The organism is Streptomyces sp. NPDC020379, from assembly GCF_044387105.1.
Taxonomy (GTDB): domain Bacteria; phylum Actinomycetota; class Actinomycetes; order Streptomycetales; family Streptomycetaceae; genus Streptomyces.
Window position 1 is genome coordinate 1 of sequence record NZ_JBIRVR010000035.1, and the last position, 57200, is coordinate 57200.

50 protein-coding genes and 1 pseudogene are annotated in these 57200 nt (G+C 70.4%); 26 read left to right on the forward strand and 25 right to left on the reverse strand.

The features are described from left to right. Nucleotides 1–118 precede the first annotated feature (118 nt). From ACH427_RS30620 to ACH427_RS30640, 5 genes are all read left to right on the forward strand, one after another. Nucleotides 119–262, forward strand: coding sequence for a hypothetical protein (locus ACH427_RS30620; protein ID WP_398874783.1), 144 nt, complete (start codon nucleotides 119–121; stop codon nucleotides 260–262). A 245-nt stretch (nucleotides 263–507) separates the two neighbouring features. Then, nucleotides 508–723 carry a hypothetical protein gene (locus ACH427_RS30625; protein WP_398874785.1) on the forward strand — a complete coding sequence of 72 codons (216 nt, stop codon included), beginning with the start codon at nucleotides 508–510 and terminating at the stop codon, nucleotides 721–723. A 150-nt stretch (nucleotides 724–873) separates the two neighbouring features. Then, nucleotides 874–2139 carry an NAD-dependent epimerase/dehydratase family protein gene (locus ACH427_RS30630; protein WP_398874788.1) on the forward strand — a complete coding sequence of 422 codons (1266 nt, stop codon included), beginning with the start codon at nucleotides 874–876 and terminating at the stop codon, nucleotides 2137–2139. Next, complete coding sequence (locus ACH427_RS30635) at nucleotides 2069–2290, forward strand: hypothetical protein (protein ID WP_398874790.1); 222 nt, start codon at nucleotides 2069–2071, stop codon at nucleotides 2288–2290. Before ACH427_RS30630 ends, ACH427_RS30635 begins: the two co-directional genes overlap by 71 nt. Beyond that, entirely contained in the window at nucleotides 2287–3252 is a 966-nt protein-coding gene (locus tag ACH427_RS30640; protein ID WP_398874791.1) for a glycosyltransferase family 2 protein, read from the forward strand. Before ACH427_RS30635 ends, ACH427_RS30640 begins: the two co-directional genes overlap by 4 nt. Nucleotides 3253–3392: 140 nt before the next feature. On the opposite strand, the gene ACH427_RS30645 is transcribed toward ACH427_RS30640, so the two are convergent. The 8 genes from ACH427_RS30645 to ACH427_RS30680 all read right to left on the reverse strand — a co-directional run bounded on the left by ACH427_RS30645 (nucleotide 3393) and on the right by ACH427_RS30680 (nucleotide 12582). Next, nucleotides 3393–4343 (reverse strand): ornithine cyclodeaminase family protein, encoded by a 951-nt coding sequence (locus tag ACH427_RS30645; RefSeq protein WP_398874793.1) that lies wholly within the window; start codon nucleotides 4341–4343, stop codon nucleotides 3393–3395. Next, complete coding sequence (locus ACH427_RS30650; RefSeq protein WP_398874795.1) at nucleotides 4340–5467, reverse strand: aminotransferase class I/II-fold pyridoxal phosphate-dependent enzyme; 1128 nt, start codon at nucleotides 5465–5467, stop codon at nucleotides 4340–4342. The genes ACH427_RS30645 and ACH427_RS30650 overlap by 4 nt, the downstream gene beginning before the upstream one ends. 46 nt (nucleotides 5468–5513) lie before the next feature. Beyond that, nucleotides 5514–6503, reverse strand: coding sequence for an aldo/keto reductase family protein (locus tag ACH427_RS30655; protein ID WP_398874797.1), 990 nt, complete (start codon nucleotides 6501–6503; stop codon nucleotides 5514–5516). After that, nucleotides 6500–8587 carry a molybdopterin-dependent oxidoreductase gene (locus tag ACH427_RS30660; protein WP_398874799.1) on the reverse strand — a complete coding sequence of 696 codons (2088 nt, stop codon included), beginning with the start codon at nucleotides 8585–8587 and terminating at the stop codon, nucleotides 6500–6502. The genes ACH427_RS30655 and ACH427_RS30660 overlap by 4 nt, the downstream gene beginning before the upstream one ends. Beyond that, on the reverse strand, nucleotides 8584–9504 hold the full coding sequence (gene dapF, locus ACH427_RS30665) for a diaminopimelate epimerase (protein WP_398874801.1): 921 nt from the start codon (nucleotides 9502–9504) through the stop codon (nucleotides 8584–8586). Before dapF ends, ACH427_RS30660 begins: the two co-directional genes overlap by 4 nt. Before the next feature lie 20 nt (nucleotides 9505–9524). Next, nucleotides 9525–10226 (reverse strand): 2OG-Fe dioxygenase family protein, encoded by a 702-nt coding sequence (locus ACH427_RS30670; protein WP_398874804.1) that lies wholly within the window; start codon nucleotides 10224–10226, stop codon nucleotides 9525–9527. Between the two features lie 36 nt (nucleotides 10227–10262). Continuing rightward, entirely contained in the window at nucleotides 10263–11318 is a 1056-nt protein-coding gene (locus ACH427_RS30675) for an iron-containing redox enzyme family protein (RefSeq protein ID WP_398874806.1), read from the reverse strand. Nucleotides 11319–11568: 250 nt separating this feature from the next. Beyond that, complete coding sequence (locus ACH427_RS30680; RefSeq protein ID WP_398874808.1) at nucleotides 11569–12582, reverse strand: DMT family transporter; 1014 nt, start codon at nucleotides 12580–12582, stop codon at nucleotides 11569–11571. Nucleotides 12583–12986: 404 nt separating this feature from the next. Here ACH427_RS30680 and ACH427_RS30685 point away from each other — a divergent pair, with 404 nt between their 5' ends. Together ACH427_RS30685 and ACH427_RS30690 are read left to right on the forward strand one after the other, a co-directional pair. Then, entirely contained in the window at nucleotides 12987–13214 is a 228-nt protein-coding gene (locus ACH427_RS30685) for a 6-carboxytetrahydropterin synthase (protein WP_398874872.1), read from the forward strand. A gap of 41 nt (nucleotides 13215–13255) precedes the next feature. Then, nucleotides 13256–13396: pseudogene (locus ACH427_RS30690) on the forward strand (hypothetical protein); the annotation flags it as partial. A 294-nt stretch (nucleotides 13397–13690) separates the two neighbouring features. On the opposite strand, the gene ACH427_RS30695 reads toward ACH427_RS30690, so the two are convergent. From ACH427_RS30695 to ACH427_RS30720, 6 genes are all read right to left on the reverse strand, one after another. Further along, nucleotides 13691–14089, reverse strand: coding sequence for a hypothetical protein (locus tag ACH427_RS30695; protein WP_398874810.1), 399 nt, complete (start codon nucleotides 14087–14089; stop codon nucleotides 13691–13693). A 1573-nt stretch (nucleotides 14090–15662) separates the two neighbouring features. Continuing rightward, nucleotides 15663–16115 (reverse strand): anti-sigma factor antagonist, encoded by a 453-nt coding sequence (locus tag ACH427_RS30700; protein WP_398874812.1) that lies wholly within the window; start codon nucleotides 16113–16115, stop codon nucleotides 15663–15665. A gap of 1016 nt (nucleotides 16116–17131) precedes the next feature. Next, nucleotides 17132–18010 carry a class I SAM-dependent methyltransferase gene (locus ACH427_RS30705; RefSeq protein ID WP_398874814.1) on the reverse strand — a complete coding sequence of 293 codons (879 nt, stop codon included), beginning with the start codon at nucleotides 18008–18010 and terminating at the stop codon, nucleotides 17132–17134. Between the two features lie 88 nt (nucleotides 18011–18098). Continuing rightward, nucleotides 18099–19490 carry a cytochrome P450 gene (locus tag ACH427_RS30710; protein ID WP_398874816.1) on the reverse strand — a complete coding sequence of 464 codons (1392 nt, stop codon included), beginning with the start codon at nucleotides 19488–19490 and terminating at the stop codon, nucleotides 18099–18101. A gap of 112 nt (nucleotides 19491–19602) precedes the next feature. Further along, nucleotides 19603–20586: a UbiA family prenyltransferase gene (locus ACH427_RS30715; protein ID WP_398874818.1), complete on the reverse strand. Its 984-nt coding sequence runs from the start codon at nucleotides 20584–20586 to the stop codon at nucleotides 19603–19605. Then, nucleotides 20534–21499: a 1-deoxy-D-xylulose-5-phosphate synthase N-terminal domain-containing protein gene (locus tag ACH427_RS30720; RefSeq protein ID WP_398874821.1), complete on the reverse strand. Its 966-nt coding sequence runs from the start codon at nucleotides 21497–21499 to the stop codon at nucleotides 20534–20536. Before ACH427_RS30720 ends, ACH427_RS30715 begins: the two co-directional genes overlap by 53 nt. A 774-nt stretch (nucleotides 21500–22273) precedes the next feature. On the opposite strand from ACH427_RS30720, the gene ACH427_RS30725 reads away from it, so the two are divergent. Continuing rightward, nucleotides 22274–22405 (forward strand): SDR family oxidoreductase, encoded by a 132-nt coding sequence (locus ACH427_RS30725; RefSeq protein WP_398874823.1) that lies wholly within the window; start codon nucleotides 22274–22276, stop codon nucleotides 22403–22405. Between the two features lie 340 nt (nucleotides 22406–22745). Here ACH427_RS30725 and ACH427_RS30730 read toward each other — a convergent pair whose 3' ends face one another. From ACH427_RS30730 to ACH427_RS30740, 3 genes are all read right to left on the reverse strand, one after another. Then, a complete protein-coding gene (locus ACH427_RS30730; protein ID WP_398874825.1) occupies nucleotides 22746–23345 on the reverse strand; it encodes a hypothetical protein in 600 nt (199 codons plus the stop codon). 235 nt (nucleotides 23346–23580) lie between these two features. Next, nucleotides 23581–25023, reverse strand: coding sequence for an MFS transporter (locus ACH427_RS30735; protein WP_398874827.1), 1443 nt, complete (start codon nucleotides 25021–25023; stop codon nucleotides 23581–23583). Nucleotides 25024–25319: 296 nt separating this feature from the next. Next, a complete protein-coding gene (locus ACH427_RS30740) occupies nucleotides 25320–26120 on the reverse strand; it encodes a hypothetical protein (protein ID WP_398874829.1) in 801 nt (266 codons plus the stop codon). Between the two features lie 123 nt (nucleotides 26121–26243). On the opposite strand from ACH427_RS30740, the gene ACH427_RS30745 reads away from it, so the two are divergent. The 11 genes from ACH427_RS30745 (at nucleotide 26244) to ACH427_RS30795 (ending at nucleotide 41661) form a co-directional block, all read left to right on the forward strand. Beyond that, the gene (locus ACH427_RS30745) at nucleotides 26244–27728 is read left to right on the forward strand and encodes a methyltransferase domain-containing protein (protein ID WP_398874831.1); all 1485 of its coding nucleotides are present in this window, start codon (nucleotides 26244–26246) and stop codon (nucleotides 27726–27728) included. Nucleotides 27729–27755: 27 nt separating this feature from the next. Continuing rightward, complete coding sequence (locus ACH427_RS30750; RefSeq protein WP_398874833.1) at nucleotides 27756–29048, forward strand: cytochrome P450; 1293 nt, start codon at nucleotides 27756–27758, stop codon at nucleotides 29046–29048. Nucleotides 29049–29070: 22 nt separating this feature from the next. Beyond that, nucleotides 29071–29982, forward strand: a complete 912-nt coding sequence (locus ACH427_RS30755) for an SAM-dependent methyltransferase (protein WP_398874835.1) — start codon at nucleotides 29071–29073, stop codon at nucleotides 29980–29982. A gap of 570 nt (nucleotides 29983–30552) precedes the next feature. Next, complete coding sequence (locus ACH427_RS30760) at nucleotides 30553–31077, forward strand: acyl carrier protein (RefSeq protein ID WP_398874837.1); 525 nt, start codon at nucleotides 30553–30555, stop codon at nucleotides 31075–31077. A 434-nt stretch (nucleotides 31078–31511) separates the two neighbouring features. Continuing rightward, nucleotides 31512–34262: an aldehyde dehydrogenase family protein gene (locus tag ACH427_RS30765; protein ID WP_398874839.1), complete on the forward strand. Its 2751-nt coding sequence runs from the start codon at nucleotides 31512–31514 to the stop codon at nucleotides 34260–34262. After that, a complete protein-coding gene (locus ACH427_RS30770) occupies nucleotides 34174–35802 on the forward strand; it encodes a thiamine pyrophosphate-binding protein (protein ID WP_398874873.1) in 1629 nt (542 codons plus the stop codon). Before ACH427_RS30765 ends, ACH427_RS30770 begins: the two co-directional genes overlap by 89 nt. Continuing rightward, nucleotides 35799–37076, forward strand: coding sequence for a beta-ketoacyl-ACP synthase II (fabF, locus tag ACH427_RS30775; protein WP_398874841.1), 1278 nt, complete (start codon nucleotides 35799–35801; stop codon nucleotides 37074–37076). Before ACH427_RS30770 ends, fabF begins: the two co-directional genes overlap by 4 nt. Before the next feature lie 11 nt (nucleotides 37077–37087). Continuing rightward, on the forward strand, nucleotides 37088–39058 hold the full coding sequence (locus ACH427_RS30780; RefSeq protein WP_398874843.1) for a condensation domain-containing protein: 1971 nt from the start codon (nucleotides 37088–37090) through the stop codon (nucleotides 39056–39058). Further along, the gene (locus ACH427_RS30785) at nucleotides 39055–40350 is read left to right on the forward strand and encodes an aminotransferase class I/II-fold pyridoxal phosphate-dependent enzyme (protein ID WP_398874845.1); all 1296 of its coding nucleotides are present in this window, start codon (nucleotides 39055–39057) and stop codon (nucleotides 40348–40350) included. The genes ACH427_RS30780 and ACH427_RS30785 overlap by 4 nt, the downstream gene beginning before the upstream one ends. Nucleotides 40351–40445: 95 nt before the next feature. Next, nucleotides 40446–40685, forward strand: a complete 240-nt coding sequence (locus ACH427_RS30790) for an acyl carrier protein (protein WP_398874847.1) — start codon at nucleotides 40446–40448, stop codon at nucleotides 40683–40685. 214 nt (nucleotides 40686–40899) lie between these two features. After that, a complete protein-coding gene (locus tag ACH427_RS30795; RefSeq protein ID WP_398874848.1) occupies nucleotides 40900–41661 on the forward strand; it encodes an SDR family NAD(P)-dependent oxidoreductase in 762 nt (253 codons plus the stop codon). A gap of 429 nt (nucleotides 41662–42090) precedes the next feature. Here the strand turns inward: ACH427_RS30795 and ACH427_RS30800 are convergent, their stop codons facing one another. From ACH427_RS30800 to ACH427_RS30820, 5 genes are all read right to left on the reverse strand, one after another. Further along, complete coding sequence (locus ACH427_RS30800) at nucleotides 42091–43563, reverse strand: UDP-N-acetylmuramoyl-L-alanyl-D-glutamate--2,6-diaminopimelate ligase (RefSeq protein WP_398874849.1); 1473 nt, start codon at nucleotides 43561–43563, stop codon at nucleotides 42091–42093. A 547-nt stretch (nucleotides 43564–44110) separates the two neighbouring features. After that, nucleotides 44111–45148 (reverse strand): 2-hydroxyacid dehydrogenase, encoded by a 1038-nt coding sequence (locus ACH427_RS30805; protein WP_398874850.1) that lies wholly within the window; start codon nucleotides 45146–45148, stop codon nucleotides 44111–44113. After that, nucleotides 45145–45816 carry a histidine phosphatase family protein gene (locus tag ACH427_RS30810; RefSeq protein ID WP_398874851.1) on the reverse strand — a complete coding sequence of 224 codons (672 nt, stop codon included), beginning with the start codon at nucleotides 45814–45816 and terminating at the stop codon, nucleotides 45145–45147. The genes ACH427_RS30805 and ACH427_RS30810 overlap by 4 nt, the downstream gene beginning before the upstream one ends. Then, complete coding sequence (locus ACH427_RS30815) at nucleotides 45813–47300, reverse strand: FGGY-family carbohydrate kinase (protein WP_398874852.1); 1488 nt, start codon at nucleotides 47298–47300, stop codon at nucleotides 45813–45815. The genes ACH427_RS30810 and ACH427_RS30815 overlap by 4 nt, the downstream gene beginning before the upstream one ends. After that, nucleotides 47293–48852, reverse strand: a complete 1560-nt coding sequence (locus tag ACH427_RS30820; protein WP_398874854.1) for an FGGY family carbohydrate kinase — start codon at nucleotides 48850–48852, stop codon at nucleotides 47293–47295. Before ACH427_RS30820 ends, ACH427_RS30815 begins: the two co-directional genes overlap by 8 nt. A gap of 303 nt (nucleotides 48853–49155) precedes the next feature. Between ACH427_RS30820 and ACH427_RS30825 the strand changes: the two genes are divergently transcribed. After that, nucleotides 49156–49935, forward strand: coding sequence for a DeoR/GlpR family DNA-binding transcription regulator (locus ACH427_RS30825; protein ID WP_398874856.1), 780 nt, complete (start codon nucleotides 49156–49158; stop codon nucleotides 49933–49935). Nucleotides 49936–50025: 90 nt separating this feature from the next. On the opposite strand, the gene ACH427_RS30830 is transcribed toward ACH427_RS30825, so the two are convergent. Continuing rightward, entirely contained in the window at nucleotides 50026–50469 is a 444-nt protein-coding gene (locus ACH427_RS30830; RefSeq protein ID WP_398874874.1) for an RpiB/LacA/LacB family sugar-phosphate isomerase, read from the reverse strand. 314 nt (nucleotides 50470–50783) lie between these two features. Between ACH427_RS30830 and ACH427_RS30835 the strand changes: the two genes are divergently transcribed. Continuing rightward, nucleotides 50784–51659, forward strand: coding sequence for a GNAT family N-acetyltransferase (locus ACH427_RS30835; protein WP_398874858.1), 876 nt, complete (start codon nucleotides 50784–50786; stop codon nucleotides 51657–51659). A gap of 468 nt (nucleotides 51660–52127) precedes the next feature. Here ACH427_RS30835 and ACH427_RS30840 read toward each other — a convergent pair whose 3' ends face one another. Next, the gene (locus ACH427_RS30840; RefSeq protein WP_398874860.1) at nucleotides 52128–52634 is read right to left on the reverse strand and encodes a MarR family winged helix-turn-helix transcriptional regulator; all 507 of its coding nucleotides are present in this window, start codon (nucleotides 52632–52634) and stop codon (nucleotides 52128–52130) included. Between the two features lie 84 nt (nucleotides 52635–52718). Here ACH427_RS30840 and ACH427_RS30845 point away from each other — a divergent pair, with 84 nt between their 5' ends. From ACH427_RS30845 to ACH427_RS30865, 5 genes are read left to right on the forward strand one after another with little or no spacing between them, the layout of a single operon-like run. Further along, complete coding sequence (locus ACH427_RS30845; protein WP_398874862.1) at nucleotides 52719–54404, forward strand: alpha-keto acid decarboxylase family protein; 1686 nt, start codon at nucleotides 52719–52721, stop codon at nucleotides 54402–54404. A gap of 28 nt (nucleotides 54405–54432) precedes the next feature. Beyond that, the gene (locus ACH427_RS30850; protein ID WP_398874864.1) at nucleotides 54433–55356 is read left to right on the forward strand and encodes a fumarylacetoacetate hydrolase family protein; all 924 of its coding nucleotides are present in this window, start codon (nucleotides 54433–54435) and stop codon (nucleotides 55354–55356) included. Nucleotides 55357–55362: 6 nt separating this feature from the next. After that, nucleotides 55363–55611 carry a hypothetical protein gene (locus ACH427_RS30855; RefSeq protein WP_398874866.1) on the forward strand — a complete coding sequence of 83 codons (249 nt, stop codon included), beginning with the start codon at nucleotides 55363–55365 and terminating at the stop codon, nucleotides 55609–55611. A 2-nt stretch (nucleotides 55612–55613) separates the two neighbouring features. Continuing rightward, complete coding sequence (locus tag ACH427_RS30860; RefSeq protein WP_398874875.1) at nucleotides 55614–56021, forward strand: beta-ketoacyl synthase N-terminal-like domain-containing protein; 408 nt, start codon at nucleotides 55614–55616, stop codon at nucleotides 56019–56021. Continuing rightward, on the forward strand, nucleotides 56018–56272 hold the full coding sequence (locus tag ACH427_RS30865) for a hypothetical protein (protein WP_398874868.1): 255 nt from the start codon (nucleotides 56018–56020) through the stop codon (nucleotides 56270–56272). The genes ACH427_RS30860 and ACH427_RS30865 overlap by 4 nt, the downstream gene beginning before the upstream one ends. Nucleotides 56273–56412: 140 nt before the next feature. Here ACH427_RS30865 and ACH427_RS30870 read toward each other — a convergent pair whose 3' ends face one another. Then, a complete protein-coding gene (locus tag ACH427_RS30870; RefSeq protein ID WP_398874870.1) occupies nucleotides 56413–56997 on the reverse strand; it encodes a TerD family protein in 585 nt (194 codons plus the stop codon). Nucleotides 56998–57200 lie beyond the last annotated feature (203 nt).

Here is a 57200-nt window from a genome sequence, read left to right on the forward strand (position 1 = left end):
TGCTCCGCGACGGCACCTTCTACGAGTCACGGGTCCCCGAAGCAGCTGTCGCATGACCAGCCCAGGCTTGACGAAGGACATAGAGGCACCCCCCCCGAGGCTCGTGACAAGCTCGGCGGTGGCTCGACCACCCTCGACGTGGCGGCTCATCCTCATCGCCCCGATCGCCGACTTGCCACTGGTCCGGAAGTTCACGAAAGCGCTCGGTGTCGACTGGAGCACAGCCCAGGTGCGCTACGGCGACAGAGAGTTCGTGAGCTGAAGCACTCGCGCGCCGTCGGATGGCGCGATGCCGGGGGCCGGGGGGCCGGCCCAGTCGGCCCTCGGCTTCTGCGACACGCTGCAGAAGTTGAGCCAGAACCCGAGTCTCGACGGCACCGACCTCCGGGGCTGACGTTGTCGCTGCGGCCTGCTGGCCGAGCTCATGGCCGCCGGGCGTGCGGTTGACGCCGAGCCGGTGCAGGCCGAGATGGACGCCCAGTACCGGACCTGGTCGCACTGCGGACCGTGAGCGCCGACGAGTACCGGGTCCTGGGACGCTCCTGCGTGGACAACGAGCCGTGGCGCGCCGAGTACCTCACAGGCTGCCTCACAGCGCCTTCGCGACGGCAGCGCGCCAACCGGCTTCGGCCCGGAGAGCCGTTTGGTGCCGATGGCGGTCACATGGCCGCCGCCGCATCAGCGAAATTCAACAACGGGGTGTCGCTGGACGGCAGTCACTGATGCGGACCTCTTGCCGTATACCCTCCACTCCCCCGCATTCATTCTTACGGGTGAATTCTGGCGGTAAGGCACCTTGCCTGTGCTCTGCTTGGAGTGGGCCACGCTGCCGTGGCCCACTCCGCTTCCGTCACGGATGGGGGCTTCGCTGTCATGCGGGTGTTCATCGCGGGGATCGACGGGTATCTCGGCTGGCCGCTGGCGCAGCACCTCGCCGCGCGGGGGCACGAGACGGCCGGTGCGGACGCTTTGCTGCGACGCGCGTGGATCTCGGAGATGGGGTCGGTGAGCGCCGTGCCCATCGCGGCGACCGGCGAGCGGATCGATGCCTATCGCGAGCACTTCGGCGCAGCTCTGCCCTTCGCCGAGGTGAATCTGCGTGACCACGACGCGCTGTGCCGCGCACTGTCCGCCTTCGCACCGGACGCCGTGGTGCATCTCGCTGAGTGCCCCTCCGCGCCGTACTCGATGATGGACTACCGGCACGCGGAGTTCGTGCAGAGCAACAATGTCTCGGGCACCCTGAGTCTGCTGTTCGCGATGCGTGACCACTGCCCCGAGGCCCACCTCGTCAAGCTGGGCAGCATGGGCGAGTACGGCACCCCGGACGTGGACATCCCGGAAGGCTTCTTCGAAGTGGAGTTCCGCGGTCGGCGGGACCGGTTGCCGTTCCCCCGGCAGGCGGGCTCCTGGTACCACTGGAGCAAGGTCTTCGATTCGGAGAACGTGGCGTTCGCCTGCCGGATCTGGGGACTGCGCGCCACCGATGTGATGCAGGGCGTCGTCTACGGCAGCTGGTGCCCGGACGGTGATCCCCGGCTCAACAGCCGGCTCGACTTCGACGAGGTGTTCGGCACCGCGGTGCACCGCTTCTGCTGTCAGGCGGTCATCGGCCGGTCCATCACCCCGTACGGCTCCGGGGCTCAGCGTCGGGGGGTGCTGTCGCTGGCCGACGCCCTGCAGTGCCTCACGCTGGCTCTGGAGAACCCTCCGGGCGGTGGTGAGTACCGCGTCTTCAACCAGTTGCGCGACGTCCGCTCCCTGGCGGAGCTGGCCGAGCTCGTCCGGTCGGCCGCGTGCTCGCTGGGCATCGAGGCGCGCGTGGTGCCCGTGGCCAACCCGCGGGCCGAGGCCGAGGGCCACCACTACCGTCCGGACAGCAACGAACTGCCCAAGCTGGGATTCCGCCCCTCCGCTCCTATGGGCGAGGAACTGCGCCGTCTCATCCGGGATCTGCTGCCGCACGCCGGCCGGATCGCGGCGCACGCCGACCGCCTGCCTCCAACCGTCCGCTGGCAACCCGGACCGCCGACACACCCACCACACCCGACAGGGAAAGGGAGTCACCATGACCAGGACACTGCAGCAGGTCCTGCAGACGGCGGCCGAGGACCCGGCCGTCCTGCGCGAACTGCGTGACGACGCGCCCGCGCTGGCCGACCGCCTCGACCTGACCGGCGAGGCACGCGAGCGGCTCGTGCGCGCCGATCAGCTCTTGCCGCGCGCTCGCGGCGAGTTCTACACCATCACCCTCCACACGATCACCATCTCCGGCGGCCACAGCCGGTGATCCCAGAGGCCGCCGGCACGGCGGGCGACGGCTCCGCCGTGCCCGAGATCAGCGTCGTCGTCCCGGCACGTGACGAGGGCGAGAGGGTCGCGGCGACCATCGCCTCGGCCCTGGCCGCCGCAGCCGCGCCGGACCGCGTCGAGGCGGTCGTCGTCGACGACTGCTCCGCCCCGGGCCGACGGCCTCGTATCACCGACGTCGCGGACCGGCGCCGTTCCCGCGTCATCCGCTCCGACCACCATCTCGGCGTCGGCGCGGCCCGCAATCTCGCCGCCCGGCACGCCCGGGGCCGACTGCTGTTCATCACCGACGCGCATACCCGCTTCTCCGACGGCTGGGACCACGAGGCCGCACGGCTCGTGTCCGGCGACCGGATCATCTCCGTCGCCGTCCGGGACCAGACATCCGACTGGCGCGGCCATGGCTGCCGCCTTGTCGTCCCTTACATGGGCACACGGTGGAACACCGCGGCGCCGACCGGACCGGAACCTCATGTGCAGATCGCCTCCAGCGCCGGGACAGTCGTGGACAGCGCGCTGTTCGCCCGGCTCGGCGGCTACGACGAGGGCATGGTGCACTACGGCGGCTTCGAACCCGAGTTCAGCGTCCGGGCTTGGCGGTCCGGCGCCCACATCGTGCACACCACCGCCATCGAGATCGCCCACCGCTTCAAACCGCCCGACGAGTGCACCACGTTCCTCGGCGCGGCCCGCACCGCGATGGTCCACAACTGCCTGCGCTTCGGCACCCTCCACCTGCCCGAGTCCATGATCCTGGAGATGGTGCGCCTGCACGCCCTGGAGTACCCGGACCACATCCAGCGGGCGCTGGCCATGCTCCAGCAGCGCGGCGCGTGGCAGCGCCGCGCGCAGTTGGAGGCGTCCTTGCCGTACGGCTTCGCCTCGTTCGTGGAACGCTTCGCCCTGCTCGACCAGATCGGACGACCGGTGCCACAGCAGTAACCGGCCGTGGCAGGGACCCGCATGATCACAGCCTTCCTCGGTTCGCACGTAGCGCGGTGAGCGTCCCGAGGGCGGCGATGGCCGCGAAGCCAGGCAGGAGGCAGTGCGCGGAAGTAACCGTTGAAGGGCGACCACCAGCATTATCCGCCGAGGCCACCCCCCAGCTCCCCCTCGACGGCGGCGGCCGCCACCACCAGGTCCTGCCACGCCATGCCCGTGCCCTTGAACAGCCTCGGCCGCCGGGGCGCGACGTCCACCGCTCCGCGTACGAGTTCGGACAGGTTGCCCGCGATCACTCCGGTGTCGACCTCGCTCGAGCGCAAGGGGATCAGGAGGTCGCCCGCCTCGCGCAGCGCCGCGGTGCGCGCCTCGACGATGACGGTGGCGTGGGCGACGAGGGCGCTGTCCACCTCGCGGGCCGTCGGTTCGTGCGACCCCATCGCCACGACGACCGCGTGGTCCGCGACCGCCGAGGCGGGGAACAGCGGTGTACGCGCCGTCGTACAGCAGGCGATCACGTCGGCGGTCGCCACGGCCTGCGGTGGGACGGCCTCCGCGGGCAGGCCCGCCGTCCGGCAGCGCTCGAGCAGTTCGGCTGTCCGCTCCGGGCGGCGCGCGACGACGCCGACCGAGGAGATGGGGCGTACGGCTCTGATCGCCTCCACGTGGCCCCATGCCTGTGGTCCGGCTCCGAAGACGACGAGCCGTTCGGCGTCGGCGGCCGCCAGGTGGTCCACGGCCACGGCGGAGACGGCGGGTGTCCGCAGCAGGGTCAGGGCGGAGCCGTCGATCAGGGCTGTCGGGCAGAGCGTGGCGGCGTCCATGAGGAGGTAGGAGGCGACGATGCGCGGCAGGCCGCGGGCGGGGTTGTCGGGCGCGACCGCGGCGATCTTCACTCCGACGTACGAGGTCGACGTGGCGGGCATCAGCAGGAGTTGGCCCGCCTGGGTGTCGAGCACGGTGCGCGGGACGTCCGCTTCGGGGTCCAGTCCGGCGCGCAGGGCCCGCTCCAGTGCCTCGATCGCCCGTGGCATGGGCAGGCGGCGAGCCAGTTCGTCGGCGTCGATCAGGGGCAGTTTGGTGGGGTTCACGCGCTCAGTTCCTTCAGTGCGTACGAGGTCTTCTCCAGCGCCGCCGCCAGGTGGGTCGGTTCCTGCCCGTAGGTGAACCGCAGGTGGTGCTCGGTTCCGAAGTGGGCCCCGGGGCTGACCAGCACTTTGCCGTGGGCCAACAGGGCGTCGGCGACCTCGGTGCTGGGCAGGTCCAGGTGGTAGCGGACGAAGGCCAGGGAGGTGGCCTGGGGTGGCACGACCGAGAGCAGGTGATCGTGGGAGTCGATCCACTGCCGCATGTGGGTCCAGCTTTCGCGCAGGAAGCCGCGGTAGCGGTTCAGCAGGCGGGCGCAGGTGGGCGGCGCGAGCGCCAGTTCCGCCAGTGTCATCGCCGTCCCGGCGGCGGAGATGGTGGTGTATTCGTGCCGTTGGCGGAGCTGTGGGAGGAGTGCGGGTGGTGCGATCAGCCAGCCGAGGCGCAACCCTTGCATGCCGAACGCCTTGGAGAGGCTGCCGACGCACACGACGCGGTCGTAGTGGCCCCAGAAGGTGGGGCTGAGTTCGTCGGTGTGGAGTTCGGTGCCGCGGTGGACCTCGTCGGTGAGGATCCAGGCGCCGGCCCGGTCGGCGACGGAGACGATCGCCCGTATCTCTTCTTCGGTCAGGACGGTGCCCGCCGGGTTGTTGGGGGTCGTCACCACGATGGCCCGGGTGCCGGGGCGGACCGCGCGGGCCAGGGCGTCGATGTCGGGCCGCCAGCCGCGCTCGGGGTCCAGGGGGACCTCTTCGACGTCGGCGCCCAGGTTCCGGGCCGCGCCCCAGACCTGGCGGTAGCCGGGTGACATCGCCACCAGGTGGTCACCGGGGCGGACGAGGGTGTCGACGGTGATCGTGTTGGCCTCGGCCGCCCCGACGGTGACGATGACCTGTGGTGCGTGGTCGGTGCTCCCGGTGTGCCAGTGGGCGATCCGCGCGCGCAGCTGGTCCGTGCCGCAGGTCGGCGGGTAGCTCAGTTCGCTGTCGAGGAGTCGGCGGAGCGTCTGTTCGTCGTCGATCAGATCGCGCAGCCGGATCGGCCGGCAGCCGCTGTCGGCCAGGCTGTACGCGGCGGTGGCTTCCCGCCCCTGCCGCCATTCGAGCAGTTCCAGCGGGCTGAAGGTCATGGATCTCCCCAGGTATTCGGCGGAATGGAAGCGGGGCGGGCGGGCTCTACGCGGCGCTGTCCACCTTGGCGGGATCGCGTTCGACGACCGGGCCGAGGATGGTGTCGATGCGCCGCATCACCGCCGGGTCGATGGGGACGCCCGCCGCCTTCGCGCTGTCGCGGACCTGTTCCGGCCGGGAGGCGCCCACGATGGCGGCGGCGACGTTCGGGTTCTGGAGCGTCCAGGCGACGGCGAGCTGGGCCGGGGTCAGGCTCAACTCCCCTGCGATGGGGATGAGTTGCTGTACGCGCTCCAGCACCTCGTCGCGCAGGAAGGCTTTCACCCACTGGGCGCCCGCCTTGTCCGTGGCGCGCGATCCCGCGGGCGGTGGCCGTCCGGGCAGGTATTTGCCGGTGAGCACGCCTTGGGCGAGGGGCGACCAGACGATCTGGCTGAGCCCTTCCCGTTCGCACAGGGGCACGACCTCCGGTTCGATGACGCGCCAGAGCATGGAGTACTGGGGCTGGTTGGAGACGATGCGTTCCAGGCCCAGTTCGCCGGCGAGCTTGATGGCCCGGGCGATCTGGTCGGCGGTCCACTCCGAGACGCCGAGGTAGAGGACCTTGCCCTGCCGTACGAGGTCGTCGAAGGTCCTGAGCGTCTCCTCCAGCGGGGTGTGCTCGTCGAAGCGGTGTGCCTGGTAGAGGTCGATGTAGTCGGTCCCGAGCCTGGTCAGGGAGCCGTTGACGGCCTCGGTGAGGTGTTTGCGGGAGAGACCGCCGTCGTTCGGTCCGGGGCCGGTCGGGTAGAACACCTTGGTCGAGATCACCAGGGATTCGCGGCGCAGGCCCTTGAGCGCCTTGCCGAGCACGGCCTCGGCTGCGGTGCCCGCGTACATGTCGGCCGTGTCGAAGGTGGTGATGCCGGCGTCCAGTGCCGCGTGCACGCACTCCGCGGCCCGGTCGTCGTCGATCTGGGCGCCGTGTGTGACCCAGTTGCCGTAGGCGATCTCACTGACCTGGAGCCCGCTGCGGCCCAGTCGTCGGAACTTCATCCGCCGTCCTCACTCCTGTCGTCCTCGTTCCGGGCAAGGGAGGTGATCCGTACGCGGTTGTCGTGGAAGACGGCTCCGCCGCCCATGTCCGCGTCGCGTTCGTCGATGGTCGCGTTGGGGCCGGAGCCGCCGGTGAACTTGAGCCAGTGGCCCTTCGTCGTCATGGCGACCCCCGGGCGCACCACGTCGTCGATCCTGGCCAGGGCTTCGAAGGCGCCTCGTCGGTTGCCGACCCGGACGCGGTCGCCGGCTGAGATGCCGTTCATCGCGGCGTCCTTCGGGTGGAGTACGACGTACGGTGGGCCGGCCCGGCGGCGCAGTTCGGGTTTGTTCGCGAAGACGGTGTTCAGGAAGAAGTGGTTCGCGACGGAGAGGAGGACGAGGGGGTAGGACCGGGCCAGATCGGCGTCGTCGGTCTCCTTCGCCGGGACGTGTCCGGCCACGGGGTCGTGGCCGTCCGCCCGGGCGGTCTCCGAGACGAACTCCAGCTTCCCCGAGGGCGTGGGGAATCCGTTCGCGAAGGGCACGAATTGGTCCGGGTAGGCGAGCCGGGCCCATCCCTTGGTGCGCAGGGTGTCGACGGTGATGCCGGTCAGGGACGGGTGCGGGGAGTCGAGGAGTTCGCTCGCCAGCTCTTCGTCTTCGGCGTAGAGGGCGGGTTCCGTCAGGTCCATGGCGCGGGCCAGGCGTCGGAAGGTCTCGGTGGTGGGCAGGCACTCCCCCGGCGGGGCGACGGCCGGTTCGTTCCAGGCGATGTACAGGTGGCTGTAGCCGTCGTGCACGTCCAGGTGCTCGGTCTGCATGGTGGCGGGCAGGAGGATGTCGGCGTAGTCGGCGGTGTCGGTCTGGAAGTGGTCCATGACCACGGTGAAGAGGTCTTCGCGGGCGAGGCCGCGGCGGATCCGGTTCTGGTCGGGGGAGCTGGTCAGCGGGTTGGCGCCGTAGACGATCAGTGCTTCGACGGGCGGATCGTCCACCTCCAGCAGTCCTTCGGCCAGTCGTGTCATGGACAGGGTGCGCACGGGGTGGCGCAGCAGGTCGTCCCGGAAGAGGGCTTCGCGGTTCGCGCCGAAGTAGCCGTCGGTCGAGTAGAGGAGCCCGCCGCCGTACCGCTGCCAGTCCCCGGTGACGGCGGGCAGGCAGGCGAGGGTCCGCAGGGTGGTGCCGCCGCCGGCGTGGCGCTGGATGCCCTGCGACACGCGTATGGCGGTGGGCCCGCTGTGGGCGATGCGCCGGCCGAGCCGGACGATCTCCTCCTCGGTCAAGCCCGTGTCCCGCGCGGTGCGTTCGGGGTCGAAGTCCAGCACCCGCTGCCGGAACTCCTCCCATCCCACGGTGTGGGCGGCCAGGTATTCCCGGTCTTCGGCGCCCTCTCGCAGGACGACGTGCATGAGGCCGAGGGCGAGCGCGGCGTCCGAGCCCGGGAGGGGCGCGATGTGTTCGTCGGCCTGGGCGGCCGAGCGGCTGCGGACCGGGTCGACGACGACGATGTGCGCGCCGTTCTTGCGGGCGTGTTGGACCACCTTCCACAGGTGGTGGTGGCTCGTGAGGGGGTTGCTTCCCCACAGCAGGACCAGCCGGGCGTGCTCCAGGCTCTCCGGGTCGATCCCCGTGCTGACGCCGAGGGTGTAGCGGAGGCCGACGAGACCGGCGATGGAGCAGATCGTCATGTCGTGACGCGAGGCGCCCAGGACGTTCCACAGCCGGCTGCCGGCCCGCCCTTGGAGACCCTGGAGGAAGCCCAGGGTGCCGGTGCCCTGGTAGGGCCAGATCGCTTCGCCACCGTGGCGTTCGATCGTCTGCTTCAGCCTTCGGGCGATCTCGTCGAGGGCGCTGTCCCAGCTGATGCGCTCGAACCGGCCCTCCCCTTTGCGGCCGACGCGCCGCAGGGGGTGGAGCAGCCGGCCGGGGGCGCGGGTGTGCTCCAGGAACTGGTTGACCTTCACGCACAGGGTGCCCCGGGTGTAGGGGTGCTCCGGGGTGCCGCGCAGCGCGACGGCTTCGCCGTCCCGGACCGTCACCTGCCAGCTGCAGCCGTCGGGGCAGTCCAGCGGGCATGCCCCGGGGACCTGTGCGGTGTTCATGTGCCCCTCCTTCCCGATGGCTTGAGCACCGTGCCCCGCTGGGCCAGTTCTTCGAGCAGTGACCGCGACAGCACTCCTGTCATCACCTCCTGCGCGGTGCCGGTCGAGCTGATCCGGCCGTCCGGCGCCACGCTCACGTCGGTCTCGCCACCGGGCATGCGGACCGTCACGTCGGGGCCGGTGAGGCCGTGTGCGTGTGCCGCGGCCGCCGCGGCGCACGCTCCGCCGCCCGACGCGGGTACGGAGCCGGCGGCCCGCTCCCAGACGGCGATGTCCAGCGTGCGGTCGTCGTGGACGCGTACGAACTCCACGTTGGTGCCCTGGGGGTGGCGGGGGTGCCAGGCCAGGGCGGGCCCCAGGCGCCGCACCAGCTCACCGTCGATCGCCTCGCTGAAGACGACGGTGTGGGGAACGCCGAGGTGCAGGTCGGTGACGGTGACCCCGTCACCGGGTCCGGCGCCTGCCAGGGGGACGACGGTGCTCGCGGGGCCACCGTCGCCCGTGCCCTGGCCGGTGAAGCGCGCCCGGCCCATGTCCACGCATACCCGGCCTCCGGTGATGTCCGTGATCCGGACCTCCGCGTCACCGCCGGGCATGCGCAGGGTGAACGGCGTCCCCGTACGCCACTCCTCGACGTAGCGTGCGGCGAGGTGCAGCGCGAACATGCGCAGCCCGTTGCCGCTCATCCCGCACTCGCTGCCGTCCGCGTTGAAGATGCGCAGCGGTGTGGCGGTGCCGGGCCGGGGCTCCTCCAGCGGGCCGAGGAGCAGTCCGTCGGCGCCGACTCCGTGGTGCCGGTCGCAGAGCAGCCGGACGGCCTCGGGGGTGGGCTCCGTGCCCAGGGCCGTACTGCCGCCTCTGGGGTCGACGAGCAGGTAGTCGTTGCCGAGCGCCTGGTACTTCACAAAGTCGCCCATGAACCGGCCGCCTTAGCAGGTCAGTTCGCCGTGCCGTCGGTGAGGGCCGCCTCTTCGTACTCCTCGCCGTACCACCTGTTCGCCCAGGTGGAGTAGGCGACGATCACGATGTCCCGGTGACCGGGGCCACCGTCGGCGGAAGTGACGTCGGTGGCTTCGTGCTTGACCGCGGCGTCGTCGAGCAGAACGGCCTGGCCTGCCTCCAATGTGCCTGTCCAGAACGGTGCGTCGGCGTCGGGCATCCACAGGCGGGTCTCGCCTCCGGCGACGTTGTGCCGCCGCAGCACGGCGATCATGATGTATTCGTGCCCGTCGCTGTGCACGCCTTCCGGGGTGATCGGCGCGCGGCGCTCGGCGCTGGCGGTGCTGCGGTTCTGATGGATGTTGATCTGCCAGTCGTGGCTGCGGTCCAGATCGAGCGCTTCCGCGCCGACGGTGACCAGGGGGGTGAAGTCGACGGTGACCGGCTCGTAGGGGCGGCGGATGCCGCCGGCCACGTTGTTGTACTTGGTGTAGGTGATGTAGTCGCGGTGCGGCAGCTTCTCGTAGATCCAGCCCCCGTCGGGTCCGGGCTTCGGCGAGAGCCGGTATTGAGTGAACCGCTTGTGGCGCGTGCCGTTGCCCATGAACGGGTCGACCGGGAGGTTGTCGTAGCTGTCCAGCGTCTCCGGTGTGGACGGGGGGAGGTCGATGATCGAGAAGCCTTGGGGGCCGACTGTCATGGTGCTGAATCCTTTCTGTCAGAGGTGTCGTCGGGCTCAGGCGTGTCGGTGGGCGGCGAGATCGGGCATGCGTTCGTCGAGGTAGCGGGCGGAGGAGTTGAGCCGCCAGAGCGCTCCTCGGGCGATCGCCCGGCGCATGCGCTCGGAGGTGGCGGCGGGGACGACCACGTTGTGGAACCATCCGGCCGCGTGCCGGGAGTCGATGGTGATGTGCAGCTTGTGGTAGACGATGCCGGGGTCGGGCAGCCCGAGCCGTTCCCAGGCGTGCACGACGTGGACGAAGCGTTCGGGCGCCAGCCATTCGGTCATCCCGAGGAATCCGACGGCTTCCGGATACAGCCGCCGGTACCGGCACAGGAGCACGGCGAGATTTCCCGAGAGCAAGGCGTTGGCTGTGAGCGACCGTTCCAGTTCTTGAGCAGGGATATCGAAGACCCGGAAGATCTGATTGAAGAGATGGGTGTGCACCTGCGAAGGGTCGCCGTTTCCCATCTCGTCCCAGAAGTTCTCGGCTATCTCCATCTTCGCTTCGCCGCTGGTGCCGACCTGCATCATGGCGAGAAGATCGTCGAATCGACCGTCGACAACCGATTCCTGGATCACGTAGTTCCGCAGGTCGTCCGCCGTGGCCCGATCGCGGATGAATGCCCGGTAGTACGGGTGCTTGTACACGCGGTGTTCACGCGCGGCCTTCTTGAGCCAGGACAGGTACGCGGACGGCTCGGCCGGTGCCGCGTCGAGCGTGCCCGGCTCCAGCATGGCGTCCTCGGCGGCCATGGTGGCCTGTTCCAGCAGGCGCAGCATCTCGTGGACGAACGCGGAGCCTTCGGCGGTGGGTCCGTCGGGGAGCTGGGTGCAGAGCCCGTAGATGCGGGAGAGCAGCAGCTGCTGGCCGTAGAACGCCGCCGTGTCACCGACTGCCGAACGTGCGTTGAGGTCGCTGACGGCCGCTCGCAGGGCCGCCCGTTGAGCGGTGGTCACCGATGCGTCGAGATCTTCCGCGGGACATTTCAGCAGCGAGGAGACTTCCTCCACCACCGGATAGGCGTCCACCGCTGACTTCTGATCGATTAAGTGGGCTTCTGTGTTCACATTGCCTCCTGCCATATGTCGGCTACCCATGCCGATGGCATGGCCATCTGTTGAACGCTAATACCCTGCCACCTCAAGAGCCGTATCGCATCAGCTGGTTGGCGTGAAGGAGAGGCTTGACACATCTTGTAAGGAGACACCTTCGCGGTGAAATGACCTGGCGCAATACGCGTCGGCGAACTCGGCCAGAAATCGACGGGCAGTGGGCCTCAGGGACCCACTGCCCACGCGCGTCACCGCGCCCGCGCGCTCACTCCTCGATCCGTGCGGAGGGATGCGGGGCCGGCCTTTCAGGGCTCTGATCCGGGTCAGGGCTCGTTCGGGTGCGTGGCGGCCCGGATCCCTCGCGGGCCGCGAGGAAGAGCACGGCGAGGAGCAGCAGGGCCGTGCCGGCGAGGACGGTCGCGTTCAGCCGCTCGCCGAAGACCAGGATGCCGATGGCCGCCGCGGTGAGCGGATCGACCAGGGCGACCACGGAGGCAGTGGTCGCCCGGACCACCCGGAGTCCGATGAAGAACAGGATGTACGCCAGCGCCGTCGGCACCGCCCCCAGATAAAGGATCAGACCGAGGGCCCACCCCGGACGGTGCATGTCGGGCACCAGGCCCTCCCACAGGGCCAGCGGCAGGAGGCAGACCGCGCCCACGGTCAGGCCGGGCACCGTGGACTCGAAAACACCACCGGCGTTGTTCCGCCCGGAGAAACGGCCCAGCAGGGTCACCCCCGCGTAGCCGACCGCGGAGAGCAGCGCGTATCCGATGCCCAGGAGAGGATCGGGTCCGGTGCTCCCGTCGGCTCCCCCCATCAGCAGCACCAGGCCGGCGACGCCGCTCGCCACCGCGACGGTTCCGGCGACGCCGGTGCGCTCACCCAGGGTCAGCCGGGCACCGACGGCGACCAGCACCGGGCCCGACCCGAGGGTCACCACCGTGCCCACGGCCAGTCCGGCCTGCTGCACGGCGGCGAAGTAGGCGGTCTGGGCCACCACCATCCCGATGCCCGTGATCAGGGCCCGCCGGGGATTCGCCGCGTGCATGGCGCGCAGCAAGAGCACCGCCTCGGGCCGCCGGGCCCGCCGGACGGAGTGGGCCACCAGGAGCAGCACAAGTCCGGTCAGGAACCGCCAGAAGGAAACGGCGACGGGGCCGATACCGCCGACGTCGTACATCTCGGTGGCCACGGCACCGCCGGTGCCCCAGGCCGTGGCCGCGATCGCGACATAGAGGACACCCCGCCACACGGGCAGGGCGGAAGAGGACTGCAAAGGAGGTCTCCTCGATCGATTGCCGGCACGAAGTCTTCGTGGGCAACCCACGCGACCATCCCGGCGTCCGGGATGGTGCTACGTGACTGCCCGCCTCAGGCGACGGGCGGCGGAGACGTCATCAGCAGATGCATGCGGGCACCCTACCCGGCGAGGAGATAAAGACACCCCGGGATGCGCCGCATCCGGCCCGGACGCGATCGGCCGTACCGACAGCGCCTTCGGCTGGGAGCGCGGCGTTGGCGGAGCCGCGCGCACCGGTCTCACGGCGCCTGCCGTGATGTGGTGGCACGAGGCCGGCCGCACAACGGCCCGAGGAGATCCACCAGGGGATTCCGGATATTCCGGATCAGCAAGACGTCGCACTCCGCCGCCGGTCACCGGCCGGCAGATCCGGCGAGCGGCTGTGCGCGCGGCCGGCGCATGGACACAACTACGCCGTTGAGCCGACGCCTTCGGCGGACGACGACGGTCTTGAGAAAGTCGGATTCATCCGCGATTGCGGTGAACTGACCAACTTCCGGAAATGGCTCGACAACGACGTCGACCACCGGCATCCGGGCTTGCCCCAGGACCCCTTGGGCGAGCCACCCTTATGCGGCCCCTGTACCCCCGAAGCCGCCACGAAGTGACAGGTCGATGCCGGCCTCGGCCACCGCGGCGACGGCGGCGCAAGTTCCTCGACCCGATGAACGACGGAGCGGTCCTGCCGATCCCGCACCTGAACGGCTACAAGATCGCCAACCCGGCTGTCCTCGCCCGGCTGCCCGGATACGAACTCGACGACTTCATCCGCGGCCTGGGCCACGACCCGACTGGTACCCCCTGTTCCCCAACCCTGTCGTCGCCGGGTCACCGCTGGACCGGCTGATCAACACCAGCCACCAGGTCATCATGAACGGACCCGGCTACCGCACGCCGAGATCGGCTTCGGCTTCGATCACCTCGGCCTCGGTCAGTGAAGGCGGCACAGCGGGACGGTTCATGGAACCCGAGACCAGACGACGGCCTTCACGCCCCCGCTGACTGCATCTGCGTCTCAAGCGCCGAGGAAGCTTGAGGCACATTCGTGCGATCAACAGTCCTTCTGCTGGCTCACCCCGCACAGTCAACTGCTGGAGCGGTGCCCAGCGGGTGGGGAATCACGCCGGCACCACGCTGCTTGGTGGAGCTCGGCCAAGCGCAGGCCGGGTTCGTGGTCGAGCAAGGCGGCTGACGCGCCGGGCCGGGCGGCCAGGCCGGTGAGCCGCCCGGCGAGGATGTCGGCGAGGACCAGGGTGTCGGCGGTCAGCGGACCGGGGACGGCGCGATGCCCGGTGAGCACGCCCAGCGAGACGATCCCGATACGCGGCGGGACGGCGATGACGGCGTGCGCCCCCAGGCCCAGGACGGCAGGAGGCAGGTCTGGCCAGCGCGAAGGTGCGACGGCGGTGAGGCCGGGGACCAGCGTCATGGCGGCGTGGTGGGCAGCGTCCAGGCTGGGGCCCCGCCCCTGGGTGAGCCGCACGTCCTCAAGGGCGCCGGTCCGCTCGCCATAAGACCGCAGTGGCTCGGGAGAGGAGTGCCGCCGGGAGCGAGCAGGACCGGGGCCGCGGAGGCCGTGGCCTCACAGTCCGCTCTGTGCAGGGCTGTTGGCCGCATACAGGGAGGACTACGCTGTGCGGTGAGGCCCTGGTCCCCGGCAGCGTTGAGATCCACTCCGCTCCCTGGAGGCGTGTGATGGGCCCAAGCCACTGGAAACCCCCGCAAGACCGCGGCACGGTCCTCGGCGGCCGGGGCGCCAGGCGCGTAGGCCGAGGGAGTGGGTCCAGGGCACCGACCGAGCCGTGGAGGCCATCATGCTGTCCGTCCTTCTCATCCTCTTTGCGGCACTGGTCGGTTTGGGATTCCTCCACCCCCTCCTGTGGGTGGCCGCCGCCGTGCTGATCTTCGGTGTCGTCCGGTACGGCCGCGGCGATACCGGACGCCCGGGCTTGTTTCGATACGACCGGGACTATCAGGAGTACCGGGACCACAGGGATCGCCTGGACCGTTGGGACCGCCGGTACCGTCGGCAGCGGCGTGGCCGTCGGCAACGACAGGACCACCGGGGCCACCGGCAAGACCAAGAGCTCAGGTGACCGACGAGCCGGCCCGGCATCCGGGCGCCCGACCCTGGACGGTTCGCGGGAATCCCATTCCCGGGGTTGCCCGACACATCACATCCCGTCAGGCACCGGGGCAGGCAGTACAGATCCGAAATCCCTTACAACCACTGGCCTTTGCTATGCCGTGTTAAGGACAACGCTTCCCCACACATCCCGTCAGCGCCGAGCGGGTACTTCTCCGCCACGACATGATCTCAAGGCTCTGGACGGTGGCCGCCGTACCCCATGACCGGGACTCTCACCTCGTCCCGGGGTCCACTCCGTCCGCTTCACGGGGCCGCTGGGTGTCCGTGTTGTGCGCCAGGCCGTCCGGCTTCGCCGCGCTCCGTCCTCCTGGGGAACGACCAGTACCCGCAGGACTGAACCGAACGGCCGCTGGAATGCTCCGATGTCCTGCCATCCCCAGGACCGGAAGGCGGTACAGGCCGCACGGTCGGCCTGCACCACCAGGGTGGCGCCGAGGGATGCCCGATGGCTAGTGGGCAGCCGTTCCTGAAGGTGGCCGGCGAGACCGCGGTTGCGCTCATGCGGGTGGACCATGATCTCGGTGATCGCGAAGACGTGCCCGGACGCGGTGAGCTGCTCGACATCCTGCGGGAGGGTCCCGGAGAATCCCCGCCACCAGGCGCCGTCGCGCCCCACGGGGAACCCGTGGACGCACCCCACCAGGGCGCCTCGGCCGTTGTCGTGGCTTTCGCGATCACCATGTGGAACCCGGGGCGGCGGACGCCATCGGCAAGGCACCGCAGGAAGCTCTCGCGGCTGCGGTACTCCTCACCAGGCTCCGTGACGGCGGACTCCACGTACAGATCCGCCAGATCCTCTCGCTGGTCCTCGGCCTGCCGGCAGCTCAGCCCGCGCAGGTACACCGCGCCGTCCGCCGACGGCTCGTAGCTCTCCAGCTTCCGCGCCTGCCCGGGCCGGAGCGGGCTGTCACAGCGCGCCGCCCGGGACGACGGGCGCGGCCGGAACGGGCCGGCGCACCGCCTGGTGCCGGGGCGGCCGTTGCGGGGCTGGAGAGCTCCCGGCCGGATCGCCCGGGAGAGCGGGCGGCGCGTCACCGGCCGGGAGGGCAAGGAGGAGGGAGCCGGTACCGGTAAGGGCGAGGAGCCGGGCCAGCACCGGAGACGGGTAGTGCAGCCGCAGGGACCCGCCCGCCTCAGCGGTGCGGTGCGCGGCGTGGAGAAAAGCGTTGAGGCCGGTGCAGTCGCAGAAGGTGACGGGGGTGAGGTCGACGTCGATGGTGCGGATGCCCTCCCACAGGCACCGCTTCAGCGTTTCGCTGACCAGGGGCGCCGAAGCAAGGTCGATCTCACCGGCCAGGGTGATCAGCGCCCGGTTCTTCCTGTCGTGCCGGTAGATGTTCAGCATCTGAGGGGTGGGCATGACACCTCGGTTCAGGGGACCGGCCGGGGCAGCGCCAGGTGAGGGTACCGGGCTTGGGCACCTCCTGCTGTGCTCCCGGGTGCTGACGTTCGAGCGATCAGGCGAACAGCCGGTCCAGCAGCCTGTGTTCCAGGGCCAGGGGCCAGCAGGTTCCCTGCGGGGATGCGCCGGGCGCAGGGACGAACCGTCCGCTCCCCACAGGCGCCGTGTGCCAAGAAACAGCCTGCCGTCGCGGGGTCCGGGACGTCCACCCAGCAGCATAGACCCCCGGTCCCGCCCCGGGAGACGGACGGAAGCCGTCTTCTTCTCGCCCCCGGCCGGGCCCACGCCACAGCGACCACCGCCGCCCCGGAGGTCACCGGTGAGGTTCACCTCGGACTCTCCAAAGGTCCAGCTTCAACGCCCCGTTGACCCTGCGCAAACGCCTCTCCAGGTACTCGCCACACACCAAGCCCCGGCTGTCACAGCCACGAGCCGATGAACTGCGACGCGAGGCCGGGCGCCCTGTCCGGCCAGGACGAGCCTGCCGGAGGCGGCTGAATCGTCGCCCGACGCGTCACCGGCCTCGCCCCCCCCGCCGAACTACACGGCCACCCGCATCCCCCAAGGTTCCGCCATCGTCATCCTCGGCACTGAGCGCAACGGCAAAGACCGTCCTGGTCGCCGTCCTCGCGCCCGCCCAGCCAGCGGCCACGACTGCCCTCACGTTTCCCACCCGGCTCACAAGGCTCCCCCTCCTGCCGCGGTGATCCTCGGGCCGGCCGGATCGGAGCCCGCCCCGGCCGGCCAGTCGGTCCAGAACCCGTAGACGTCGCAGCGCGCTACGGCGGCCGACCGGCTCTCGCCGTTCTCGCGGCGGGCCATGATCAGCCGGGGGACGGTGGCCCGGCGTCGGGTCGATGAGGTCGAGGACGGCCCAGTCACAGGAACAGTGCCCCTTCGCGCCGGGGCCGGCGGACAGCTCCCGCCAGGCCCGCTCCGGGAGCCTGTCCGCCGACCTGCCTGCGCGGCCGGAATCACGTGTGCCCGGGGCCTTGGGGCCGCGCTGGCGGCAATGCGGTTCGTCCCCAGGCGGCGATCATGGCGGGAGCGATGTCCACGAACGCGGGGTCGGCAAGACAGGCCAGCCCATGGTCGATGCCGTCAGCTGTAGCTGTTCCATTTTCGATCATCACGGAGCGCACTTGCTCAATGGTTTGGCGCCAGATGACTCCGGATCGGTTGGTGGCGGTGATGGGGGCACAGTGGACTCGCAGCCCGATGCCGGTCAGGCCATTGGTCAGCAGGGGGCGGGGGTAGGAGCGGGCCCATCCGTGCAGATCGCTGCCGATGGCGTGAGTGACGGCAGCCGAGGCGGCTTGCATGATCGCCCGGTAGGCCGGGTGTGGCGAGGTGTCGATCGGGAAGAGCGACACGTCTTCGATGTACAGGTACCCCCCGGGGGCGAGCCAGGTGACCATCCGGGCGACAGCTTCGTCACGTCCGGGCAGGTGGCTGAGGAGGTTACGGGCGTGGATGAAGTCGAAACTGGCTGGGGGGAAGTCCGAGGCGCGGATGTCGTGTTGCCGAATACGAAGCCTTGGGTCTGTCAGGCCCTTGAGGAAGCGTGTGTCGATGTCGGCGGCCACAACGGTGCCTGCCGGGCAACGTGCGAGCAGCCATTGGGCAATGGTGCCGGTGCCGGCACCCATGTCCAGGCAGCGGCTGTCAGGAGCGAGGGGAAGTGATGCGAGTGCGGCCATGGTGGCCGGGTCGCATGCCTCGGTCAAAGCGGCCAGGCGTCCGGCTTCGCCGGTTTGAGCGGGCGACAGCACTCGCTCCCCGTAACCTTCCTGCGTGACACCTGGTGTGGAGCCACGAAGTCCATGGACCTGCTCGGGTTCGTTCGCGGGCATCAGGAACTCCCGGCAGAAAGAGAAGTATCCGTGGCGTTGTCCGTCCAGTCCGATGGGGGACGTGGGTCGGCGATGGCGTAGGCGGCTGTCATGGCGTCCTTCCGCGGCCTTTGCACTCACGGCCATAGAGGTGCTCAGACCGGCGGCGGGGAATCATCGGCACGCTGTCGGGGACGAGGATGATCTTTGCTTCGGGGCGGACCTCGTGGTGGGGGGCCGGGTGCAAGGTCCAGTGCCGGGCGATGGTGCTGAGGATGATGATTGCCTGGGCCCAGGCCACCGGTTCACCCACACAGCCCCGGATTCCGGCGCCGAAGGGCACATAGGCTTCGCGCGGCAGCTTCTTGGCCTGCTCCGGCCGCCATCGGTCGGGGTCGAAACGATGGGGGTCCGGGTAGTAGAGCGGGTCCCGGTGCAGGACGTACGAGGAGTACAGGACGGTGGTTCCGGCAGGGATGTGATGCCCGCCCAGGTCCACGTCGACGATGGGGCGTCGCGAGAGCATCCAGGGCGGCGGGAACAGGCGAAGGGTCTCGGCAATGACTCTGCGGGTGCAGGTGAGCTCGGACAGGTCCGCGTAGCCGGCCACGCGATCACCCAGGACCGTGTCAACCTCCTGCTGGACCTGTCGCTGGATCCAGGGATGCCGGCCCAGGAGGTGGCAGGCCCAGCTCACAGCGGTGCGGGTCGTCTCCGAGCCGGCGATCATCAAGGTCATGACCTCGTCGTGGATTTGCTGGTCGGACATGGGCGCTCCGCTCTCCTCGTCCTGAGCTGCGAGCAGCAGCGACAGCACGTCGCCTGTATCAGTGCCGGTGCTGCGGTATTCCGCGATGACGCGGCTGATCACGGCGTTCATCGACTCGAGGGCTTGGTTGAACCGCCGGTTCGCAGGGATGGGCAGCTTCTCGACGAGACGTGTGGGAGCCAGGGACCGCCAGCCGGTGCCCGCCACCAGCACGGGCAAGGATCGCTCCATCTCCGCGGCGGCCTGTGCTCCGATGTCGGTGGAGAACAGAATCCTGGCCGCGATGGTGAGCAGCAGCGAGTACAAGTGATCGTTGAGTTCGATGCACGCGCCGTCTTCCCAGGCGCTGATGCGTCGCTCGGCGATGTCCTGCATCGCCGTCGCATACTGCGCGATCCTGGTGTGGTGGAAAGCCGGCTGGACGAGCCGTCGTTGCCGACGGTGAAACTCGCCGTCGGAGGTGATCAGACCGTTGCCGAACCAGAGGCGCAGCTTCTCATGCTGCCGGCCCTTGTCGAATTTGTGCGCATCGGTGACGAGTACGCGTCGCACCAGGTCGTGGCGGTTGATGACGTAGGCCGGGGCGGTCCCGATGCGGATCTTCACCACGTCCCCCTGAGCGGCGAGATCACTGAGGAACTCCAGTGGCTGACGCAGGAGTTGGACGCTGTGCCCCAGCATGGGCAGGCCTCGCAGGGCCGGGGTTTCCACTGAGGTGTGTTCCGTGGTCATGATGTTCCCTCTTGGTCCAGGGTGCAAGAGCGGGACAGCGCAACGGGCCGGACAGGCAGACCGGCCGCATTCACATCGGGAGACGGGGATGGCGTGGCCATGGGTCGTAGGGTCAGAGCGTCAGGACGCAGCCCACGAGCAAGACGCAGTACCAGATGGTGTAGAGCAGGTAGGTTCGGTGGTCACTGGCGGGTGTGCGGTACACCACCACACGTACCGCCGCGAGCCAAGCGACCGCCGCCAGCACGGCTTCGTACGCCACAAGGCCCGGTGGGGCAGCGCTGCGGTCGAAGAGCAGCACATGAGCGGCCATCGGCAGTGCGCACAGACCGACTGCGGCAAAGATACGTGTCGGCCACTGCCCGATGACCATCGGCAGGGTACGCCGCCCTATTTCACGGTCGCCGGCGAGGTCCCGCAAGTCCTGCACCGACATCACCAGGTTGAACAGCATGGTGATGACGGCAATGAGCCACCAACCGCGGGCGGTGAGTGGCCCGGCGATCCGCCAGGCCGCGGCAAGTTGCGCGAACGTGGCGACGGCGATGCACAGGTTCTTGCCGTACCAACGCCGGGCCCAGCCCCCCTGGTTGTAGAGCACCGTCGTCACCAGCCACACAGCAGCCCAGAGGGCAACGCCGAAGGCTGTCCCCGCGATCAGATACAACCCGAGCGTCCACCACCATCGCCTCCAGGCCGCCGAGACCGGGATCTGGCCCGCTACGAGCGGACGGCCCGGTTTGTTCTGCTGGTCCTCCTTCATTCCCGTGGCCTGATTGGCCAGGCAGAACACATAGAGCGCACACCAGAAGAACACCAGCGCAAAGCATTGCGACCGGACAAGATCCGGCCACGGCCGCTCAAGGCTGCGCCAGGCTGCCGCCGTGAAAAGCATCGGCGGCACCAGCATGGATGTCGCATCACCACCGATGAACGCCCAGCTCAACCTGATCTCGTACCAGATGCGGCGCAGGGCTGCGGATCTCGGACGGCGACGCAGGTACGCCGTGGGTTCGCTGGGACGCACTGGAGCTGCCGCCGTGTCATGCCCGGATGTCGTGGCATTGACGCGACCGGCTGCGGGGTCCGGCTTCACGACAATCCGCTCCCTTCGACAAGAGGGGCGCGCACCGCGCAACCGGCCTGAAACTCGTGCCAGTGGAGGACAGGCCATAGGCGAAGGCGTCAGTCAGTGTTCGGCGGTCGGTGCTCCGGGCGTGCAGGGACGGGGCGGTCATGAGGTCTGCCCTGTCGGGTCGTTGGGCGCTTCGCCGATAGCGGGCGGCTTCCACCGCCGGGCCGGCCAGCGGGCCCACCGTCACCAGCAGCACATCCCGGACCCGGCTCTGGTGCAGGACCTCGACCGGCCCCAGACCCTTGTAGGCGGGGATGTCGTCGGTGACGGCGGCCTTGGGGAAGCGCAGGGCGGTCGGGCCGGAGGTGTGAGTGACGGCTTCGGCGAGGAGTTCACGGAGCCGGGTGGCATCCCGCGGCACACCGACCCGCATGCCCGGGACCGCGCCGAGGAGGGTGAGGTCCCACATACCGTGATGCGAGGGCCCGTCGGGGCCGGTGATCCCGGCCCGGTCCAGGACGAAGGTGACCGGCAGCCGGTGCGGCGCGACATCCATCAGCACCTGGTCGAACGCCCGTCCAAGAACATAGCCCTGGTGGCCGATGTCGAACAGCACCGTGTCCCAGGGCGAGGCGAAGACCCGGTGCAGGGCGATGCTCAGCTCCACCACCCCCAGGTTCGGGCCCAGATGACCGCCCGTCGCGCACACCGTGCCGATGAGGAAAGCACGGATCTCGGCGGCCAGCGCCGACAGGTCGTCGTGGGTGAGGTCGCGCAGAACCGCCGGTGCGGTGAGGGCGGACAGGAGCGGGAAACGCGCGGTGGGGATTCCGGGACCGGTGCCCGAAGCAGTGCCTGCGCCGGGTGCGGGCCTTGGGCCTCCGGTACGAGGCGTGGAAATCGTACGGGGTGTGCGGGCGGGGCGGGTGCTCATCGGACCCGCACCGCCTCCGGCAGCCCGAATGCCACCGTCTCGGTCACCGTGGTGTGCTCACGAGCCGTCACCGGGCCCAGACCGCCGAGCGCGGCGACCTCCCCGTCAACCAGCGACCGAGGCGACGTCGGATCCACCGTGCGGGGACGGACCGCCCGGATCTCGGTGGCCGTCCACACCTCCCCCGGAACCAGAACAGGCCCACACCCAGCGGCGGGAGTGAAAGGGAGAGGGGAATATTTCATAACGGCCTGGCTTTCACCGCACTGCAGTCGCAGGCAGTACAGGAGGGGACGGTCGTCGGGAGCTCCGACGACCGGTGGGCCCTGCCGCACGACGTCGGCCGAGGGGATACCGTCGCCGTGTGCGTGGCGGGGTCGTGGCGACACCCGGGCCGGGGAAACCACACGGGTCACCGCGAGGCGCTCCACCGGCACGGGAACACCAAGGGCGGGAAGCTGACTACCGCCTTCCACTTCATGGTTGAGCCCTGCGCCAAGGATGAGGAAGGCGCATATCACCAGCGCCCAGAAGACGTACAAGCGCCGTCACCGTGCCACCGCGCACCCGCGCACCCCCGTCGGTACACCAGTGCACGCACTTCGTGACTCACTACTCCGATGAGGCGTCAACGCAGATCTCGGCGTCCATCTCGCGCGCAGCGGAGTGCGTGTCAACGCGGTGCTGTTCGGACCGATCGAAACGCCGGTCCAGCGAGCTGTCTTCGATCGCGGCCCGGGTGCGCTGGAGAGGCGGTTGGTGCACTGACCCATAGTGCGGTTCGGCATGTTGGATGAAGCCGCTGGAGCGATCGCCTTCCTCGCCAGCGATGATTCAGGCTTCATTACCGCCGCCGTAGTGCCCTTCGACGGCGGCATCACCGAAGCGTTCACCGTCCCGGAATGACAGCCGGCGAGCGGGAGCACTTTCTTCCGCTGGCATCTCCGCTTTTTGATCGAGGAGTTGGCCGATTCGTCGGGCGCGCTGCGCAGCGGCGCTGTATGAACGACGCCGGTCATGAGTGCTTGAGAGCCTCAGGTGCCGACCCGAGGCAGGGACCGGTCTTCCCCGACCGCGTCGAACTCACCCCAGTCGCGCAGGCGCCACGCTCGGGCGGGGCGGGCTGTGAGGACGGAGCCGATCCACGGCGGACCCGGGTGGGGGTGAGCCGAACGCGCTCGACCGCGATGCGGGAGCCCGGCCCCCGTTCGGACGTCGCACGCATCCGTTCCTCTGTATGGCCACGTCAGCGGCCGTCGCCCGCTCCGGGCACTGGCTCCTGCCCGGTGCCCCGGCAGTCCGGGCAATCCATCCCGAGACCGCATTCCACGCACATCCGGCTGTCCACAAAGCCCAGGCCCTCACATACGCGGCACGAACCCCAGCCTTCGCACATGACACACAGCTGGTGACCGGGCTTCAACGTTTCCAAGACAGCCACACGTGGCGGGCGTATCCAGCTGGCGTGTATCCATACGACGGGCACCTCACCCGAGATCCGCAGAGCACGGCCCGCGGCGACTACGCTCGCGTTGAGTCCGTCACGCGTCGCCTTGAGGAGAGGGCGGCCGCCGAACCCCTGGCGGAGCTCCGTGTGCCAGCCCGCCGTGACGAACGCGTCGGCGGCAGCCGCGGCAGCCGTCTCGTAAGGAGTGTCGGGCAGTGTCAGGGCCATCGAGAACCGTTTCCCCATCGACCCGCCTACGGTGCGGCGGTCGTCGGTCCGCTCCTCGGCGCGCGGCTCGACGCCGGGGGTGACAGCGGCCGCGACGGCCCGCAGTTCGCGGCGCAGCCGGTTCACCGCACGCTCGAATCTCTCCGCCGCGCCCTCGGTTTCCTTGCTCATGTCCACCTTTCTCCCCCGCCTCGCCGTCGCCTCTGACGAGTTCGGGCTCAATCGGCCGTCCGGCCAGCCTTTTTCGGCCCTGGAGCACTGTAAGCGCTGGAATGCGCGTGCTCATCACCCCGGACGATACGGCGGGCCCGGATACGCCTCACCCGTCTCGTGCGGGACCGCGGCGGCCGGGTTCACAGCGTGTTCGGCGGGAGCCCAGGCGCTTCGGCAGTCAGGGAGCCTCCTGTCAGCTGCCAGGGTCCGAAGGGGAGCCGGCGCGCCCGCCCGCTGCGGCGCTCAGGGCCATGAGCAGGGCGCCGAGGACAAGAACGAGGACCGGTAGGAGCGGCAGTACCGAGTCCCAGGTGTGGTCGCTGTCAAGGTGGTAGGTCAGGGTGACCAGGGCGACGCCCAGCGCGGTGCCGAGCGATCTCGTCATGTTGATCATCCCTCCTCCGGTGCCGGAGTGCTCCTCGGGCACGGAGCTCATGACCATCTCGTTGTTGGACGGGGTGAAGAGTCCCAGTCCGAGACCGAGAACACCGAGCCAGACGATGAGCCACAGGTCCCGGGGTACGGCGAGGGCCGACCCCGCCAGAGCCACCAGGGCCAGCAGGGCGCCCGCCATACACCGGCGGCGGCTCGGCCATGCCTTCGGCAGTACCGCTTCCTGGGCGTTGGCGGCGAGCGCGAATCCCACCGCGAGCGGGCCGAGCAGCAGGCCCACTCTCATCTCGTCGGCCCCGGTGTGCCTGACGAGGGCCAGCGGTACCAGTACCAGCGGTCCGAACAGCACCAGATATCCGGCGAGTGCTCCGAGCAGTCCCCAGGCGACCCGCCGGTCGCGCATCAGCCGCGTGGACACCAGCGGTTCGGCGGCCCGGCCCTCGCGCCGTACGAAACCCCACCACAGTACGGCGGAGGCGACGATCAGCACGGCGCCCGCCCAGCCGGGCAGCGGCAGTCCGGAGAAGGCGGACACCCCGCCCAGCATGGCGGCCGCCCCTGATGCCAGCCAGGCCGTGCCGGGCAGGTCGAAGCGGGCGCCGGTGGCACGCCTGTCAGTGGGCGGCAGGAGGTAGTAGCCCATGATCATGGCGGCGACGCCGACCGGCACATTGATCCAGAACACCCAGCGCCAGCCGACCGTGGCCACCAGGACACCGCCCAGTGTCGGCCCGACGGCCAGGCCCAGCGCTTGGCCGGCCGCCTGGAAGCCGAGCGCGCCGCGCAGCCTCTCGCGCGGGGCGGCGACAGTGACCAGGGCAACGCTGTTGGCGGAGATCATCGCCGCGCCCAGCGCCTGCACGACACGGAAGCACACCAGTGCGGCCAGGTCGGGGGCGAGGGAACAGGCCGCGGACGCGAGGGTGAAGAGAGCGAAGCCGCGGAGGTAGACCGACTTGCGCCCGAGCAGGTCGGACATGTGGCCGACGGTGACCATCAGAGCGGTCGTCACCAGGAGGTAGGCCAGCGAAACCCACTGCACGGTGGCGAGCGGAGCGCCGAACTCCCGCTCCAGACTGGGGTAGGCGATCGTGACGATGCTCGAATCCAGCTGGCCCATGAAGGCGCCGACGGAGACGGTCAGCACGACCAGCTGCCACGAATACGCCGACTCACGCGCTCGACGCGGCCGGCCGCGCACACGCAGCAGTCTCTTCCCGAGCCCACCAGCCTGGTCCTTCATACCCACAACCGTGCACACCGCTCCCGCCGTACGCCGCCGCGGCGCGCCCCTCATCCCCTGCTCAGCCCAAAGTCGACAACCGGCCGAACAGGGCGGAGCAGGCCGACGGAATGCCGGTCCGACCTGCCCCATCACCTTGTCGAGCCCGGTTGGACCCGGTACGGATCCAACCGAAGTCACCGCTGTGTGCGCTGGTCGGACCGGGCGGGGGGCCTTGGTCGAGCGGACCAGGGACCGGGCCGGGGTGCGTGGCGGGCCTGGTGGCTGGAGGGTTCGGCCCTGCGGGGTGGTGACGGTCAGTTTCCGGGGAGTCGGTAGAGGTGGAAGTCCATGTTGGCTCCGTACGGGAGGGTGGGGGCGGGGGTGATGGTGCGCAGGTGAGTGGCGCCGTGGAAGGAGGTGGTGAGGGAGCCGTGGGCGATCTGGTCGTTGGTCTTGATGGCGACGAGGCAGGGCAGGCCGGCGCGGTGGCGGCGGATGTCGGCGAGGATGGCGGGTACCGGCGGTGAGGTGGCTTCGAGGTCGAGGCCGGCGGCGGTGAACGCGGGACCCCATGGGGGTTCGACGACATAGGTGTCGTGAGGCCCGCGCGGGGTGAGGGACGCGAGGAGCACACGGTAGTCGGTCAGCCGCAGGTCGATCGCAGAACCGATTCTGTCAAGGTTGTGGCGGGTGGCCTGGTACACGTCCGGGTCGAGTTCAGAAGCGAGGACCGGCAGCCCGAGACGCTGTCCGAGATGGAAGCCGAAGTTGCCGGAACCGCAGAACAGGTCGACGACCATGCCGCCCTGGGTCGGCAGCGGCCCGGTGCGCAGATCGGCGACGGCCACAGCGACGGCGGCCGAGTACGGGTCGATGGAGCATTCGATGGTGGTGCGGCCCAGCAGGCGCAGGCCCTTGGCCTCCATGTCGGGGGCGGGGATGCCGTACAGGGACAGGCCCTCGGGGCGGCCGTAGATGAGCCGGCCCGCTTCGCAGAGTTCGGCGCCGCTCAGCACTCGGTTGCGGGAAGGGCCCAACAGCTCGTCGCGGAAGCGGAAGTAGGCGGCATGGCCGCTCTCGACTGCACTGGCGGAGGGGTCGGCGGTGCTGGTCACGGGTGTGGCTCCTGGGTCCGGGCATGGAAGATCGCACCGAATGCGCACGGTGCGTGAGAAGTCGATTCCGCAGTGTAGTGTCCGGGACGATCTGTCGGTGCCCACGGAAACGGACCGCTCGCGATGACCCCTGAAGCAGCCCTTGCCTCTTCGGCGTACCCGGATTCGGCCGAGCTCGCCGCCCGCCCGTTCGACGAACTCGGCCTGACGTACGAGCAGACCTACGCCCACCTTCCCGCGCAGCTCGCCGCCCTCGACTGGCTGATCGCCCGACTGCCCGCTCAGGCACGGGTGTTGGACATCGGCTCGGGCACCGGGCGGCCGACCGCCGAGTTGCTCGCCCGCGCCGGCCATCGCGTGACGGGCATCGACGTCTCCGCGACCATGGTGGACATCGCGCGCGCCCAGGTGCCCGCGGCCCGCTTCGAGCAGGCCGACGTCCGCGCTGTCGGCTACGGCAGCGGAGGCTGGGAGGCGGTGTGCGCGTTCTTCCCGCTCCTGCAGATGCCGCGCTCCGACCTCGACCGCACGCTTGAACAGATCGCCGACTGGCTGGCGCCAGGCGGCTACTTCGTCTTCGCCACCGTCCCGTTCGACGCCGAGAACCACTCGATGACCTGGATGGGCCACCAGGTCACCGCCACCAGCTACCCCGTCGATGTGTACCTGGAGCGCCTGCGCGCGGCGGGACTTGAGATCCTGCACCACCGGATCAGCGACTTTCATCCCGACTTCCCCGGCATGGGCACCGAGGAACACTTCTTCGTCCACGCCCGCAAGCCCGGCGGGCCCGCCGTCCCCGCCCACGCCCTGGCCGCCCCCTACCCGCACCCCGAGGCGTACCGCGGCCCGCACGAGCTCACCCAGCACGGCTGGCTCGCCGTGGAGGCCCGCTTCGACCGCGAGGACATCGACCCGGTGGTCGACGCCCTGGCCGACAACGAGCGGGTGGTGGACGTCGGCGGCGGCAGCGGCGCGGTCGTACGCGCGATCACCCACCGGCTCGGGTCCTGCACGACGGTGGAGCCGCACGCCGCACGCGTCGAGAGCCTGCAGGCACTGGGCGCCGACGGCGTGACCGTCCTGCCCGGACGCGCCGAACAACTCCCGCTGGCCGACGCGTCGGTGGACGCGGCCGTGGCCACCTGGATGCTCCACTACACCGACGATCCGAGGGCTGCTGTCGCCGAACTGGCCCGGGTCGTCGACACCGCCCACCCTGAGGCCAAGGTCGTCCTCGTCCAGGGCTCGCCCGACAACGAACTCATCGACCTGTGGAACCGCTGCTGCGCCCCGCTCGTGGGACAGCGGCCCGACCACCAGGGCCACCTGCTGACCCTGGCCGCCGAGATCCTGGCGGAGCACGGCTTCGAGGACATCGCCCTGCACCCGGTCGCGGTGCGCGTCCGCTTCCCCGAGTCCGGACCCCACGCCAAGGCCGAGGCCGCCGCCGACGCCCTCGCCGACTTCTGGCACACCGGCCACGCCCAGCGCGACCAGCTGCGCGCCGCCCTGCTGGCCCCGCTGACCGAGCACTTCGCCGACGGCGCCGACAGCATCAGCGACAACGGCGTCCTGCTCGTCGCCCGCCCCCGCCGCAGCCACTGACCCGGCTCCGCCGAAGAGGACACCAACGTGCCCACCACCGACACCACGCCCCCGCCCACCACCGAGCCCTGCCCGCCGGCCGCCGAATGTCCCGTCGGCGTGTCCGGCGCCACCTTCGCCCACAGCGCCGGTGACCCGCGCGCCCGCTACGCGCACCTGCGCGCCGAACACCCCGTCCACCACGACGACGAGCTGAGACTGTGGGTCGTCTCCCGCCACCACGACATCGCCGAGGTACTGCGCGACCAGCACGGCAACTACACCACCACCCTCAGCTACACCCCCGTCCAGGAGATGGCCCCCGCCGCCCTCGCCGTCCTGGAGCAGATGGACAGCGCCCTCATCTCCTCCATCGACCCGCCCGAACACACCCGCCGCCGCCGCGCCCTCAACGCCGTCTGGCCCACCACCGCCAAGCAGCTGACCGCCCACCAGCCGGCCATCGACGCGCGCATCACCAGCCACGTCGGCGACCTGGCGAGCCGCCCCGCCCGAGCCTGCGACCTGGTCACCGACCTGGCCCGGCCACTCACCACCGAAATCATGGCCGACCTCATCGGCATCCCCGACCCGGACCGCCCCGCCATCGGCGCGCGCTCCGCCTGCCTGGCCGACCTCGTCTGGGGGCAACTCACCGACACCCAGCAGGAGAACGCGGCCCGCGCCCTCGACGAGATCTGGCACTACTGCAACGACCTGGTCGACCGGCACGCCGACCGCCCCCAGGACGACCTCACCACCGCGATGCTGGAGCACCGGAGCAAGGACGGGGAGCAGCTGACCCGCCGGGAGATCGCCTCCACCCTCGTCGACGTCGTGCTCTCCAACGCCGAACTCACCTCCCGGCTCCTCGCCAACACCCTCTACCACGTATTGAGGACAGGCACCTACCGGCACCTGGCCGACCGTCCCGAGCACATCCCCGCCGCCGTCCAGGAGACCCTGCGCCACGACACCCCCCTCACCGGCTGGCTGCGCGCCACCACCCGCGCCACCGAACTGGCCGGTGTCCACCTGCCCGCAGGCGCCCGGCTGCTCCTGTTGCTCGGCTCGGCCCCGCACGACGAGAGCCACCGCGTCGCGGACCCGGAGCAGTTCGACCACTTGCGCACCGATACCCCGCCCACGCTCGCCTTCGGAGCCGGTATCCACTACTGCCCCGGTGCGCCCCTGTCCCTGCACACCACCGCGTCCACCGTCACCGCGCTGACCCGCGCCCTCCCCGGCCTCACGCTCACCGACGACCCCGTCAACAGGCCCGAGAGCTGGCCGACCAACCTGTCCGTCCGCAGCCCCGGCACCCTGACCGCCCACTGGTAGGGCCGCCCAGAAGGCGAACCAGATGACCGCTGACCACCGCTCCCCCTCGAAAGCGGATGCCATGCCCCCGACCTCCCTCGCCCCTGTCGGCCCCTCGCTGCCCACGCCCGCCGAGGTCGGCGCCTGGTACGACGACGCCGACGACCTCTGCAAGCTGATGAGCGGCGACAGCTTCCACTACGGTCTGTGGCAGCCCGCGGACCTCGACAGCCCGCTGCCCATCGCCCAACTCGCCACCCGGGCTCAGAACCGGATGACCGACCTCTTCTGCGACCTGCTCCAACTCGAAGCCGGACAGCACCTGCTGGACGTGGGCTGTGGCCACGGCAGCCCCGCCATCCGCGCCGCCGGCCAGCGCCAGTGCGACGTCACCGGCTGCAGCATCAGCCGAGTCCAGGTCCAGGAGGCCACCCGCCGCGCCGCCGCCGCGGGCCTGAGCGACAAGGTCCGCTTCGCCTACGGCGACGCCATGGACCTCCCCTACCCCGACCAGGGCTTCGACGCCGTGTGGGCACTCGACAGCTTCCCCCACCTCAACGACCCCGTGCGGGGCCTGCGCGAACTGACCCGGGCCGCACGACCGGGCGCCCCGATCCTGGTCACCTTCTACACCCAGCTTCGCCCCGCCACCGAGACCGAACTCGCCATGTTCCGCGACTTCGCGTTCTGCCCGCTGCCCACCCAGGACCAGGTCCTCGACCAGATCCACACAGCCGGGCTCCCCTTGGAACACCTCCGCGACCTGACCGAGCACATCACCCCCACCATGCGGGCCTTCAGCCGGATCTACGCCGACAACCGCCCCCTGGTCGCCGAGCGGTTCGGCGACCAGTTCACCAGCGACATGGACGTCCCTCTGGCCAACCTCCTCACCTTCCTCTCCGAAAAGACCGGCTACCTCGCCTGCCTGCTGCGCCGGCCCGCACAACCCTGACCCCCCATCCGCATCGGACGCACCCGGGAAAACCGACGATCGCCCCACACACCCGCCCGCCCTGTGCCCACGCATCCGGCGCCATCAACCCGGCACGCCGCCGAGGGCTTCACCCAGCCCCGCACGCACCCGTGCGGGAATCAACTCGCCGTCCTCCAGCCCGAATTCACCCCGCCGATATCATGCTGCTCCGCCCCACCCACCTCACCGTCGCCCCGCGGCCTCCCCGCTGGTGGACCTGCGACCGGCCCGGGCCACCACCCTCATCCGCCTCCGCACGCGCCGCTTCCCACAGAGCGTGCCGCTCTTCGGCACGCTACTCCCGGCCCCAGCCCTTCCTCCCCCACCCCAACTCGCCTACGCGGGGCGCACGGTGACAGGGTGAAGCCATCGGTCCGTACACGATCAGAGCGCCCCCTCGTGCGGCTGGTCCTCGCCGTGGAACACATGAACCGACATTCACTGACGTAGGGGATCCGGATTCGCAGATATCTCCTTCCGGAGAGGGCATCCAACCCTTTAGTGCAGGTTCGCGCACCTACACCCAGGGAGACGCTCGACTGGGCGAGCATGACGCTGCTCGCACCATCGCTGAACGGACCGCGCTTCTCCCATGTCGTCCCGCCTCCCATCGCGGGAACCGACTACCGGCTGGAGGAGCTCCTCGCCCGTCTGGCCGGAGCTCCGCCCGACGAAGCCCTCAGGCTCCTCGAAGAAGCCCTCACCTCCATGGTCGCCGACACCCTGCACATGCCCGTCGAACAGATCTCCTCCACCACGCCGCTCAAGGACTACGGGATGGACTCCCTGATGGCCATGGAGGTCATGAACAAGGTGCGCAAGCACTTCCAGCGTGAGGTACCCGCCATGGAACTCCTGCACAGCGACGGTTCCATCCAGGGCATCAGCGAGATCCTGCTCCCCCGCCTCCTCGCCGACCCGCCCCCGGGCCGCACCTCCGCTCCCGCGGCGACGCTTCCGCACCCACGCCACGAGGACGAGCCCGTGGGCAGCCCGGGAGAGGAGGAAGAGAGCCGGTCAGCCGCCGCCCCCGCGGGAGACGCGGGTCACCGCGCCAAAGTCCACAGCGAGTGAGGCAGCGGCCGCGGCGCAGCACCTCCGCCGGGGGGGGAGGGCGACGGAATGGCGGAAGGCCGGCGTGGTCGCCGTGCCCGCGGTGGCGGCGGTCGCGGTCATGGCCGCCGCCATGCCGCAGGGTGGCCGAGCCGTCACCGCACGCGGACGATGTCCACGCCATGAATGCACCGATCAGAATTGGCCACCCATCACATCTCTTACGTCACTGCGCACTCAACGCCCCCACACGTGTCATGGAGCATCGTCGCAGCACTCGACACCGTTCCACGGGCATGGGATAGTAGTTTTATATTTATCTAGTTGAACAGGTGGTTCCACGAAAGTGCACGCCCAGGAAGTTGGACACGCCCCCTGGAGCTAAGGAGCACGAGTTGCCCATTTTCAGGCGCTTAATCTCGCCCGAGGGGCACATCTGGGAGACAGACGAAATCTTGGCCCGCGTATTCGGTGCCACCGAACTTCTCGCACGCCGCGGAATCGAATCCGGTTCGAGGGTGATGCTGAGCGGGGCCAATTCCCCGGAATGGGTCGTCGATTTACTCGCACTCATTCACCTCGACGCCTCGGTGGTCCTGGCTGATCATCGAGCCCCCCTGTCGCAGCGATCGAAGATCCGCGCTCAGGCGCGCGTAGTGCTCGAAATCAGCGGCAGTACAGGCGACACCGCGGCACCACGGCCCGCTTCGAACACGGCGGTTGTGCCCGATATGTCGGCCTGGGCGCGGCGCCAGGACGCCGCTATCTCCTGGTCGTCGGGTACGACAGGAAGCCCCAAGGGCATTGTTCGTTCCGGTCGCTCGATTCTGGACAACCTCGCAGTCAGCTCGGAACGAATGGGGTACCGGCCTGACGACGTCTTCCTGCCCGTCCTGCCGTACTCCCACCAATACGGTCTGTCGCTGGTCCTCTGCTGGTGGCTGGGCGGAGGCTCGCTTGTGGTCCACGGGTCGGCCACACGCCTGGACCGTGCGCTCGCGGTGGGCGTGGACAACGGCCTCTCCATCGTGGACGGGGCACCCTCGACCTATTACAGCCTGCTCAACTTGCTCGACCGTCGTCCCGCTCTCGCGACCGCGCTGAAGTCGGTACGAGCCTGGTGCGTGGGCGGCGCGCCGCTGGGGCGCGACCTGGCGGCCCGGTTCCACGCCCGCACAGGCCGGCACCTGCTCGACGGCTACGGAGCGACCGAGGTGGGAAACATCGCGCTCGCGCCCGATACCGATCCGGTCGGGTGCGGCACGCCACTGCCCGGCGTCGTCGTCGAAGTCCACGACGACCAGGGCAGGGCGCTTCCCAACGGCCGGCTCGGCGAGCTCGTCGTGCGCAGTGACGGTCTGATGACCGGTCATCTGGGCGATGACGGTGAGATCATCCCGGTGTCCGGCCCCGTTCACCGCACCGGCGACATCGGCCTGCTCGACGACGCCGGTCACGTCTTCCCGGTCGGGCGCAAGCACGCCGTGCACCGTGACGGCCACACGCTCTATCCCGACCATCTCGCCGAACGGGCCGGGTCGGCCGGCGCGCAGACGGTGGTCGTCGCCGTCCCCGACGAGCGTCTGGGCTGTCGTCTGGTGTTCGTGATCGCGGACCCGGACGATCACGAGCCCGCGCACTGGAAACGGCTGCTGCGCTCCGTGCTCGCCCGCTACGAGCAGCCCGACCACGTCGTCGTGCTTCCCGCGTTACCTCTCACGACCACAGGAAAGCCCGACCTGGTCGTTCTGGAGAAGGTCGCGATGACCTCGCTGCCCGCGTCGCACCGCACGACCACCGACGCGACCGCGTTCGGCTCGACCGGCGGTGCGACCGACTACCGCATTCCCTTCGCCGACCGCGTCGACGCGCTGCACGCCGTGCGCCGGTACGTGGCCGAGAACGTGGACACGGTGATGAGCGTCCTCACCGAGATCTCACCCCACAACACCGCCAGGGCGGAGATTCATTCGTTCCTCGCCACCCTCGACGGAGCGGAGGAGGAGATCCGCCGTGTCCGGCCCGGCTGTGTGCCGCGGGCCGCGGTCTTCATGCCCTCCAACATCCCGCTGTACTCCTACGCGCTCCACATGCTCGTGGCATCCCTTTACAGCGACCGAATCATCTTCCGGCCGTCCTCCGGGAACAAAAGCCAGATGCAGCGCTTGCACGACCTGTTGGCGCCGGTTCACGGCTTACCCATCAAGCTCTTCGACCTCAGCCGGCGTAAGTTCGCGACGGGACCGGTACGCGAGGCGGATCTCATCGTCTTCACCGGGAATTACTCCAATGCCGAGACTGTCCGCGAAGGGCTGGCGGAAGACCAGCTCTTCCTCTTCTTCGGCCACGGCATCAACCCCTTCGTGATCGCACCCGATGCCGATCTCACACACGCCGTAGATGACGTCACGAAAATCCGGCTCCACAATTCGGGCCAGGACTGCTTCGGTCCCGACGTCGTGTTCGCACCGCAGGGCCGCACTGAGGAATTCATCGACCTGTTGTCCACCAAACTGACTTCGCTGCGTTTCGGGGAGAACAGCGACCCTGCCGTCGACTACGGCCCGATCTGCTACGACTCGGCGCTGGTGAATTGCTCGGACTATCTGGTGCGCCATGTGAGCCACATCCGGCACGGCGGGCGCATCGATCTACTGTCCCGCAAAATCGAGCCGACCGTGCTGCTATGGGGCTTCGACGACAAGATCCCCCTCGCCGAGATGTTCGCCCCGGTGTTCAACGTCGTGGCCTATCCCAGCGCGAGGCGGTTGCGTGAACGGTTGTCGAGCCCCTACTTCAGCGAACGCGCGCTGGGAGCGATGGTCTACGGGAACGATCCGGAGACGGTGAAAGTCCTGGCCAAACGTCACCGAACCTGTGTCGACCACACGCTGCTCGACGCCGAGGACGGCAACCGCCCGTTCGGTGGATTCGGCGTGAGGGCGAACTACATCTCCTACGGCGGTGAGCGGCACGCCGAACCACTGCTCATGTCGCAGCCGTGGCGCGAAATCTCCCCACGGCCGCCCCTGTCACGGTGGGTGGGGAGTGACCCGGGTGCGCAAGCGGTACGCCGACGCGTGGTCCGCGATCGTCGACCTGCTGGTGGCGAACGAGGTGGACACCTGCTTCGGACTGCCCGGCGACGACCTGGAGTTGCTTCGCGCCCTCGACGCCGCCGGACTGGACCTCGTGCCCTGCCGTGACCAGCGCAACGCGATGTACATGGCGACCGGCTACGCGCTGCAGGCCGGCCGGCTCGCCGTATGCGCGCTGGGCAAAGGGCCGGCTGTCACCCACGCGGCCACGGGCCTGCTGGAGGCACGGGAGTCCGGCGCACCCGTCCTGGTGCTCGCCGCGGGCGCGCCCGAACGGCGCCGGGGCAGCGGCGGATTCCAGGAACTCGACCAGGTCGCCGTGACAGCCCCCCTCGTCCGGTGGGCGCACCGGGTAGGTCATCCTGACCGGGTCGTCCCCGCGACGGTGACGGCGCTGACCCGGGCTGTGGGGCCACCACCCGGCCCCGTGTACCTGGAGATCCCCGATGACGTCCGCACAGCGGAGATCCTCGTCACCGGACCCCGGCCGACGCTGCCCGAACGACTGGACCTTGAGTCCGTGCCCGTGGCGCGGGGACCGGCACTGGCGGCGATCCGCGCGAGCCGGTGTCCGGTGGTGCTGGTCGGCGGCGGAATGCGGAACCGCAACGACGACGGCGTGGTCGAGCGCTTCGCTGAACGCCTCGGCGCGGCACTCTTCACCACCGCGTCCGGCCGCGGTGCCGTCGACGAACACCACCCGCTGTTCTGCGGTGTGGCGGGTCTCTACGCCGCGGCCCCCGCCCGCGAGTTGTGGTCGTCCAGCGACCTGGTGGTATCGCTCGCCGGGCGACTGGAGGAGACAGTCGTCGAAGGCGGAACGCCGTGGCCGCCGGTCGCGGTGGTGCAGGTCAACGTCGATCCGGGCGGGCTGTCGGCCGAGTTCTCGGGCCCGCGCGTGCTCGGAGACGCCCGGCACGCCGTCCTCGGCTGGTCGCGGGCGCTGGATGAAGTCCGCAAGGCCGAGCGCGCGGACACGACCGAGGTGTGGGCGAACAAGATCGCCGCCGCCCGTAAGGCCATGTCGCTCGAAGTGGAAGCGGAGTTGGCCCGCGCGGCGACGCTGCCGGGGATCCGCATCGCTGAGCTGCTCGCCGCGCTCGATGCCACCGCCGGCGAGCCCCGCGTGCTGGTCCAGGAGAACGGGCTTCAGGACATGTGGTCCTACTGCTTCCCCTTCCACGTCGGTGGCGGGTCCGTCGTGCCGTCGGAGCAGACCCCCTTGGGCTTCGGAGCGGCCGCGGCCATCGGGGTCAAGCGGGCTGCCCCGGACCACGAGGTCACCGCGTTCATCGGGGACGGAGCGTTCCTCGCGGCCCGCGCGGACATCGCCGTCACCGCTCCATCCCAGGGCGGCGTTCTGTACGTGGTGCTGTGCAACGGCGGCTACGGCTGGCTGGACGCCCAGCGCGCCCGCCTCGGACTCGACGCCGAACGTTACCCCTTCACCCGGCCGGGCGCGCCGCCGCCCGTGGTGGACGGGCCGGACATCCACTGCCGAGTGCTGCGTGACAAGGCCGCGCTGACGAAGGAGATTCTCGCCGCGCGACGGTTCTGCTCACAGGGAGGCACAGCCGTGCTCATGGTGCCGGTCGCTTCCGACGACATCGCCCCGCCCCTCCGCGACGCCGAGGTGGTTCCCCAGTGACCGACGCGCGAGGGCAAGGTGACGCCAGGCGCGCCCGGGCCCGGCGCCGGGTGATGGTCACCGGGTACGGGGCGGTGACGCCGCTGGGCCACAGTGTCGACGCGACATGGACGGCGATGCTGGCCGGGCGCAGCGGCATCGACACCGTGGACGCGATCGACGTGACCGGTCTCGGAGTTCGCATCGGTGGCCAGGTCCGCGGGTTCGCACCCGGCCGCTACATGCCCCCGACGGTCAGCCGGCGCGCCGACCCGTACGCGCAGTACGCCCTCGCCGCGGCGCTGGAAGCTTGCGAGCACGCCGGACTCGTCGTCGACGACCGCCTGGCGCCGCGGGTCGCCGTGATCATCGGCAGTGGCTACGGCCCGGTAGGGTCGATCTACCGCGCCGCGAACACACTGCGCGACAAAGGACCACGGGCCATCGGCCCGTTCACCCAGGTCACGACCGCCATGGACAGCGCCGTCGGCGAGATCAGCATGCGGCTGGGCACACAGGGGCCCAGCCGTGCCCAGAGCACGGCGTGCGCCAGCGGCGCCGACGCGGTGGGCGCGGGGATGCGCATGATCGGCCATGGGGAGGCCGACATCGTCCTCGCCGGCGGCGCCGACGCCTGCGTCACCGCGGTCGACCTCGCGGGCAGCGGCAACGCCCGCGCGCTGTCCAAACGCAACGACGACCCGACCGCGGCGTGCCGGCCCTTCGATACGCATCGCGACGGGTTCGTGATGAGTGAGGGAGCCGCCGTGGTGGTGTTGGAGGCCGCTGAGGTGGCCGACGGACGAGGGGCGACGGCCTTGGCCGAGCTCACGGGCTACGGAGCGAGTTCCGACGCTCATCACTGGACCGCCCCGCATCCGGAGGGACGGGGCGCGTGCCTCGCCGTCGAGGCAGCGCTGCGCGAGGCCGGGATAACGGGGTCGGACGTGGACTACATCAACGCGCACGGCACCGGGACGCTGCTGAACGACGCCATCGAGACGGCCGTCCTGCGCAAGGTACTGGGTGATCATGTCACCCGGATCCCGGTCAGCTCCACCAAGTCGATGACCGGGCACATGATCGGTGCCGCCGGGGCGGTCGAGCTGGTGGCTTCGATCCAGGCCCTCCGCACGGGTGACGTCCCGCCGACGATCAACTGCGACGAGCCGATCGACCCGGACATCAACTTCGTGCCGCACCGGACGCAGCATCACGAGCGTATGCGGATCGCTCTCAGCAACTCGTTCGGCTTCGGCGGCCACAATGCCGCTCTCGTGGTCCGCGCGGTATGAGGTCCCCGGCCGTGCCTCACCTTCCGGGACCGACACCGGGCCCCGCCACCGTCACCCGCAGCGGGCCGCTCACCTGGGTCCAGGAGTGGCACTGGTTCGAACGCACCATTCCCTCTCCACGGCGGGTGAATCCGACACCGCTCGCCGACCACTGCCACGTCCCGCCCCCGGCGACCCTCGCCGACATCCACGTGGCGCTCGCGTCCCTCACCGTCCGCCACGAGGCACTGCGCACCACTGTCGACCCGCTCCGCCCGATACAGCACGTCCACCGCGCGGACTGGGCCCCGCTGCCTGTCGACCACGTCGATCTCCCCGTCGTCGACACCGACACCGTGGAGGCCGCCACAGCGGCGCTGGCCGCCCGCCCGATCGACCCCGAGCGCGATCCGCCCTGGCTCGCCAGGGTGCTGCTCGAGGCGGGACAGCCGCGCGCGGTGCTGATAGCCGCCCACCACGTCGTGATCGACGGTTGGGGGCTGGCGGTGCTGATCAGCCAACTGCACGATCAACTGCGCGGCGGCGACGTACCGGCGGAGGCGCCCACGCACCCGCTCGACACGGTCGCCGCCCAGCCCCCTGAACGCGCCCGCGCGGCAGAGCGTGAGTGGCTCACGCGTCTCGCGGGCAACCCCACCGGCGTGCTGGCCCCGTTCGGCGGGACCGGCCACGGCGACGGGCGCCACCGCCTCCAGCACCGCTCGGCGGACGCGTACGACGACCTCGACCGCGTCGCCCGGCGTCATCAGGTCAGCCCGGAGGTCGTTGTGCTCGCGGCGCTGGCCCACGACGTCGCCACCCACACCGGCGAACACCGGTTCCTCGCGTCAGTGGTGGTCTCCAACCGAGCCCGGGCCGCTCTGCGGAGCAGCATCGGCGTCCGGGCCCTGACGGTTCCGGTGCAGATCGATCTCCGCCCGGGCGCGGCGTTCGGCGAGGTGGTCGCCTCGGTCGCCGCCGCTTCCGCCGCGGCCTACCGGCACGGTCAGTGGCGCCCCGCGGAACTGGTCGCCGCCCAGGCGCGCATGGACCGCGGCCGGGGTGTCGTGACCGTACCCACCATCGAGTACAACTGCTATTCGTGGCCACGCGACTACCTCGTCCCCGCGCGGAACACTCCGCCGGACAGGGCCGCCACATGGATCCGCAGCGCGCCCGACGAGCCCTGCGACACGCTCTACGTCGACCTCGGCCTCGACGCGGGGGTCGTCACCCTCGATGTCACCGTCGGGGATCACCTGCTCGACGCCGGGCAGGCCATGGCGCTGCCCGCCCGTTTGTGCGGTCTCCTGCGCGCGCTCGCCGATGGTGCCGAGTGCCCGGTTCCGGCACACTCGCTCACACCGGCCGCCGCCGGCTGGTGGCGCGCCCCGCGGGGATGGGTGTGCCTGGCCAAGGTCGAAGACGTGCTACGCGGCCATCCCGGAGTGCTCGACGTGACGGTGGCGCCCAGCAGGGGCACCGCGGGGGAAGGCGGCGAACCGCACCTCGTCGCGCACGCCCGCATCGCCCCTGGCGTCACCTCCGGCGACCTGCACCGCCACGTCCTGGACCACCTCGGCGAAGTGCCCGGCATCCTGGCCCCGGACCGCTACGTCCTCTCCCCGGACGGCCCCGGTTCCGGCCGTCCCCCCGAACGGTCCCGCCCCGTCACCGGCGGCACGGAAACCCCGCGGATCCTCTCGCGCCCGCCCGCGACGGGCGCCGAACGGGCTCTGGCCGCCGCCGTGGCGGCTGTCGGCTCCGCCGGCCCGCCGGCCGGCTCCTTCGAGGGCCCTGGTGCCGTGGACATGAACCGTTGCCTCGCCGACCACGGAGTCACGCTGGTCGCCGTCCCTCGTCTACTGGCGCTGCTTCACCGGTCCGGCTTCACCGGCATCGCGTCGGACGAACTGGCCGGAACGGCCTCGCTCGGCCACCTCGCGGCAGCCCTGGAGCCCTTACCGCCTCGCGCCCATGATGGAGGAGAAACCTCACCGTGACCGCGCCCCCAACCCCCGCACCGTCCGGGGACCGCCTGGCCCCCTGGGCCTTCGCCGCTTTCGTCGAGGCGAACACCCACGACACGGCATACCGCCCGCCGGTGGTGGACGGTCCCGTCGGGCCGACCATCGTCCGCAACGGCCGCGAACTGGTGAACTTCGCCAGTATCAGCTTCCTCGATCTGGAGCGCCACGTCCCGGTACGACGTCATTTCGCGGAGGGCGCGCGCGCCCACGGGTTGAGCACGAGCGGATCCAGGATGACCCAGGGGATCTGCCGTCCGCACCAGGTGCTGGAGGAGACGATCGCCCGCCACACCGGCAAGGAGCGGGCCATCAGCTTCGCCACGGGGCTGTTGGCCAATATCGGGTTCATCAACGCCATGAGCAGTTCAGCGCACTTCGACGCCGGGATCGAAGTACGCAATCACGACACCGTTTTCGTCGTCGACCGTGACGTCCACTGGAGTATCTGGAAGGGGCTCCAGGGGCTTGGCTACGGCCGCGGCGTCCACGCCTTCCGGCACAACGACGTCTCCGACCTGGCACGCGTCCTGGACCGGGTCCCGGCCCGCAAGACCGTGGTGATCGCCGAGAGCATCTATTCGGCCGACGGCAGCATGGGGCCGATCGTGGAGATTCTCGACGAGTGCGACCGGCACGGCGCCATCAGCATGATCGACGACGCGAACGGCTTCATGGTCTACGGGCCCGAGAACCGTCCGTACGCCCGCGAGGCGGCCGCGATCCGGGAGCGGGCCGACTTCGTCATGGTGTCGCTGTCGAAGGCCATCGGTCTGGAAGGCGGCGCGATCGCCGGGCCGGCGGTGGCCATCGACGCCTTCGAACTTCTCTCCGGCACCTCGATGTTCACGGCCGCCATCCAGCCACCCACCGCCTACACCGCCAAGCGCACGATCGATGTCCTCGCCGCCAATCCGGGAATCGTCGACGACTACCTGACGCATGCCGCCCGACTCCGCCGACAGATGCACGAGGCCGGCACACCGACGACGCCGACCGAGTCGTACATGCTCTCGGTGCCGATCGGGAACGACGCCGCCGCCCTGCAGATGCGGGAGTGGTTCGTGGAGGACGGCTACCTCGTACCCGTCTTCTCCTACCCAGCCGTCTCACGCAACCAGGCGCTACTGCGCTTGTTCCCGCACGCGGGCCACACCGAGGAACAGATGGACGGCTTCCTGCGCACTCTCCTCGCCTACCGGCGGCGCCTCGGGTCTCTGACGTCCCCGCCGCGGTTCGCCACCCCGGCCGATGGCCGACGGGCATGACCGACCAGACGGGCCCGCCGATCGCGGCGGCAATCCGTGTGGACCACGTACGGTGGCCGGCTCAGCCGGCCCATTCCATCAAGGAGGAGCCGGTGGTGAGCAATGCCGACATTCTCAACGCCATTGCCAAGATTGTCGAAGAGGTCGCCGGAGTCGACTCCTCCGAGGTGACCACCGAGAAGTCCCTCAGCGACGATCTCGACATCGACTCCCTGTCGATAGTGGAGATCACCGTGGCGGTCGAGGACAGGTTCGCGGTGAGCTTCCCCGACGGCCAGGTCGCGGAGTTGCGAACCGTCGGCGACCTGGTGAGCTACGTCGCCGACCACCGGTGACCGCCGCCGGGTGGCCCAGCCGTGGCACCGCTCGGCGCGTGCGCGCCGTCGTCAGCTGTTCACCTGTCCTGGCCGTACGCGAAGCACGATGCGCGCGGTGCGTAAGTCATCGACGAAGGCCCGGCCGGTCACCGGACCGTTCCTCCGCGTCGAACGAGACTCTCTTCGAGAGGTGTGCCGTGCGTGCGATGGTTCCCCCCAGGGTCAAGCGGCCATGAGCGTCCTCGATCGCTTCCGGCTCGACGGTCGCGTCGCCGTGGTCACCGGGGCCTCCTCCGGGCTGGGTGTCGTCTTCGCCACCGCGCTGGCCGAGGCCGGCGCCGATGTCGTGCTCGGGGCCCGGCGCGCCGAGAGGCTGGAAGCCGTGCGCACGGCCGTCGAGAGGCGCGGCCGCCGGGCCGTCGCCGTGCCTACCGACGTCGCCGAGCCGGAGGACTGCCGTGCGCTGGTCGCCGCGGCCGTGCACGCGTTCGGGCGGGTGGACATCCTTGTCAACAACGCCGGGATCAGCAGTGAACACCCCGCTACGGAGGAGACACCGGAGCAGTTCCGCGAGGTCATCGACATCAATCTCAACGGCTCCTACTGGATGGCCCAGGCCGCGGGCGCGGTGATGCTGCCCGGCAGTGCCATCGTCAACGTATCGAGCATCCTCGCGCTGGTCACGGGCGGTCTGCCACAGGCCGCCTACTCGGCGTCGAAGGCCGGGATCCTCGGGCTCACGCGTGATCTCGCCCAGCAGTGGACCCCCAGCAAGGGGATCCGCGTGAACGCCCTCGCGCCGGGCCTCTTCACCTCCGCGATGACCGACGGCTACGCCGATGGCTACCTCGAGGCGATGATGCCGCGGGTGCTCTCGGGCCGCGTCGGACAGCCCGAGGAACTCGCCGCGGCACTGGTCTTCCTCGTCTCCGACGCGGCGTCCTACATCACCGGCACCACCCTCACGGTCGATGGGGGCACGCACATCGCGTAGTGACACGCGGCGTGGACCCGAGCAGCACATCCCACCTGAATCCGCGAGCGGATGTGTCCATGTTGTCGATCAGTGAGCGACGCGGTCATGACCGTACGGACGGCACGGTCACACGGGTCCGGCGGATCACGCCGGAGGACGGGACGGGCGACGAGATCCTCGGCATCGCCGAGTACCACGCAGAGCCAGCGGTTCCGGGCCGGGCCGAGAGCACCTTGTCCGCCGCCGACGAGTGGCACCACCGAGGCGTCGGCACCCTGCTCCTGGAGCACCCCGCTTTCGCCGGCGTTCCCTCGTCGCGCAAGGGTGCCGGCACTCTCCAGCGCGCGAGCCGCTTCGGCCGGCAAGCCGTTCCGCGCCGCGGACCCGAGCCGTCAGGAGACGGCGCCGCAGAAGCCACCGGCAGCGGTCACGCGCGCGGGCGCGTGGTCACATCCGTGCGGCGAGTTCGTGAACCACCGTCAGGTCGTCGAAGGAGAGCAGGCGGTCGCCGATGATCTGGTGGGGCTCGCTGCCCTTGCCCGCGACGAGCACGATGTCGTCCGGTCGCGCGGCGGTCAGCGCGTACCGGATGGCCTCGCGCCGGTCGGTCACCCGGTGGAAGGGGGTCCCGGAGAGCACGAGGCCCGGCGTGATCTGGTCCAGGATGGCCTCAGGGTCCTCGTCGCGCGGGTTGTCCGAGGTGACGACGCACAGGTCGGAGTAGTTCCCCGCGATCGCGCCCATCGGGGCGCGCTTGGTGGTGTCCCGGTCGCCGCCGCAGCCGAAGACGGTGATCACCCGGCCGGTCGCGAAGCCGCGGACCGTGGCCAGGACCTTCTCCAGGGAGTCCGCGGAGTGCGCGTAATCCACGATCACGTGGACGCCCCGCGGGGTGCGGTAGCGCTCGAACCGGCCGGGGGTGGGCGCCATCCGGTCCAGGGCGTCGACGAGAGCCGGGAGCTCATGGCCGAGCAGGTGGCACGCCGCGAGGGCGGCGAGCGCGTTCGCGACGGAGAAGCGGCCCGGTACCGGGATGGCCGCGGGATATTTGCGCCCGTCGTGGTGGAGGGTGAAGCGGCACCCCGCGGCGTCCACGGTGAGGTCAGTGGCACGGTAGTCGGCGGGCGCGTCCAGGGCATACGTGGTTGTCGCGCCGGGCATCAGGGCCAGGATGTCGGCGCAGACAGGGTCGTCGGCGTTGACCACCGCGCGGCCGCACAGCCCGTCGAAGAGCCTCAGCTTGGCGTTCTTGTAGCTTTCCATGGTGCCGTGGTCGTCGAGGTGGTCCGGGGTCAGGTTGGTGAAGACGCCTACATCGACGGCCACATGGTCCAGCCGCCGCTCCAACAGGCCCATGGACGTGGCCTCCAGGACCACCGTTCCCGTGCGCCGGTCGCGCATAAGGCCCAGCAGGTACTGCAGATCCGGCGAGTTCGGGGTGGTGAGCACCGACCGCGGCATGGCGATCCGCTGTCCGCCGATGCGGCTGCCCGAGGTGCCGATGACGCCGACTCGCGCGGATTCGGCGGTCCGCAGGATCGACTCGACCATGTAGGAGACGGAGGTCTTGCCGTTCGTCCCCGTGATCGCGACGACGTCCATGGCACCGCTCGGGTCGCCGTGGTAGCGGGACGCCGCGACAGCGGTGACCGCCCGGATGTCCGCGACCCGCACCACGCACAGCCCCCTGGGCAGCACCGGCAACGGGACGTCGCCGGTGGTCAGTACGGCGGCCGCTCCCTCTCGCACCGCCTGTTCGATGCGTCCGGGGCCACCTTCCCCATGCCCTGGGACCGCGATGTACAGGGCGCCGGGCGTCACCCGGTGGGCGTCGAACGTCATGTCCGCGGTGATGGGCGTCTTCAGGCTGCCCTGGAGTACGTGGTGGTCCTGCCCGTCGAGCAGTGCGCTCAGTTTCACAGCTGTCCCCTCGGAGGCGGTCGGCGGCGCACTGCGCGTGTCCCGGCCTTGCGACAGGGGTGACGGCGAACCGGAACCGCGTTGTTGACCACGGCCTCAGCGGCGCCGGAGCCGTGCTGACCGGCCGAGTGCCCCCCCTCCGGCGCGGCGCGAGGCACGTGCGGTGAGGGCCGGGACGTCGGCGGCGTCGTGCGGGCGAGCGGGCCCCACAGGGGGATATCTGCGTGCGAGCCGAAGGGCCGGACCGGCCGGGCACCGCTACCTGACGCACCTCGCGACCGGCTCCGGGCCAAAACCCTTTCCTGGGCCGACCGGATTCCGGGCGACCGGACCCGCTGGTCCGGCCTCGAAGGCTGTGTTCAGGTGACCGGGCGGAGCAGGGACCTGCCCGACACCCTCGCAGTGTATGCGGCGCCGGGCACGGTGCGTGCCACCCGTACGGACGGAGAGTGCGGGAATGTTCGCGCGTCGGAGCCGAGGGGGGTACGCGGCGGGTCCCGCCGCAGGTCTCCCGCCCGCGAGGCGGTCGCCACCAGGCGACCCCGCTTCACCGCCGCAGCACCTCCGGGTTCGCGCAGTGGGCGAGCGGCTCGCCGCGCAGGTGCCGGCCGACCTCGGCGGCGACGATGGCCGCGGCCTTGTGGGCGACCTGCCGGCTGCCGCCCGCGATGTGCGGGGTGAGGACCACGCCGGGGGTGGTCAGCAGACGGGAGCCGGCGGGGAGGGGTTCCTCGGGGAAGACGTCGAGGCCGGCTCCGGCGAGCTGTCCGGTGTCCAGGGCGTCGCATACGGCGTCGTAGTCGAGCAGGGCGCCGCGGGCGCAGTTCACGAGGACGGAGCCGCGCGGCATCGCGGCGATCTGGTCACGGCCGATCATGCCCCTCGTCTCGTCGGTGACGCGGGCGTGGAGGGAGAGGATGCGGGAGCGGGTGAGGAGCTCGTCCAGGGGGACCGGTTCGGCGATGCCCCGCAGGGCTCGCGCGTCGACGTAGGGGTCGTGGACGAGTACGTGGGCGCCCATGGCGGCCAGGACCTTGGCGACCCGGCTGCCCACGGCTCCGTAGCCGACCAGGCCGACGGTGCAGCCCTCGACCTCGATGCCGCACTTGTCGTAGTCGAAGTAGTCGCCCCGCCAGATGCCCTTGCGCAGGTCGGTGTGGGCGTCGCCGACGCCGCGGGCGGCGGCGAGCAGCAGGGTGAGCGTGTGCTCGGCGGTTGCGGTGGCGTTGCGGCCCGGTGCGTAGCAGACGGCGACGCCGTGCCGGGTGGCCGCTTCGAGGTCGGCGTTGACGGGGCCGCCGCGGCTGACGCAGAAGAGTTCGAGGTCGGGGCAGTTCTCCAGGATGCGTTCGGTGAGCGGGGCGAGCTGGGTGACGCAGATCCTCACGCCCCGCAGGGCCTCGATGATTTCGTCCTCGGTCCCCGACGCCTCGTGGACTTCGGCGACTTGGCCGAAGGGGGTGTGCGGCCAGGGGAGCGTGTGTTCACGGACCTCCACCGCGCCGCCGGTGGCCTGCCGGAGGGCGTCGGTCAGCAGGCCCGGGAGGACGAAGTGATCGCCCGCGGCGAGTATGGGGGTGTTCATGCGTGGCTCTTTTCCGTGGTGAGGGGGCGGTCGCGGCCGTCGGGGTCCCGGGCCTCGGGGCGGGCCGGGAGCGGCACGTTGAGATAGAGGAGGGAGGCGCCCGCGCCCGTCAGCCGAAGTCCGGTGAGGGCGGTGTTGGGCAGTCGCGGGAAGGTTCCGCGGTACGCGCGGAGCGGCAGGCCCAGGTAACGGCAGAGGAGGAGACGCAGGAGCGTCGAGTGCGCGACCACGAGGATCCTGCCCTCCGGATGCGTGACGGCGATGTCGGTGAGGCAGGCGGACGCCCGGTCCGCGGCGTGCTGGGGGGACTCGCCCCCGGGAAGGTGGTGGGCGTCGGGGTCGGTGAGGAAGGCGTCGAGCCGGTCCGGGAACGCCTCGCGCATCTCGGCCCGGGTCATCCCCTCGGCCTTGCCGAAGTCGAGTTCACGCAGCCGCTCGTCGACGCGGTGCGGGAGGCCGCACGCCTGCGCGGCGGGGGCGGCGGTGAACCGCGCGCGGGAGAGCGGCGAGCTCCACACCTCCGTCAGGTCCGCGGTGCGGGACCAGCCGGCCAGGGCCGCGGCCTGCTCGCGACCGCGCGCGGTGAGGGCGATGTCGGTGCGCCCGGCGTAGCGGTTCTCCGCGTGCCAGCTGGTCTCGCCGTGGCGTACGAGGATGAAGTCGGTCATGGTGCTGCTCTCCTGCGGGCGTGTTCCGCCACGGCCGCATCCAGCCAGCCGCGGTGCGTGAGCCGGTCGATGAACCGGAGGTAGGCGGGGAGGTGGTGGGCGGTGCGCGCCGGGGCCGGGACGATCTCCTCGCCCAGGCGGACCATGCGGGCGATAGCCTCCTGGAGCGTGGCGCCGCCGGAGGTGGCGGCCAGCACCGCCATGCCGACGGCGCTCTCGGCCTGGACGGGCAGCCGGACCGTACGGCCCAGCACTTCGGCGCGCAGCCGGTTCCAGTACGGGTTGCGGGTGGCACCGCCGGTGAAGGTCAGCGGGCCGTCCACGGGTGCGCCCAGGTGGTCGAGGTAGTCGAAACACAGCCGCTCGACGCAGGCGACCCCGAGGAGACAGGCGTGAAACTCCTGGGCGCGGGTGGGGGTTTCGCCGAGGAGGAAGGGTTCGGCGTCCGGTGCCCGGAAGGGGAAGCGTTCTCCTCCGGCGGACACGAGCGGGTAGGCGACCGCGTCCCAGTCCTTGCCCTCGGCCTGACGGGTCAGGGGGGCGAGTTCCGTGCGGTCGAAGTGCCGGGAGAGGACCCCGGCACCGCTGCCGGAGGCACCGCCGGGCAGCCACTGCCCGTCCGGTCCCCGGTGGCAGTAGACGACGCCGGCCGGGTCGCGGACCAGGTGCGGACTGGTGCCCTTGAGGACGAGGGTGGTGCCGAGCACGGAGTTCCACGCACCCGGCCGCACGGCTCCGGCGGCGATCTGCGCGGCGCACCCATCGGTCATGCCGGCGACGACGACGGTTCCTTCGGGGATGCCAGTGGTCCGGGCCGCGTCGGCGCACACAGTGCCGAGCGGGTTTCCGGGGCGTACGACGTCGGGCAGGAGGCCCGACGGGACCTGGAGGCCGGCCAGTTCCTCGCTCGGCCATCGCTCCTGGACGAGGTGGTAGCCGGTCTTGAGGGCGTGACTGGCGTCGGTGGGCACCTGTTGCCCTGTCAGGCGCCAGGTGATGAGGTCCACTTGGTGCAGGAGCCGGGCTCCGGAAGGGGCGTCCCCGTGGTCCAGCAGCCACAGCAGTTTCGGGAGGGCCCAGGAGGTCTGCATGCTGCGGTAGCCGAGCTCCTTCCAGACCGGCTCCCCGACGGCGTTGGCCCGTACGGCCTGTTCGGCGGCGCGCCCGTCGTCGTACATCAGGCCGGGGGTGAGCGGGGTGCCGCGGGCGTCGGCGAGGAGGACGGTGCCGGAGGTGCCGTCGACGGCCAGGCCGCGGACGCGCTCGGGCGCGATACCGGCCAGTGCCTCGCGGCAGGCGGTGGCCAGTGCGCTCCACCACTGTTCCGGGTCCTGCTCGTGGCGCTCGCCGTCGCGGTGGCTTTCGAGGGGGCGGGCGGCGGCCGCGAGGACGTGGCCGCCGCCGTCCACGGCGACGCAGCGGGCGCTCTGGGTGCCGAGGTCGAGGCCGAGCCAGACGGCATCGGTGCCGGGGCGGTCAGGCACGGCAGCCTCCCGGGGTCGCGCCGACGGGCGGGTGCTGACGGGGGACGGGCGGCCGCGCGGGCGCGGTGCGCCGGGCCGTGGTCCGGGGCTGCCATCCGGCGTCACGGGCGAGCGAGCGCCAGTGGAGGAAGTCCTCGTACAGGCCGGCGTAGCGCCGGGCGCGGGGCGGGTCGGGTTCCCAGCTGTCCCGCATGTGCACGGAGGCGGCGACGGCGCTGTGCAGGTCGGGCTGGTCGCCGGAGAGCACGAGGGCGGTCAGGAAGGCGCCCTTGGCGCCGAGTTCGGTGTCGGCGGACCGGGCGGTGGGCACGCCCGTGACATCGGCGATCAGCCGGCACCAGGCGTCGCTGTTGGCACCGCCGCCGCACAGGCGCAGCTCGGTGGCGTCCGCGCCGGACGCGGCGAGGGAGTCGCGCAGCGCGAGCGACAGTCCGTCGAAGACAGCGCGAGCCAGGTCGGCGCGGGTGTGTTCCAGGGACAGGCCCCAGAACGTGCCGCGGGCGCCCGGGTCGAGGAAGGGGGCCCGTTCGCCCGCCGGGGAGAGGTAGGGCAGGAACATCAGCCCATCTCCCGCGGGTTGGGAGCGGAAGGCCAGCTGTGCGAGCTCCGGAGGGCCGGACAGGCCCAGGGTGCGCGCGGCCCAGTCCAGCACTTCCACGCCGTTGAGGGTGGGGAAGGCGCGCAGGACGTTCCCGTCGCCATGGCCGGCGATGGTGACGCCGCACGGTGCGCCGGTGGTGTCCACGGTCTCGCGGACGATCTCCGTGCACAGGGTGGTGCCGAGGATCCCGCAGGCCTGGCCGGGGTCGATGACGCCGACGCCGCGCGCGGTGGAGGCGATGTCGTAGGGGGCCATGACGACGGGCAGGCCGGTGGGCAGGCCGAGGAGTCCGGCCGCCTCGGTGGTCAGCTGAGCGATGCGCTCCCGCTCCCCCAGGACTTCGGGCAGCAGCCCGCGGAGCGCGCCGAGGCCGAAGAGGCCGACGAGGGCGGGGTCGTAGTCGCCGGTGGTGTGGTCGAGGAAGGGCGCGGAGGCGTCGGACTCGTCCACGGCCTTGGCGCCGGTGAGGCGGAGGAAGAGCCAGCCGGCGGCGGTGAGCGCGGAGCGGGAGCGTTCCAGCCGGTCGGGGTCGTGCGCGGCGAACCAGCTGAGGATCGCGTTGGGCATGCCCGTGCAGGTGAGGGAACCGTTGCGGCGGAACGCCTCGTCCAGGACGCCCTCGGCCTGCCAGCGGCGGACGATGCCGCCCGCCCGGCCGTCGGACCACAGGACGGCGGGTCCGGTGGGCCGGCCACCGGCGTCCACGAGCCAGACGCCGTCCCCCTGGGCCGTGAAGGCGAGCATCCGCACCGGGTCCGCCGACTCCGACAGCACGCTGCGGACGGTGGTGACCACGGCGTCCCACACGGCGTCCATGTCCTGTTCGGCCCAGCCCGGGTACGGGCGGTGCACGGCGGTGGCCTGGCGGGCGATGGCCATTTCCTTGCCCCGGTCGTCGAGGACGACCGCCTTGATCATCGTGGTGCCGACGTCGACGGCGAGTACCGACATGGCGGGGTTCACCGTCCCTCAGGAGCGTTCCTCATCGAAGCTCCCTTTCTCCTCGTGACGGAGCGACGCGCGGTGGCGTCCGGATCCGTGGCCGTCCTGTGTGAAATCCATGCAACTCCCGGCCGGAAACAGCGTCAACGGGCTCTGACATGTTCGCAGCGGGGACTGTCGTCTCCGTGTGGCATGGCGCGCATTCGCAGGCGGGAGGCTCGGGGAACAGGGCGAAGGGCCCTCACCAACGGTGTGATATCTGTGAGAAAATAACGCGACAACATCACACAGGAAGACCGCTGGGGTAAGGAAATGGACAGGACCGACATCCGGGAGGACAGGCGCCGCCAGATCCGTGAGGCCGTCGTCAGCGGAGGTTTCGTGCGGGCGTCGGAGTTGGCCGAGCAATTCGGCGTCAGCCTGATGACCGTCCACCGCGACCTGGACGCTCTCCAGGCACAGGGCTGGCTGCGCAAGGTGCGCGGCGGGGCGACGACGCTGCCGTCGGCACAGTTCCACGGCAGTGTCAGCGAACGCATGACGAGCATGGCGCGGACCAAACAGGCGCTGGCCCGGGCGGCGGCCACCCTGCTGGTTCCCGGGCAGACGGTGCTGGTCGACGACAGCACGACGTGCCTGATGCTCACCCACCGGTTCGCGGACCACGCCCCGCTCACCGTCATCACCAACTCGCTGCCGGCGATCACCACACTGGCGAAAGAGCCGGGCATCTCCCTGATCGCGCTGGGAGGCACGTACTTCCCCGCCTACGACGCGTTCATGGGCCTGCACACGGCGGACAGCGTCCGGGCCTTCCGGGCCGACGTGCTCTTCCTGTCGACCACTGCGGTCACCAACGGCCGCTGCTACCACACCTCTCCGGAGACCACCCAGGTCAAGCGCGCGATGATGGAGAGCGCGGCGCGCACGGTCCTGGTGGTCGACCATACGAAGTTCGCCAAGGAGGGCCTCTACGCACTCGCGCCGCTCGACGCGTTCGACCTGGTGGTCGTCGATGACGGGCTGCCGGGCGAGGAGTTGCGGGCGCTCAGGCAGAGCGGGGCCGACGTCATGCTGGTGCCGCACATGTGACGGCGCCCCGGGGCGGGTGCGGCGGGCAAGGGCCCACGGGGGCATGCTCTCGTGCTGCCGCACCCCGCCGGAACCGGGAGAAGAGCCCGGTCACGCCTGGGCGATGCCCTCCAGGTGCTGGATGTTCCGCCGGTCGGTGTGGTCCTGGCTCGGGACGGTGTCGAACCACGCGTCCAGGATCTCCTCAAGCATCGCGGCCGAGGTCAGCCGCAGGCCCAGGGCCAGGACATTCGCGTCGTTCCAGCGGCGGGCACCACTGGCCGTGTAGGCATCCGTGCACAGGGCGGCGCGTACGCCGGAGACCTTGTTCGCCGCGATGCTGGCACCGGTGCCGGTCCAGCAGCACACCACAGCCTGATCGGCCCGTCCTTCGGCCACGTCCCGGGCGGCGGCCTCTGTGCAGAACGCCCAGTCGCCCTCCCCCTCCGGTCCCAGCACGCCATGAGTGATCACCTCATGCCCACGGCGGCCCAACTCCTCCACGAGCTGACGGGCCACACCCTTGTCCCAGTCGGCGGAAACGGAGATCCGCAGATTCGCCATGACGCCCTCGTTCCAATAGATCCGATACGTCAAGGAAACCACCTCGCGAGCTACTCGCCGAGACCACCCGTGGGCAAGCGACAGGAGCGGCGCCCTGTCAGGACGTACCCGGGACGACTCGGTGGAACCGACCGCTCCTCCGGCGTGAGAAGCGCCTTGAGCGGGGAGGTGAAAATGGGGAGGCGCCCACACTCGCGGTGTATGTACGCTTCGGTGTGGATTTCATGATGCGACCCCTCAGGACGGCAGACATCCCTGCTCTCACGAGCCTGCGTGAGAAGGCCGAGCGTGCGGACGACACGGGCATGCACGTCGATGAGACAGATGTCCGCGAGACACTCGCCGACCCGAAACTCGACGCGGAGCGCGATACGGCCGGTGTCTGGCACGACGCACGACTGGTGGCGTACGCGATGGTCTACCCCCCGGAGCGAGTGCGGGACGTGATGCGTTTCGAGACCGCCGCCGCGGTCGATCCCGACTGGCGGCACCGGGGACTGGGGACACAGTTGGTCCGGTGGATGCGGACGCGTGCGCGTGCGGTACATACGGAGCGCCACTGCGATGCACCGGGAGAGCTGCTGCTTTCCGGAGTGGCCGCGAACACCGGCCTGACGGCCCTGGCGGAGAGCACGGGGTTCGCTCCCTGCCGGTACTGGTTCAGCATGACGTACGACGTGCGCGCCGGCACAGCGCAGAACACCGTCCCTCCCGAGGGCCTGCGGCTGGTGCCCTTCCGGATGGCGTACGACGAAGCGACCCGCCTCGCTCACAACGAAGCGTTCAAGGACCACTGGGACTTCACCGGGACCGACGAGACCGATTGGCGCTTCTGGGCGACGGGATCCGGTTCGTTCCGGGAAGAGCTGTCCGCCCTCCTGCTCGATGCCGACGGCCAGGTGGCGGCATACCTCCTGGCGGACGAGTACGCCGCCGATACCGCCGCCACCGGACAGCGGACGTGCACCGTGGCCTTCCTCGGCACCCTGCCGGCCCATCGGGGACGGGGCGCGGCCCGCACCTTGCTGGCGCACACCCTCGGCGAGGCGCGGCGCCTCGGATACGACCGGGCGGAACTCGTCGTGGACACCGCCAGCGCGACCGGCGCACTGGGGCTTTATCAGGATGTGGGCTTCACGGTGGACCGGAAGTTCGTCACCTACGCCGGCCCACTCGGCTGAGCTTCGCGCCTATTCCCTCCGAGAGTTCACACCACGAGGCCGGGCCCCGTCAGCACGCGCCTGCCGGGAACACGGAACAGCGGCCGTGACGTTACCCGGCCTCGTCAGGGCGGAGTTCGGAGGGTTTATGCCCCCGAGACGTACTCGTTGCCCTGCGTCCCACTCATGCGCAGATAACCGATCCGCCGCCCACGGCGCCCACGCCGTCATACGCCGGTCGCACTCCTCGTGTCGTTCGACGCACGGCTACGACAGGACCTCCGTGGCCCACCGGCTTGGGGGGGGAACGCAGCCCAAAGCACCGATACCGGAACTCGTCGCGAAGACCTGACCCGCCGCCTCCAGCGCACGGTCACCCCGCGTTCCGCGGGCTTCGCACTCACGCGGTCCGCCACGGGGGCCACGCGCTGGCCGCCGGGCCCGGGGCTGTAGCAGGGGCCATGGGTGTGCGGCGGCCCGCACCAGCGCTCAGTCCTCACGTGTCCCGCCAGTCGCGTCCGGTGCGTCGGCCGCGCCTCGGAGAGTGGGCGGGAGGGTTGCCAGGCCGTCGCTCGCGATGGTGGTCATGATCGTGCGCCAGCCTGCGGCGGCCTGTGGGCCGGCTGCTGCGAGGGCTGCGGCGAAGGGTGCCAGCTTGGCGTCGCGCAGGCGTTTCTCCAGTTCGCGGCCCTGGGGTGTGAGGCGGAGCTGTTTGCGGCGACGGTCGGCGGGCGACGGGGTCGCTTCCACCCAGCCGTCGTTGAGGAGGGTGCGCAGGGGTGGGTTGAGGGCCTGTTTGCTGAGTTCGAGGGTAGTGCGCAGTTCGCCGACGCTCATGCCGGGTGTGGTGGCGAGGAAGAAGAGGATGCGGTGGTGGGCACGGCCCATGCCGTGTTCGGTGAGGATCCGGTCGGCCTCGCGGTTGTGGCGCCGGTGGGCGGCGTAGAAGAGCGCGAAGTCGCGGTCGTAGGCATCCGGCCTCAACAGGTCAGTCATGTTGACCCATCCTACGGGCGGGCGTACCGTGAAAGAGGTAGGTCAAGCATCCTGACCTATTGTTCCTGAGGAAAGGCGCTTGTCATGACGACACCCACCGTCGCCGAATACCTTCTGAACCGACTGGCCGAACTGGGAATCGACCACATCTTCGGAGTCCCCGGGGACTTCAACCTCGGATTCCTCGACCAGGTCACCGCGGCCAAGGGCATGACCTGGGTCGGGAACTGCAACGAGCTCAACGCCGGATACGCGGCCGACGGTTACGCCCGCGTCCGCGGCGCCGGGGCGGTCCTGTCCACCTTCGGTGTCGGGGAGCTTTCCCTGGTCAACGCCGTCGCCGGCAGCTACGCCGAATCGGTCCCCGTCGTCGCGATCAGCGGCATGCCCGCCACCGGCGCGGCAGCCTCGGGCAAGCCGCTCCACCACACCCTCGGGGACGGCGACTACCAGCACTTTTCCCGCATGTTCGCGGAGATCACCGTCGCCCACACCACGCTGACCGCCGACAACGCCGCACCGGAGATCGACCGCGTCCTGGGCGAGCTCATGCACCACAAGCGTCCCGTCCACATCAACCTTCCCACCGATGTGGTCACCGCCCCCTGCCCCGCCCCGGCCAGCCCCTTGCCCGCCGCTGGCGACGCCGCTGCGGACCCAGCACGCCTGGAGGAATTCCTCGCACACTGCGCCCGCCTCCTCGGCCCCGCCCGTACCGTCACGGTGCTGGCCGGACACCACATCGACCGTTGCCACCTGCGCACCGCCCTCGCCGGCCTCGTCGAGGCGGGCGGCACAGGCATGAGGACCGCCGCGTTCTCCCTGGGCAAGAGCACCGTCGACGAGACCGGCCCGGCCTTCGCCGGCATCTACACCGGCGCCCTCAGTGACGAGAGCACGCGGAAGGCGGTGGAGGACACCGAGTGCCTGATCCTGGCCGGCGCCGAGATCACCGACATCGACACCGGCGGATTCACCCATCATTTCGACGCCACACCCACCATCGCCCTGCACCCCGATCACGCCGAGGCCGGCCCCACCCGCTACGACCACCTGCCTCTGGCCCGGGCCCTGGACGGTCTGACACGGCTCCTGCGTGCACGCCCCGGTCTGCGCCCCGAAGCCCGCCCCACCCCGGCCCGCGAGTCCTCCCCGGTCACTGCCGATGGTGGCGGCCCGCTGACCCAGAAAGCCTTCTGGCAGCGGCTCTCCGCCGCCCTGGAGCCCGGCGACATCCTCATCGCCGACCTCGGCACCGCCTCGTTCGGCGCCCAGGAACTGCGCCTGCCCGCCGGGGTGCGGTTCATCTGCCAGACCCTGTGGGCCTCGATCGGCTACTCCCTGCCCGCCGCCTTCGGCGCCCAGCTCGCCGCCCCCGGACGCCGCTGCGTCCTGGTCATCGGTGACGGCGCGCTCCAGCTCACGGCCCAGGCCATCGGCACCGCCGCACGCCACGGCGCCGCCCCCGTGGTGCTCGTGCTGAACAACGACGGCTACACCGTCGAGCGCGCCATCCACGGCCCTGAGGCCACCTACAACGACGTCGCCGCCTGGGACTACACCGCCCTGCCGGCCGCCTTCGGCGCCGGGGACCGCGCGGTCACCGACCGGGTCACCACGGCCGAGGAGCTGAACGGGGCTCTCACGCGCGCCGCCGCCGCGCACCGTGAGGGCCGCCTGTCCCTGGTCGAGGCCGTACTCGACCGCCAGGACGCCCCCCAGCTGCTCAACGCGCTCTGTGAGCGTCTCGCCTCCCAGAACGCTTACTGACCACGGACAGACCGAACGGAGGATCACGATGAAGATCGCACGCTGCACCGACGGAACCACCAGCTTCTGGGCCGTCGTCCACCCCGGGGACGACTCCGCCCGCCCACTTGCGGGCGCGTTCGCGGACTGGGCCCCGGCCCTGACCGCCGACCCCACCGCCACCCCGCCCTGGGGCGGCCTCCAGCGCTCCCTGCACAGTCTGCGGCTACTCGCCCCGATCGAGCCCGGTGCGAAGGTCGTCTGTGCCGGTGCCACCTACGCCGCCCACCTGGAACGGCTCGGCCTGAAGGTCCCGGACGAGCCCACGGCCTTCCTCAAGCCCTACGAGGCGATGATCGGCCCCGGCGACGAGATCGCCTACCCAGCCGTGACCAGCGCACTCGACTACGAGGCCGAACTCGTCGCCGTCATCGGCTCCACCCGCGTCACCGACCCCGCCAACCCCCTCAAGAACGTGCTCGGTTACACCATGGGCAACGACGTCTCCGCCCGCGACCTCCAATTCGGCGGGGCACTCACCGGCATCGACCTCTTCTCCGGCAAGGTCCTGGACCACACCACCGCCGTGGGCCCGTGGATCGTCACCCGCGACGAATTCGGTGACACCCACCCCGACCTGGCCATCGGCCTCACCGTGAACGGCGAGCAGCGGCAGAAGGACCGTACCTCCAGCATGCTCTGGGGCACCGGCGAACTCCTCGCCTACGCCGACGCCCGCACCAGCCTCCACAGCGGCGACATCTTCTTCACCGGTACCCCCGCCGGTGTCGGCCACGAAACCGGCGACTACCTACAGCCCCGCCAGACCGTCGCCGTCACCATCGAAGGCATCGGCACCCTCACCAACACCGTCGGCCCCTCGACCGGTGACAACTCGCCGTCCGCACCGGCCCTGAACCCACACACCATCAGCCGACCCACCGGAAGCGGGCCGCACCGCGCAGAGAAGTGACGAACCATGCAGCCAGATGCCGGCCGCCCTGACACATGCACTCCCCCTCCCGGCGCCTCCCCCCACGCGCATGCCGCCTCACTCACCGCCACAGCACGGGACGGCACACCGATCGGCCTGCGCTGGTACACGAAGAACGACACTTCCCCCGGTTCCGCCGTCCTCTACGCACACGGCGGCGGAATGGCCGCCGGTGACCTGGACATATACGACCCTGTACTGGCCGCGTACGTCGACGCGACGGCACGCGGGTGACTGTGGTCCTCGGCTCCGCGGCCGGCGGGATCGGGACGCACGAAACACAGCACCGCAAATTCCTGAGCTCGGGGACCCGGTCCCTCTCACCGCATACCCTGCCCGCCTTCCTGCCCATTATGGCGGCCGGTCAGCTGGCCATCGCGCTGGGGGCGAAGGGGGCCGCCCTCCATACGGCCACCGCCTGCGGCTCCGGCTCCACCGGCATCATCACCGCCGCCACGATGCTGCACAGCGGTGCCTGTGACATCGCCGGCGGCGCCGACGCCATGATCACTCCCCTGTGCACCACCGCGTTCGCCCGGATGAGAGCCCTCTCCCGGCGCGACGACGAGCCCCAGCACACCGCTCAACGCCTGTACCGAAGCCGCCGTGCTGCACCGACTTCCCCGAGAGCCCTCCCTCGGTGACCGCGGCCAAGGGCGTCGTCGGGCACACCATGGGAGCGGCCGGGGCCATCGAGGCCGCGCGCACCGCCCTCACCATCGAGCACCAAGTGGTGCCGCCGGCCGCCAACTTCCACCGGACGGATCCCGGCACAGCACCGCTCGACCTGGTCCGCGCAAGGCCCCGACCACAGCGCATCAGCCTCGCGCTGAGCAACTCCTGTGGTTTCGGGGGCCACAACGCCGTACTGGCCCTGCGGCCCGCCACCGCGTAGTCCCGCTCGGCGGCTACCGGGCGAGACATGACGCGGGTCCCTGAGCCCTTGACCGAGCCAGGCGGTGGCGCGCGTCGCCTCTCCGGCGCGGGCACGGCCCGCACCGGAGCGTGACGAAGACCGCGCCTACCCGGGCTTCGCTACTTGCTGATGGCGAAGCGCATCAGGGCATGCTCATCTCCTTGCTTGATCTTTCCGGTCTCATTGATCACCTGAAGCTTCCAGCCCCCGCCGTCCCGCACCGCCTTGGCCACAGCACAGCCGTTGTCGGTGGTGAGCAGACTTGGCCAGATGTCGGCGACCTGCTGGCTGCTGCCACCCGTCGCGTCGTACACCTTGAAGCTGATGTTCCGCGCCTTCTGGAAGGAGCTCTGCTTCTTGTAGGCGGCGGCGATGAACACGATGGCCGTGACGTTGGACGGCACCCGGCCGAACTCCACGGTCACCGTCTCGTCGTCACCGTCACCGCGGCCGGTCTGGTTGTCCCCGCTGTGCACCAGCGAGCCGTTGCCCATCGGGTCCAGGGAGTCAAGACCGGCGAGGCGCACCGGATCCGCTCCCTGCATCGCGACAGCGATCAGGTCGAGGTCGGTACCGGCCTTCCGCCGGAGCTTCCCCATCAGCCCGCCGCTGCTGCCCGCGGTGGGATCCCAGGACACGCCGATGGACAGATGGGTCACCCCACCCAGATCCGCCGGGCCGTCTTCCTTCGTCAGCGTAATCATGGCCAAATCCTCATGAGTAGTCAGATAGCTACCCATGCAGTGTGCCTGACGCTTCCCCAGGCCGGGACAGCCGACCGGGCCCCCGACGACTTCACCGCGATCCCACCCCTAGGTAGTGTCTGATGGCTCTTTGACGAGGTCGCGGAGCCAGATGACGATGGCGGCGGTGGCCAGGGTGCCGTGGAAGATGTAGTCACGCTTGT

Coding starts and splice junctions, on each gene's coding strand:
- ACH427_RS30630 (WP_398874788.1), top strand. CDS start 874: ATGCGGGTGTTCATCGCGGGGATCGACGGGTATCTCGGCTGGCCGCTG.
- ACH427_RS30635 (WP_398874790.1), top strand. CDS start 2,069: ATGACCAGGACACTGCAGCAGGTCCTGCAGACGGCGGCCGAGGACCCG.
- ACH427_RS30650 (WP_398874795.1), bottom strand. CDS start 5,467: ATGACCTTCAGCCCGCTGGAACTGCTCGAATGGCGGCAGGGGCGGGAA.
- ACH427_RS30655 (WP_398874797.1), bottom strand. CDS start 6,503: ATGAAGTTCCGACGACTGGGCCGCAGCGGGCTCCAGGTCAGTGAGATC.
- ACH427_RS30660 (WP_398874799.1), bottom strand. CDS start 8,587: ATGAACACCGCACAGGTCCCCGGGGCATGCCCGCTGGACTGCCCCGAC.
- dapF (WP_398874801.1), bottom strand. CDS start 9,504: ATGGGCGACTTTGTGAAGTACCAGGCGCTCGGCAACGACTACCTGCTC.
- ACH427_RS30670 (WP_398874804.1), bottom strand. CDS start 10,226: ATGACAGTCGGCCCCCAAGGCTTCTCGATCATCGACCTCCCCCCGTCC.
- ACH427_RS30700 (WP_398874812.1), bottom strand. CDS start 16,115: ATGCCCACCCCTCAGATGCTGAACATCTACCGGCACGACAGGAAGAAC.
- ACH427_RS30705 (WP_398874814.1), bottom strand. CDS start 18,010: ATGCCCGCGAACGAACCCGAGCAGGTCCATGGACTTCGTGGCTCCACA.
- ACH427_RS30710 (WP_398874816.1), bottom strand. CDS start 19,490: ATGACCACGGAACACACCTCAGTGGAAACCCCGGCCCTGCGAGGCCTG.
- ACH427_RS30720 (WP_398874821.1), bottom strand. CDS start 21,499: ATGAGCACCCGCCCCGCCCGCACACCCCGTACGATTTCCACGCCTCGT.
- ACH427_RS30730 (WP_398874825.1), bottom strand. CDS start 23,345: ATGAGCAAGGAAACCGAGGGCGCGGCGGAGAGATTCGAGCGTGCGGTG.
- ACH427_RS30735 (WP_398874827.1), bottom strand. CDS start 25,023: ATGAAGGACCAGGCTGGTGGGCTCGGGAAGAGACTGCTGCGTGTGCGC.
- ACH427_RS30745 (WP_398874831.1), top strand. CDS start 26,244: ATGACCCCTGAAGCAGCCCTTGCCTCTTCGGCGTACCCGGATTCGGCC.
- ACH427_RS30755 (WP_398874835.1), top strand. CDS start 29,071: ATGACCGCTGACCACCGCTCCCCCTCGAAAGCGGATGCCATGCCCCCG.
- ACH427_RS30760 (WP_398874837.1), top strand. CDS start 30,553: ATGACGCTGCTCGCACCATCGCTGAACGGACCGCGCTTCTCCCATGTC.
- ACH427_RS30795 (WP_398874848.1), top strand. CDS start 40,900: ATGAGCGTCCTCGATCGCTTCCGGCTCGACGGTCGCGTCGCCGTGGTC.
- ACH427_RS30805 (WP_398874850.1), bottom strand. CDS start 45,148: ATGAACACCCCCATACTCGCCGCGGGCGATCACTTCGTCCTCCCGGGC.
- ACH427_RS30810 (WP_398874851.1), bottom strand. CDS start 45,816: ATGACCGACTTCATCCTCGTACGCCACGGCGAGACCAGCTGGCACGCG.
- ACH427_RS30820 (WP_398874854.1), bottom strand. CDS start 48,852: ATGTCGGTACTCGCCGTCGACGTCGGCACCACGATGATCAAGGCGGTC.
- ACH427_RS30825 (WP_398874856.1), top strand. CDS start 49,156: ATGGACAGGACCGACATCCGGGAGGACAGGCGCCGCCAGATCCGTGAG.
- ACH427_RS30835 (WP_398874858.1), top strand. CDS start 50,784: ATGCACGTCGATGAGACAGATGTCCGCGAGACACTCGCCGACCCGAAA.
- ACH427_RS30840 (WP_398874860.1), bottom strand. CDS start 52,634: ATGACTGACCTGTTGAGGCCGGATGCCTACGACCGCGACTTCGCGCTC.
- ACH427_RS30845 (WP_398874862.1), top strand. CDS start 52,719: ATGACGACACCCACCGTCGCCGAATACCTTCTGAACCGACTGGCCGAA.
- ACH427_RS30850 (WP_398874864.1), top strand. CDS start 54,433: ATGAAGATCGCACGCTGCACCGACGGAACCACCAGCTTCTGGGCCGTC.
- ACH427_RS30855 (WP_398874866.1), top strand. CDS start 55,363: ATGCAGCCAGATGCCGGCCGCCCTGACACATGCACTCCCCCTCCCGGC.
- ACH427_RS30870 (WP_398874870.1), bottom strand. CDS start 56,997: ATGATTACGCTGACGAAGGAAGACGGCCCGGCGGATCTGGGTGGGGTG.